Below are 57,671 nucleotides of genomic sequence, written 5' to 3' on the forward strand. Positions count from 1 at the left end.
CGGAATCAAGGTCATGCGTCGTGACGTCTTCCTTCGGCTGCCGTATTTCGATCACATGCATCGTTTTCTTCCGGCGTTGGTTCGCGCTCAGGGTGGCAAGGTGCAGTCATTGGCAGTCCGTCACCGCGAACGAGTGGCAGGAGTATCCAAATACGGTTTCTTCGATCGGCTCTGGGTCGGTATTGCCGATATCGTCGGAGTGATGTGGCTTGTGCGTCGCTCGCGTCTACCTTCACCGCTCGAGAATATCTTTGGCCATGCTGCCAGTGAGGCCATCGACCATGGTTCGCTGCCGTTGGTGGGGACGCCCGTGTCGACGCCCTCTGCATCCGCGCCAACAAGCCTGTTTGACTCCCCCTCTAGATATCAGGCTGACGGTCACGATGCAGCAGCAGGTGACAGCAACCCGGACCAGGCCGACGTGGCGCGGGGTGCCTGCTGATGGATGTCAGTCCGTGGTGGGTCGCTGTCGGTTTTGGAGGCCAGGCGCTGTTCTCGGCGCGTTTCATCATTCAGTGGCTGGCCAGTGAGAAGGCACGTCGTTCCATCGTTCCGCGTGCCTTCTGGTGGTTCTCGCTTGCCGGTGGCATGACGCTGCTTGCGTATGCCATCCACCGCGAGGATCCGGTATTCATTGCCGGTCAGGGGGCAGGGCTTTTCATCTATCTGCGTAATCTGAGCTTGATCAAGCGGGATCGCCGGTCACTCACGTCGCTTGGCAGCGAAGCGTCGTCCCAGGCACCGCAGGAGTCCACTGTCGTCGAACACGCTTGTGGCAAGACGGAAGAACGCGAATCGGGCACTGACGACTCCCTGAAGGCCAGGCTCGCGTCGCTGGAGATAGAAAACGCCCGACTCAAGACTGAAGTGGCACACCTCCATGCCAATCCCGTTCAGCACCAAGGGACAGGCGCATGAAGGCAATGACGCCAGCTGGCGGTGTGTACCGAAGACTTTCCCGCCATCCCTGGTGGGTCCTGGGGGCGTTGTATCTATCTGTCTCTGCCATCGGGCTTGGCATGCGTATGCCGTGGCCTGCCGATGAGCCACGCTTCGCGCTCAATGGTCTCGAGATGTGGATCACGGGGGACTGGTGGTTGCCACACCGCGCGGGAGAGCTTTATCCCGACAAGCCGCCGATCTTCATGTGGCTCAGTGCCTTGTCCACTGGCTTGGTGGGGGATATCCGCATCGGCTTTGCCCTGCCATCGCTGGTGGCCGGGGCCGCGACTCTGGGGCTGAGCGTGGACCTGATTCGCCGCCTGCATGGCCGGCACACAGCCTTCATTGCCGGGCTGTGGTTGCTCGCGTCAGTGCAGTTCATCTTGCAGGCTCGTACGGCTCAGATCGACATGCTGGTCACGGCTTTCATCCTGCTGGGTAGCTGGGGATTGTTGCGGCATGCATTGCTCAATGATGGCGTGCGCTATTTCTATCTCGGCTGCTTTGCGATGGGGCTTGGCATCCTCACCAAGGGGGTCGGGTTCCTGCCGTTGCTGATGTTGCCTTTCTGGCTGATGGCTGCGCGTCACGCATCGACTTGGCGCAGCAGTGGTCGTTGCGCAGGGCAGCTGACATCACGCGAGCTGTTGATCGGACTCTGCTGGATGCTGGCGGCTCCGCTGCTCTGGGTAGGGCCGATGCTGGTGATGTCCTTCGTGTCCGGCGATTCGGAGCTTGCCGCCTATCGCGACAACATCCTGCTCAAGCAGACCGCTGAGCGATACACCGACAGCTGGCATCATCTGAAGCCTTGGCATTACTTCCTGACCAGTGTGATTCCCTGGGCATGGATGCCGCTGCTGCTGACGCTACCCTCGTGGCCGAAGGCACTCGCTCGCCGCTTCTCGCGCCGCGATCTACGAGTCTGGCTGCCCCTGGTGGGTGCGGCATTGATGGTGGTCTTCTTCTCGTTGTCTCCAGGCAAGCGGGGAGTCTATATCCTGCCGGCGCTGCCGCTGTTGGTGATCGGCCTGGCACCCATGTTGCCGGGGTTGTCACGTAAGCCTCATGTCTCCTGGCTGGGGTTTGCACTTTGCGCCGGACTGGCAGGCATCTTCCTGATCGCGGCACTGCTCGGTGTCTTCGGGTACCCGGCATTGGTGACGCTTGCTGCAAAGGAGGGGGTGGTGCCGTGGGGGTGGTGGGGGCTGCTGGGTGTCAGCGGTATCGCGCTCTGTACCTGGCTGAAACCACGGAACGGCTTGTTGGCCTTGGGGATTTGGCTCGTGGTGTTCTGGAGTCTGTGGGGCACCTGGGGGGCACGATTGATGGACCCGGTTCGCAATCCTGCCCTACTGATGGCGCAGGTTGCCGAGAAGAGCGATTACCAGGCATTGGCCATTCCCGATTTTCGTGAGCAATACATCCTGCAGGCGCGCCAGCCATTGTGGCACTTCGGTTACAAGACGCCGGAGGAAGACCAATTCTCGCGCCTCTATGCATGGCTGAAGGAGGCCCCGCAGAACCGCTGGGTCTTGTTGACACCCCGCAAGCTCAAGCGGCATGCCTGTCTGGATGGCGCACAGGCCATCACATTGAATGAGCCTGATGAGCAATGGGTACTGCTACCTGGCAGCGCGGCCGTGAAATGTCAGGGCAATCCCGATGTTGCGCCGATTTATCTGGCGCCGACCTCGGTCTCGAATGAAGCGGCACAGCTGATCGGACTTCCCCAGCGCCATACTCTGATGCCGGAGGTTCAGCCATGAAGTGTCAGAAGCAACTTTCATGTGCGATATCCCTGGTGGGAAGGGGCTCCCATTCGTTGATCAACCTGAATGCCAGCGAGCGAATATGTTGGACGCTATGGGGAGTGTTGCTGATGTCAGCAGCGCTGGCACGACCCTATCTGCCCATCGATGAAACTCGCTATGTCTCGGTGGCATGGGAGATGTGGCATGCCGGCAGCGGGTTCGTCTCGACCATGAACGGGGCGGCCTACGCTGACAAGCCGGTACTGTTGTTCTGGTTGATTCACGCCGGATGGGTGGTCTTCGGAGTCAATGATGTCTGGCCAAGATTGGTGATGCCACTGGTCAGTCTGCTGGGTATCTTGCAGATAGGGCGTGTCGCCCGCACCCTGTGGCCGGCCACTGGCCTGGCCGATGCCGAACGGCAGAGGCATGAACTTTGGGTACTCATGGTGCGTTGGATGCTCGCCGGTTGTCTGATGTGGGTGCTCTATAGCCAGGCCTTGATGTTCGATGTGCTGTTGACGACGTGTCTACTAGGCGCGTTGCGGCCCTGGTGTACACCACAGGGAGGGCAGCCGTTCAGCCTGAGCGTCGTGCTCGAGAGTGGTGTGTGGCTGGGGTTGGCCTTGCTGGCCAAAGGGCCGGTCGCACTCTTGTGGTTTCTGTTGGTGGTCGGCTCGCGCCCCTGGTGGACGCAAGCACAAGCCCGCGAGGTGTGGGTCTGTGAGTGGCGCGGTTGGGTGTTGAGCCTGCTGCTGAGCATCGCGGTGTTGTGCATCTGGTTGCTTCCCGCCGTCATCACAGGCCCTCCCGACTATGTCGAGGATCTGCTTTGGGGCCAGACGGCAAACCGCGTCGTCTTCGCGCAGGATCATGCTCGACCGCCATGGTGGTATCTACCGTGGCTGGCGATGTTGATCTTCCCGCTCAGCCTGCGCCCGCGATTGCTGATCGAGGGGTTTCTGGCCTCGGTTGTTCGGCGGCCAACGTCAGAGCATCCCTTGCTGAAGCTGGGACGCTTCTGGGCACTGGGCGCACTGCTGGTTTTTTCACTTATCTCCGGCAAGCAAGTGCATTATCTGATGCCGCTACTGGTACCGGTGAGTCTGCTGCTGGCCTGGGCTGCTCTGCGCCAGCCTCCGGCTCGCACATCGCTGAAACTGCTGGCAATGATCAGCGGTGGCCTGGGACTGACAAGCCTGGCGTTGGCGGTCATCGTCATGCCCGCAGGCTGGCTGACTGATGCCTCATTTCTGCCGACCAACGCAGCGCTGGTGGCTTCGGGCAACGCAAGCCTTGCGTGTCTCATGGCTGGAGGTAGCTTGCTGGCCTTGATGGTATGGCTATGGCCTTCCGTGGATGAGGCGAGACGCTCCATCACGGCTCAAACACCTGCCGCTGAGTCACTGGGCAATAGCGCGCTGAATGCTCAGCGGCGACTGGCGCTGGGTAGCGTGTTGCTGGTGACCTGCTTGCTGGCCCTGACATTACGTCCGTTATGGCCACGTCTGGATCAGACTGCCCTGGCTCAATGGGTTCAGCACCATCAACAGGAAGGCCAGGAGGTGGCCGTCGTTGGCTGGGACTATCAGGCAACCTGGCAATTTCTGGGGCGACTGACCCAACCGCTGAAGCAGTTGAAGCGCGATTCGAGTCAGCTGGATTCCTGGCAGACAGCGCATCCCGATGGCTGGCTGATAATCGAGGCTGACAAATGTCTGCGTCTACCCGACACGCGAGGCCCTCTGGCCGGCATGCGTGATTGGTGTCAGGCGGCAGTAGACGATGGAGCCAATGCCACGCCGGTCTTTCATCAGGGACGCCACCGATTATTGACGGTACCCGCAGCGGCATTGGGCGGCCCCTCATCAGCACCAACGGCGTTGGTCATGACCGCTCAGGAGAAACGATGAGCATGAAAATACTGGTAACTGGGGCTGCAGGTTTCATTGGTGCTGCTCTGTGTGAGCGACTCTTGAAGGAAGGCCTGCAGGTCGTCGGTCTCGACAATCTCAACCCCTACTATCCGTTGGTGCTGAAGCAGCACCGCCTGACACGTCTCGAAGCACTTGCCGGGCAGTGCGTTGCTGCCCCCGGGAATGCACGCCGGCTGGGCAGCTTTCGCTTCGTCAAGCTGGATCTTGTCGAACGTGAGGCGCTTCGCACATTGATGCAGGAAGAGGAGTTTGATGTCGTCGTCAATCTGGCGGCCCAGGCTGGGGTGCGCCACTCCATCATTCAGCCTTTTGATTATGTCGACAGCAACCTGGTCGGCTTCGTCAATCTTCTTGAGGTTTGTCGTGACACGGCTCCGAGCCATTTGCTCTATGCTTCCAGCAGTTCCGTTTACGGGGATGATACCCGTCAGCCTCTGCAGGAATCCCAGGCGGGTGTACGCCCGCTCTCGCTGTACGCTGCCACGAAGCGCTCAAATGAATTGATGGCTTACAGCTACGCGCATCTCTATGGTTTACCGGTGACAGGGCTACGCTTCTTTACCGTTTATGGCGCCCGCGGGCGCCCGGACATGGCGCCACTTCGTTTCGCACGCAAGCTGCTGGCCGACGAGGTGATCGATGTCTACAACCATGGACAGATGGCACGTGATTTCACCCATGTCAGTGATATCGTGGAGGGCATCTACCGGCTTATGCACCTGCCGCCGACGCAGGAAGTGAATGCCGCTCCCTCGCGTGTCCTGAACCTCGGGCGTGGCGAGCCCATCGCATTGGGGAATTTCATCAATGGCCTCGAGGCAGCGCTGGGTGTCCCGGCTCGCAAGCGTCTGCTGCCGATGCAGCCAGGGGATGTCGAGCGTACCTGGGCAGATACCTCGATACTCGAGACGCTGACCGGCTTTCGCCCCAGTGTCAGTCTTGCCACAGGGCTTGAGGAGTTGGCTGAGTGGGCGCAGCAGTATCCGTCATTGCTGAGAGAAACCGATGATGAGCAATCGCCCCGGGTGAGTTGTCCTGACGAAGCAGGCGTCGCTGCAGGTGGACATTCTGGACGCATGACAAAGGCCGGCATGTCCGCCATGACGGCCTTGGCCTTCAGTAGTGGAACTCTCTTGAAGGCCTGAGTGGGATCAGTGGCTGTATATCTGAGGTCAGGTCGAGAAGAGACCAGTTCCCAACGCAAAGAGCCCCGCCAGTGACTGGCGGGGCTCTTTGTGTCTTGCCTGTCAGCCGCTATCAGCAGCGACCCTCGCAGTTGGCAGGCTTGTCATTGGCGATGCGCCAGTCTTCCTCGTTGGCCAGCGTGGCCAGCGGCGACAGCATCGAGAAGTCGAACTCGGTGAGGCAGGTGCCGCGTTGTACGCGCTTGGGCCAGTCATGATTGGCCAGCGCCGAGCGACCGATGGCGACCAGATCCGCGTGCTGCAGGGCGGCCTGCGCCTTCGCGACGCTGGCGACATTGCCATTGGTGATCAGACTCACCTCGGCGGCCTTCTCGCTGCGCACCTGTGCCGCCAGTGCGGTCAGGCTGAGACTGCGCTCGCACTCGTCGTCTGCCTCGGGGAAGGCGGGGGCATCGACATCACTGCCGGTCAGGTGCAGGAAATCCAGCCCGGCCTCCATCAGCTTGGCGAAGCGCTCGCGGGCCTCGTCAGGTCCGCCCTGCCAGGTGAGGTTCGGTTCGGTCACGGTGCCCTGGGACAGGCGCATGCCGATGGCGAAGTCGGCGCCGACCGCCTCACGCACGCTGCGGATGACCGCCAGCGGGAAGGCCAGACGCGCGATGGCGTCGCCGCCCCAGGCATCGTCACGCTGATTGAAGCGCTCACTGATGAACTGGTGGATCAGGTAGCCGTTGGCACCATGCAGCTCGATACCATCGAAGCCGGCTTCCTTGGCGCGACGGGCGCTGGTGGCAAAGCCGGCGATCGCGTCATGGATCTCCGCTTCGCTGATCTCGCGGGCCAGCGGGAAGGGGCCGGAGCCACCGTAGAAGCTGAGCATCTCGCCACTGGCGCGGCTCTCGGAAGGGGCGACGACCTCATCCTTGAAGCGGTTGAGCTGGGTCTGGGCGCCGGCATGCATCAGCTGGGCGATGATACTGCCACCTTGTTGATGCACGGCGTCGACCACCGGACGCCAGCTGTCCTGCTGCGCCTGATTGGCTAGCCCCGGCTGGTTGGCGTAGCCCTGGCTGAAGGCTTCATCGGTGTAGATGCCTTCGGTGATCAGCAGCGAGAAGTTGCCCCGCGCGAAATCGCGATAGTAATCGACCATGTCGAAGTGCACCTGGCCGTCATCCTGCGCGCTGGTACGCGTCATCGGGGCGAGCACCAGGCGATTGCTGAGCTCAAGCCCGGCGAAGGCATGGGGGGTGAACAGTGCGGTGGTGTCTGTCATCTAGTACGTCTCCCGCGGAAAGCATTCCGCTGTCGTATCCGGTCGTAGGCCCTGAGCGTCTGCGTGCACAAAGAGGTGAAGATCGACGCAGTGCGGTGGCCTGAATGAATGATCGACGGATCATCTGCATGTCCTATATCGTGCCTGCCGCACCTGGGTGTCACAAGCCGGAACGCTGGAAGGAGAGTGTTGTCGTTTTGACAACCTGTGCATGTAATTGACTGAATTTGCGAGATTTTTTCTCAAATAATTCAGGGTTGCTGCATGAAGTGGCAACGCAGTGCTGCTTTCCATGCACATAAGCATATGCGCGTAACGACGCAGGCCCCGCAACCGTGGGTTACGGGGCCTGCGTCATCAGCGCCAATCGTGCCTATGGCGAGTGCTCCGTGCTGGCGATCACTTGCCGTCGCACTGGGCGTTCTGCTTGCTGCTGCCGGAGGGCGGGCAGCCGAACCAGTTCTCGGTCGGCTTGGCCTGGCCAGTATTGGCGTGTCGGCCGCCCTGGCTGCCGATCTCGCCGCCATCGAGGCTTTTCTGTACCTGGCGCGTGGCGTTGTCCTTGGCTTGCTGGCGTGCCTCGGGCTGTTCGTTCTGTTGATAGTGCGCGCCGTTGTCAGCTGCACCGTCTGCGGTGCGCTTGGAGTGGCTGGGCGTTGGCTGGCCCTGCGAGGAATGCTGGGAAGAGGCCGCGCCGCTGGTCCCTGTCTCGGTGTTCATCTCGTCGAAGGCCTGAGCCGGGGAGAGGCCCAGCAGGCCCAGCATCACTGCGGCGGCGCCAATGCCACGGCGCAGGCGGGTGCTCGCGGCAGGGTGCAGGCCGGGGCGCTGGCCATGGAGAGAGGCGTTGTCGTCAGTGATGTCTGTCGAGGTCTTGTAGAACATGATGAGGGGACTCCTTGCGGGTCTGGCTGCCGGTGTCGGCAGCCGCGCGGGTGAGGGATTCACCGGCGACGTATTAGGTGTCGGCGAATGCTGCGCCAGCTTGCGAGCGCACGATGCCAGACATGAGAGGATGACGTGAGTGACTGCAACTCGGCGTTGCGCGCCAGGTAATCGATAGAACAGTTATCGGGGCGCACGGCGGGAATTCAACTCTTGTTCAATAATTGGCCGTGGCGACGGGCGCACTCGCCGGGGTGGGTGGCATGTCTTGCTCACTCGATTGAGGCGCAGCCGACACGCGATCGATCAGACACTTCTGATGGCAAAAGGGCAGACGCCCCTTGAAGTCGCGACGCGTCATGACAATGTGGGAGGGACAGGGCAACGGCCCTGAGTGTTCACCCAGGTCAAGGAGACAGGCATGACGATCAAGAAAACCGGTTCCGCGCATTGGGAAGGTAGCGTCAAGCAGGGTAAAGGCACTGTCAGTAGTGAAAGTGGTGCGCTCAAGGATCAGCCTTACGGCTTCAACACGCGCTTTGAAGATGGCGCCGGCACCAATCCCGAAGAGCTGATCGGGGCGGCCCACGCCAGCTGCTTCTCGATGGCACTCTCGATGATGCTGGGCGAGGCGGGTCATGAGCCCAAGGCCATCGACACCACCGCCACCGTCCATCTGGATAAGGACGACAGCGGCTTCAGCGTGACCAAGGTCGCCCTGGTGACCAAGGCCGATGTGCCGGGCATCAGCGAGGCAGACTTCCAGTCCACCGCCGAGAAGGCCAAGGGTGGCTGCCCGATCTCCAAGCTGTTCACCGCCGAGATCTCGCTGGAAGCCTCGCTGGTCAACTGAGGCGTCGCTTGTCGACCCAGTCGTGCGGGCGAATAGCCGTCAGGCGTCGACCACGACGACAACGACAACGACAACGACAGCGACTCGCGTGACCGCAGGCATCATCTCTGCGACGTGAGCATAAAAAAACCGCCCCTAGGGGCGGTTTTTTTCGTTGTGGGCGGTGAGCTTTCCGAGCGCGTGCGCTAGCGCTTGTCTGAGCCATTTTCAGAACCGTTTGCTGAACCGCTTTCTGAACCACTGCCTGAACCTCTGTCTGGGCTCATTGCCAACTCCTCCTCCTCGCTGACCTCGCCGGCATGCTGCATGGCATTGCGGCGGGATTGCAGCCGCGTCAGCGGCTTGCGATCCGGCGTGCGGTACCAGCGAATATTCTCGCGTGAGCACTGCTCCAGCTCGGCGATCACCTGGGCGCCGAGCAGCAGGATCACGGCGCCGATCTCCAGCCCCAGCAGCAGCACGATCAGCGTTGCCAGTGAGCCGTAGACGGCACCGACGAAGGACAGGTGGGTGAAGTACCAGCTCAAGGCGAGACGTGTCAGCTCCCACAGGGTGGCCGCGACCAGACCGCCGACCAGCGCGCGGCGGGTCGAGACGCGGGTCTGGGGCAGTATCTTGTAGATGGCGCTGAACAGCCCGAACATGCCGACGATGCTGATCAGATAGATCACCTCGCTGCCGGCATCGCCCAGGGTCAGCTCGATACCGGTCAGCAGCGTCAGGGCATCATTCATCGCCGAAGCCAGCGCCACCAGCAGGGTCAGCGCCAGCAGGCCTGCGCCCAGCACCATCACGAAGGCATAGGGCAGCAGGGCGGAAATCCACGCGCTGCGCTTACGAATCACCGGATGCTGATGGAAGATCAGCGCGATGGCATCTTCCAGCATGCGAAAGGCCAGCCCGGCGAAGAACAGCAAGCCGCCCATGCCGATCCAGCTGATCACCTCGCGATTGGCCAGCAGCTTGCGTACGGCGTCCAGCAGGATATCTTCCTGCCCCGGCCCCAGATGCTGGACCTGAATGGCGATGATGCTCATCAGGCGCGTTTCATCCACCAGGTGCGTCAGCAGCACGCAGAGCAAGGCGAACAGCGGCACGCTGGACAGCAGGATGTTGTAGCCGACGCCACCGGCCAGCAGCACGCCACGGTTGGCGATGAACTGTCCGATGACGCGCAGGGCGAAGGCCAGCAGACGCGGCAGAAGGCGCAACAGGCGGCTGCTCACGGAGTCTGCAGCAGGGTCTGGCATGGCTGGGCATCCTCGCTTTGGTTCGTGAAGTCAGTTCATGGGTGATGTCAGCCGCGCTGTCGGGCGCGATGCTGGAAGAACGTCGAGGCGGTATAGAGCGCCAGACCGGTCCAGATCAGCACGAAGGTGATCAGCATCGTCGGATGCAGGGTTTCCTTGAAGATCAGCAGCGCGATCAGAAACTGCATGGTCGGGTTGATGTACATCAGAAAGCCGACCGTGGCGAGGCGCAGGCGACGCGCTGCACCGGCAAAGGCGAGCAGCGGCAGCGCGGTGAGCACGCCACTGGACATCATCAGCACGCTGGCGGGAAGCCCTAGCGGGCCGACATCGCTGGCCGTGAAGTGCGATTCGCCGGAGAACCACTGACCGCCGATTAGCAGCAGCGCGAGTGGCGCGAGCATCATCGTCTCGACCAGCAGGCCCGACAGGCCATCCAGTGCGATGCGCTTTCTGAGCAGTCCGTAGGTGCCGAAGGTGACGGCCAGCGAGAGCGTGATCCACGGCAGTTTCGTCAGCCCGATCAGCTGCAGGCTCAGGCCGAGAACGGCCAGCCCCAGCGCGAACAGCTGCACGCGCGTCAGGCGCTCCTTCAGGAACAGCATGCCCAGCCCGACATTGACCAGCGGCGTCATGAAGTAACCCAAGCTTGCCTGCAGTACCTCATGCACCTCCACCGCGTGGATGTAGATGCCCCAGTTGAGCGCGATCAGGATCGAGCAGGCCAGCACCGGCACAAGCTTGCGGGGTTCGGCGAAGGCGGCGCGGACCGGCGACCAGCGTCGGATGACGCTGATCAGCAGCACCATGAACACGCAGCTCCACAGGATGCGGTGCAGCAGCACTTCCCAGGCGGGAATGCCCTCGAACAGCGCGAAGTAGAGCGGAAAACAGCCCCACATCACATAGGCGCCCAGCCCGAAGCCGACGCCCTTGGCGCTCTCGCGGCGCGCCTGCGCCAGACTCTCGGCGCCGGGGCTTGCCTGCTCCCGCCTCATGCGGAGTCGCTCGAACCATCCTGCGCCAGTGGCTTGTCTGCGATCTGCGCCAGCGGTTTACCTGCGATGTAATAGCCCGACGGCTCAAGGGCGATAAAGAAGCTTTCGGCCTCCGGATAGCCGGCCTCATTCATGGCCTGCGCGATGGATTGGGCGCACAGATCGCGCACCTTCTGGCCACGTTCGAACCACAGCACCTCGACGAAGGGGAAAGCGTCGACGAGCTGACCATCGAACACATACTGGGTGGTGATGCATTCCAGCGTGAATTCGTCGCGCGCGGTGGCGGTCGCTTCGCTCAGCTGATCGATCAGTGCGCGCGAGACAGGGGCAAGACGGGCAGGCGTGACACCGTGGAAGCGAAGCTGAGGCATGAAGCTCTCCTGTGAGTCGGGATGGGGAGTGGGCGAGCAAGCTCGCGGTGAACAGACGTCGCCGCAACCTGGCGTGGCGACTTTGCGTTCATCGCCAATATATCACTGGCTTCTGATGCTCACACCCGCCGCCAGGGATTCGTGCGCGTGCTGAGCGGTACGGCGATGACAGATCATGCTTTGCCTCTCACATCTGATCGCCACAGACGGTAGAATGAGCGCTTTCAAGGCGTGGCACGACCAGCGGCAGGGTGGGCAAGGCTCACGCCGCCGCGAATCCGCCAGTTGCCACTCAAGCGTCCATTCAGTCAGCAGGGAGGCACGACGACCATGACGACACAGCCACAGGCGACTTCCTCGCAAGCGAATGCTGGTGATGCCTCGCGAGGGGCGACACTGCGTGTCAGCCTGGTGCAGGCGGACCTGCGCTGGGAAGACCCGGCGGAGAACTGCCGTCTGCTCGGCGAGCAGCTGGATGCTGCTGGCCTGGTCATGGGCGCCGATGGCCGCAATGCCGCAACCGATCTGATCGTGCTGCCCGAGATGTTCGCCACCGGCTTCACCATGAATTCGCGTGAGATGGCGCAGCCGATGGAGTCCAGCGAGAGCGTCGACTGGCTCAAGGCACAGGCCATCACCCGCGGTTGCGTGATGACCGGCAGCATTGCGGTGCTGGATGACGGCGAGTGTTACAACCGCATGCTGTGGGCCACGCCCGACGGCGAGGTGACGCACTATGACAAGCGTCATCTGTTCCGCATGGCAGGTGAGCATGAGCGTTATGGCATGGGCTATGAGCGGGTGCTGGTCGAGCTCAACGGCTTTCGGATCCAGCTCTCGGTCTGCTATGACCTGCGCTTCCCGACCTGGCTGCGTCAGCGCCCTGTCATCGGTGGCGTGAGTGCTGCCGAGACCGCCGCCGACAGCGCCTTTGAATATGACCTGCTGCTGTGCGTGGCCAACTGGCCGGGCGTACGGCGTCATCCGTGGCGGACGCTGCTGCAGGCGCGCGCCATCGAGAATCTGGCTTATGTGGTGGGCGTCAACCGTGTGGGTGACGACGCCAACGGGCTGCACTATACCGGCGACTCCATGGTCTGCGACTTCAAGGGCGAGCCCATCCTCGACCCTGCGCCAGACCAGCCCTTCATCGAGACCGTGACGCTTGAACGCGGCGCGCTCGACGAGTTTCGAACCAAGTTTCCGGCGTGGATGGACGCCGATCATTTCACTCTGGAGGCCTGATGCGCCTGGACAAATTCCTTACCGAAACCACGGATCTCAGCCGTAGCGATGCCAAGAAGGTCGTGCACCGCGGCGATGTCACCGTGGATGGTGAGGTAGTCAAGAACACCGCGAGCGCCGTCAAGGATGGCATGCGCGTCGAATGGAATGGCGAGCACCTGGAGCTGATGGGGCTGCGCTATCTGATGCTGTACAAGCCGGCCAATGTGGAATGCACCAGCAAGCCGGGCCTCTATGAGCGCGCGCATGACCTGATCGATCTGCCCAATGTCGAGCGCCTGAGCATCGTCGGGCGTCTTGATGTCGACACCACCGGTCTGGTGCTGATGACAGACGACGGCCAGTGGAACCACCGCGTCACCTCGCCCAAGAAGGCCTGTGCCAAGCGCTATCGCGTCACTCTGGCGCGTCCGCTGGAAGGCGATGAGCTGGCGCGCGCCGTGGAGGACTTCGATCATGGCCTGATGCTGGATGGCGAGGAGAAGCCGACCCGCCCGGCGCGCCTCGAGATGGAAACCGCCACCGTGGGGCTGCTGTGGATCACCGAAGGCCGTTACCACCAGGTGAAGCGCATGTTCGCGGCCATCGGCAATCATGTCGAAGCCCTGCATCGCGAAGCCATCGGGGCTGTCGAGCTGGACCCGGAGCTGGAGCCGGGCGAATGCCGCTTCCTGCGTCCGGAAGAGATCGCCAGTTTCTGATCATTCGCTTCTGGTCGCTAGCTTCTGATTCGTCAGCGCATGCGTCATGAAAAGCCCCCGTCATTTTTCACGAATGGCGGGGGCTTTTTCATGCGCGTCGTTGGCTGCCGAGCCTTGTATCGTTCCAACGATCGCGCTTAAGGTAGTGATTCGTCTGCTCGTTTTGTGAATTCTTTGCGGGAAGCGCGTTTTGCAGAAGGGGCATTTATCAAGATGTCATCTTCGCTCAAGCGTCTGATTCACGCATTTTCATGACAATGACGTATTCATAACAACAACGAGGAAAGTCCACTATGTCGTCCCCCTTCACCAAGTCCCACCTGCTGAAACCTCTGCCACTGCGCATGGCGCTGGCGGGCAGTGGCCTGTTGCTGGCAACGCTGTCGGCGCCGGCGTCTGCCGCGGAAGATGCCAGTGTGGTGTTCTCCGCGCCGCCGTGGCCGGGCGTGACCATGAAGACCGAGATTGCCTCGGAAGTCTTTGAAGCGCTGGGTTACTCCCCCAGCACGCGTCAGCTGGGCGCGCAGATCACCTATGAAGGTATGTCGCTGGGCGAGGTGGATGCCTTCCTCGCCGCCTGGCTGCCGGCGCAGAGCAACATGTACGACGCCGCGATGGAGAAGGGCACCCTGGTCGACATGGGCAACAATGTCGAAGGCGCGCGCCTCGGGTTCGCGGTGCCGGGCTACGTTGCTGAGGCCGGAGTGACCTCCAACGAAGACCTCGACAAGCCGGAATTCGCCGACAAGTTCGAGAAGACCATCTATTCCATCGAGATTGGCTCCGGTTCCAGCGAGATCGTCAACAAGGGGGTCGACGGTGATATCTATGGTCTCGGCGACTGGGACCTTAAGGAGTCATCGACGCCGGGCATGCTGGCGACCGTGGCCAACTCCGCCAAGAGCAAGGAGTGGATCCTGTTCGTCGGCTGGACACCGCATTGGATGAACATCGAGTACGACATGGTCTTCCTCGACGACCCGGATGACATGTGGGGCCCGGGTGGCGGCGCCAGTGATGTGAAGACCTTGGCCAACAAGGAATGGTCGGAAGCGCACCCCAATGCGACCCGTCTGCTCGATCAGCTGGCCTTCAGCTCGGATGATCAGAGCGCGCTGATCTACGGCTATGGCAAGGAAGAAAAGCCGCAGGAAGAGGTCGCCGGTGAGTGGATGAAGGCCAACCCGGCCAAGGTCAAGGCCTGGTTGGAAGGCGTGACCACCCGTGATGGCGAACCTGCCTGGCCGGCCGTCAAGGAGGCCCTGGGTCTGCCGGAGGCATGATCGACAGCTTGGAAAGGTGCCACTGATCTTTGTGGATGCAATACCTTGAATATTGTGATCAGTGTACGAAGCCCGCTCATTGAGCGGGCTTCTTGCGTTCTATAGCAGCTAACGTGTCAAGAAAGCGCACAGCGTCAGAGCCGGGAATAGCCTCGGGTATGCCGCGCATCAGGAGGAGAATTCGTCGTCATGCAAATCTTGCATGGAAAATCCAAATAAAGAATTGGTCGCGGGATAGGGGCCTGTATCACCATCAGTCTGCACTCTGCGCTGCTTCCACGCGCAGCCAACAATAATGACAAGAAGGAAACACTCATGGCTGATTCAGGCTCTTCCTCCGCCCCGTTGCCACGCTCTCCCGGGCCCATTGCGCGCTTTCTGTCTCCCTGGACACGGCTGGCGCTGTGGAAGCAGATCTTCATCGCACTGGTTCTGGGTCTGGGGCTGGGCATCGTGCTCAACCAGACCGGGCGCGCCGATATCGCCGCCGATATCAAACCGCTGGGTGACCTGTTCATCCGCGGCATCAAGATGCTGATCGTGCCGCTGGTCTTCATCTCGCTTGTCACTGGTGTGGCCTCGCTCAACAACCTCTCCAAGATCGGCCGCCTGAGCGTCAAGACGCTGGTGCTCTATCTGGGCATGACGGCGGTCGCCATCACCATCGGCCTGGGTCTGGCCACCGTCTTCCAGCCGGGTGTCGGGATCGACCTGGGCAGCGCGGCCAATGTCGAGGTGCGTGAAGCGCCGACTGCCGTCGATACGCTGCTCGGGCTGGTGCCGACCAATGCCGTCGAGGCCTTCGCCGAAGGCAATGTGCTGCAGATTATCGTCTTCGCGATCCTGTTCGGCCTCTCCATCACGCTGGTGGGGGAGAAAGCCCGCCCGGTGCGCGTGTTCTTCGAGTCCGCGGCGGAAATCATCTATCGCATGACCAGCATCATCATCGCCTTCACGCCCTACGGTGTCTTCGCCCTGATGACCTGGGTGGCCGGCACCTATGGCCTGGCAATGCTCGCGCCGCTGGCCAAGGTGATCGGCATCGTCTATCTCGGTTGCTTCGTGCATGCCATCGTGGTCTATGGCGGCATGCTGCGCTTTCTGGCGCGCTTGAACCCGCTGCGCTATTTCCAGGGCAGTGTCGAGCCGATCATGCTCGCCTTCACCAGCACCTCCAGTTCCGGCACCTTGCCGGTGACCATGATGGCCGCCGAGCAGAATCTTGGCGTCAAGCGGGGTGTCTCGAGCTTCGTGCTGCCGCTGGGCGCGACCATCAACATGGATGGCACCGCGCTGTATCAGGGCGTCTGCGCGCTGTTCATCGCCCAGGCCTATGGCGTTGATCTGGGCATGACCGAATACGTCACCATCATCATGACCGCGACGCTGGGCTCCATCGGTACCGCCGGTGTGCCGGGTGCCGGCTTGATCATGCTCTCGCTGGTGCTGACCTCCGTCGGCCTGCCGCTGGAAGGCGTTGCCATCATCGCCGGCATCGATCGTGTGCTCGACATGGCGCGTACCGGCCTCAACGTGGCGGGTGACTGCGCCGTCAGCTGCCTGGTCGCCAAGAGCGAAGGCGAGCTGGACGAGGAAGTCTTCAATACGCCCCACGTCATGCGCTCAGAGCTCAGTTGAGCGTTCTTGTCTGAACACCCACCGCGTCATCATCATCGGCTTGTCGGCATCCGCGTGATAAGCGTGTCAACGACATCAGGAGAACATCGTCATGGAACGCCCCACCGCACCTTTACATAAAGCCAGCCCCTCTGTCGTTCGCTACGGCGTCGTGGGTGGCCTGGGGGCGATCGGCAGCGCGGATGTCCTGCTCAAGACGGTGCGCGCGGCGCAGTACTGCAAGCCGCCGGGCGGGGTGGATATCGCCTTCGAGCAACGCCACTTCGATGATGGCCCGGGAATCGCCGCGGAGGCCTATGATCCGCTGCGGCGCAAGTTCTACGTCTACAACGTGCTCAAGGACATGCAGGGCAAGGTCGAGAACGCGATGGTGCCATGTTTTCTCTCTCACACCTTCCTGGCCGAGATCACCCCGGAAATCAGCTTCAACGTCGTCGATATCTTCGATGCGCTGCTGGCGCGCATTCGCCGCGACTATCCCGAGGTGCGCAAGATCGGCGTGCTGACCTCAAGCTACGTGCGCGCCTCCGGTATCTTCGAGCAGCGCTTCGGTGAGCCGGAGGCCACGATGGCCGTCACGCACGCCACACAAGGCGGTAACCTCGTGGCAGGTGACGGCCTCGTGACAGCTGGCGGCCTCGAGGTCATCTACCCCGATGCCACGCTGCAGCGTGATGCCCTGATGCAGGCCATCTATGGGCCGAGCGGCATCAAGAGCGGCCATCATGGTGGCGAGTGTCTGCAACTGTTGCTCGAGGCCTGTGATGACCTGGTCAGTCAGGGTGCGGAGATCATCGTGCCGGGCCTGAGCGAGATTCCGGTGCTGATGGAGTCGCTGCAGCCGCTGGTGCCGGTGCCCTTGCTCGACTCCAACCTCATCTACGCCGAGTACGCACTGGGCGTGGACCGCGAGCGCGAGAATCGCAACTTCAAGCTCGGCGTACTCGGTGGGGTAGGGCCGGCGGCCACGGTGGACTTCATGCGCAAGGTGGTCAGCCTGACGCGTGCCGAGCGCGATCAGGACCACCTCAAGATGGTGGTGGAGCAGAATCCGCAGATTCCCGATCGCACTGCCAATCTGATCGGCAAGGGCGAAGATCCGAGCATTCCGATGCTCGCGACCTGTCAGCGGCTGGAGGCCGATGGCGCCAATGCCATCGCGATTCCCTGCAATACCGCGCATGCCTTCGTGGCGCGCATCCAGCCCTATATCGGCATCCCGATCATAAACATGCTGACGGCGGTGGTTGATCATATCGCAGCGATGCAGACGCCGGTGACGCGGGTCGGGTTGCTCGCGACCAGTGGCACCGTGACCAGTCGGGTCTACCACGACATCATCGAGGCCTCGGGGCGTGAAACGCTGGTGCCCGATGCGCGCTGTCAGACCCGGGTGATGGAGGCGATCTACGGGCATCACGGCGTGAAGGCGGGGCATACGACAGGGGAGTGCAGCGAGCATCTGCAGGCTGCCATTTCCCACCTGCTGGCGCGGGGCGCAGAAGTGATCATCCTGGGCTGTACCGAGCTTCCGCTGATCGAGCTCGATGCGGCACTGCGTGAGCGGGTAGCGCTGCTCGACCCCGCGGAAATTCTCGCGCAGCGCTGTGTGGCACTGGCGCAAGCCGAGGCCTGATCAGCGCTGCATCCATCAGGCAAGCCAGTGAAGAGAGCTTGAAGAAAAGACACGCAGCGACGCGATATACTGCGCTCACGCAGGCTCGCTGTGTGCCTTTGCCTCATTCATGCCTCTCTTCAGGTGCTCGCCGTGGAAATGAACTGGCTGGAAGACTTCCTCACCCTGGCGGTGACGCGTAACTTCTCGCGCGCCGCCACCCTGCGCAATGTGACGCAACCGGCCTTCAGCCGTCGTATTCGCAATCTGGAATACTGGGTCGGCGCCACCCTGATCGACCGCAGCCTGTTCCCCGTCGGCCTGACCCCCGCAGGCGAATCCTTCCAGCGCACCGCCCAGGATGTGCTCTCGGTATTGCGCGTCGGGCGCGATGAGGCGCTCGGCTTCGTGCCCAAGATAGAGGAAGTCGTCTCGATTTCCGCCTCGCACACGCTGGCGGTCAGCTTCTTCGTCGACTGGCATGAACAGCTGCAAAACCGACTGGGCAATCTCAAGGCACGCATCGTGCCCGACCACGTCGCCGGTTGTGTCGATGCGCTGATCAGCGGCAACTGTGATCTGATGCTGGCCTACAACAGCCCGCTACTCCCGACGCTCACCGACATCGTGCGCTATCCCTCCATCGTGCTCGGCTCCGAGCGACTGGTGCCCGTCAGTGCCGTCGATGACGCAGGCCAGGCGCTTTACACTCTCGACAGTGATACGCCGCAGCCCTATCTCTGCTACTCCAGTGACAGCTATCTCGGGCGACTGACCGCATTGATCATCGGCCGCCAGAACCTCGCCGCGCGCCTCAACTTCCGTTACGAATGCTCGATGTCTGACGTGCTCAAGCGTGGCGCACTGGCCGGTAGCGGCATCGCCTGGGTGCCGGAACGCGCCGTACGCGACGAACTGGCCGCCGAGCGCCTCGTCATCATCAGCGATGATAGCCACACCGCGCCGCTGGACATCTGCCTCTTCCGCCACGCCGAGCACGACCAACGCGTGGCCGAACGCATCTGGCAAGCCTGCCTGACCGCCGAAGACGAGGCCCTCGAGTCAGGCCAGTAGTCTGCTCGCGGCGTGCCAGAGAAGGGATGGGTAAAGAAAGGGCCGGAGAAGAAAGAGTACAGATAGGAATGAGCACGCAACGGAAAGAGCACGCAAAGCAAAGAGCAGGGCAATGACCTGAAATCATCGCGAGAGCACAACGCAAGACGGGAGCCACCTGGGCTCCCGTCTTGCGTTGTGGCATCTCAGCTCACAGCGCTGGCGGCCGCAGCTGCAAGTCGTGCATTGCCTCTCACGACAGTCGGCGCGAGTTGGCCGTCGTGCGCTTGTGCAACGGCTTGATGAAGAGGGTGCCCGTCGTCCACCACGGCGCCACCTTGCCGCCCGTCATCGCGTTCATCCACGCCTTCTGCATCACGAACCACATCTCCCAGCTGGCCGCGATCTTCTCCGACACCATCTTCTGGTTCTCGGTGATCATCTTCGGGTCCAGCGGCGACTGGGTTCCCCACAGCTGAGTGCGCGACATGATGGTCGACATGGCCGTCGACCACATCTCCACCGACGTCGTGCCCAGCTTCCAGACATCGAACATCGCAGCCGGCGTCGTCGGGACCAACTCTGACCAGGCAGGTTGTTTAGCCATTGTGCTCTCCAAGTAAGGAACCTGAGTACATTGATACGCCTGTTTTTGCTGCAGTGCAATATGAGTTTTGGCTGTGAGACGAGATCGGGCGATTCGGAGCCTCGATTATCACCGGTTTCTATATGAATCAGTAAGTTAGCGATAGTATGGGTCAGAAAAACCGGAATTTTCCGTGCCCGGGCGGAAATTTCCCGTGGGGCTGGGGAAAGTGGATTTTGGGTTTTGGCGTCAATATCTTACGTTGGTGTACGCGTTCAATGATCTATGGCGTTAGGGGTTCACTTGCTAGGTCGTAAGCCATTATCGAAGTGGTGGAAATTTCCGCTGGATAGTTTGTCGAGGGTAAGGGTGAGGGTCGGTCAATAGCTGGATGGATATCCACTATACCGTTTAGGCGACGCCGAAGGGTGGTAACAGTGAACACGTTATCGCTCTAGGCCCGAACTCCGGTACAATTAGCGATCACGAAAGAACGTTACATTCTGGTCTATCCATGGCGTAGGTCCCGGCTGGATGCTGAGATGGGACGAGACGGTGCTCACTCGCTGAGCGCCGCGCGGTAGCCGTGCATTAGGAAGTTGCAGAGGGCGGGTATGTAGATGCTGAGTGCAATACTCCTATTGCATTGCAGGTGGAGTATTCTTGTGCTTGGCCATCATTTCATTCATCACCTCAGTGAGTCACCCGAAGTCAAAAGGCTTCCAGGGCTGCATGTTCAACTCGAAGGCATTAGCACCCAATTGTTCTTGGCTGGTCAGTGAGACCCGCTTCATGGAGAAAAGCACTGCAGCTCTCTAATGCATGGGCGCCGGAGCATCTTGGCCATTATTAAGCAGCCGCTTAGCTCAAGGAGAGCGCCAACCGCTGAATCGTTGCATTTACCGTTTCTCAGACCGCATTCCTAATGCCTGGCACCTCGTGCTTGGCCGCCAACGGTCGAAGGGAGCTGCTTGTGAGTTTGTCGAGAGACTTATTTAGAAAAATATAATTTATAATATTGATTGTCACTTAATGTTTTTATCACTTTCTTGCCCTTATGTTCAGAGGGGAAGGTATGGGGGCGATATGACCAAAGATGTATTAACGTTAGCTGAGCTTCGAGTGCTCGTTGGCTATCTGGGTGAGCAATCGCCGGCCTGGTGGGGTACCCATTTCTTTGGCCAGACGGCTACAGCCTTTCTGGCTCCCGTCTTCGGGCGCTCTGTCCATCAAGCGCAATATCATGGAGTGCTGGAGGCCGCGCGACGTGCCCACGATGAGCACATCGGTGTTGGCCGCATATTGCATTTGTTTCATATGCCGGAGCATTACGAGCAAAGCGCAGCCAACTTGATTGCCGATCGCCAACAGGCGAAGCGTCTCCTGGCCCACGCCACTTCGTCTGACAGCGCTCTGGCGAGATTGGATGCGTTGGCTTCGCCTCAGCAGGCGCAGGAGGGGCCGACGGCTGTGGGGGACCTCGGCGAGGACTTTAGTGCCCTTCTTGCCACCGTGGCGGGCCTCTACCTGGATGCCTTCCGGCGAAGTATTCAGACCTACCCGTATATACGGGAGACGCAGTGAATCAGTCGCCTTTTTACACCACCCAGTTGCAGGCCGGTCTAGGACTGATCGAAGAGACCAAGCGGCTCCTCGATCTCTATGAGCCTGGCATGTCAACTCAGCAGCTATATGAACGTGCCCTCGAATCCGGTCAGTTTCCTTTAGTGACAGCACGCCGGCTTCTCAATATCGTCAAGGAATGTTTTGCACCGCGCTACTTGCGCCAGCCGGGCGTTGCTATCTCGGTGAAGCGGCTGCTCCCCGTTTTGGATAGCGATGAGCGCCGTCAGCTGCTGATGCTGTACACCACGCGGGCCAACATCATCCTTGCCGACTTCATACGCGAGGTGTATTGGCCGCGCTATATATCCGGCCGTAATTGTCTTTCACGAGATGATGCACGGCATTTCGTCGAGAACGCGGTGCGAGAGGGCAAGACCCAGAAAATCTGGTCTGACAGCACTGTAAGCCGCCTCTCTAGCTACCTGCTGAGTGCTTGTGCAGACTTCGGGCTGCTGGAATCTCGACGCATCGGGCCTCGCCGGCTCTATACCGTGCGCCTTTCATATCGTGTGGCGGCTTACCTGGCCTATGACCTCAAATTCCAGGGGCGGGGTGACAATCAGGTAATTAATCACCCCGATTGGCAGTTGTTTGGCTTGGAACGCTCAGATGTCAGGGAGCAGTTCAAGCGGCTCTCGCTTGAGGGGCTGCTGATCATGCAGACCGCCGGAGATGTCACGCACATTAGCTGGCAGTACAAGGATTTGGAGGAGGTAATCGATGTCCTCGCTGGATACTGACTTCAACGAGTTGATGGAGCAAGTGCGCCACGGGCGCGAGTTCGGCCATGCCAGCTTCGAGCCGATTTTCTATCTGGTGTTTCGTCCAGAGCAGATTCTGGCCGTAAAGCGACATCTGCCTGCGTGGAAGAGCCGGCTGGGTAACGAAGGCTGGAATGTCCATACCTTCTCGGTCGCAGAGGAGGTCAACGAGGTCCTCTCCCAGGCCCGTATGCGCAAGCTCTGGCTGGCTGCCGACCAGCGCAATCCGCTGGATTGGAAGAAAACTAATGCGTCCCTGGCCAATGCCGTGGCCAACGGTGCGCTCCAGGAGCGTCTTGAAGCCAAGCTGACCGAGCTTGAGGGTACGCCTAGCAGCATCCTGCTGGTGACGGACCTGGAGGCGCTTCATCCCTACATGCGCATCGGTGTAATCGAAGGGCAGCTCCAGGGCCGCTTCCATGTGCCCACGGTGTTCCTCTACCCGGGCGTGCGCACCGGCAAGACACGGCTCAAGTTTCTGGGCTTCTACCCGGAAGATGGCAATTACCGTTCGGTTCACGTCGGCGGCTAAGGAAGGAATTCATACATGGAAATCAAACAGCTTTTCGATCCCAGCCGCGATATCTACCGTAGCATTGAGAAGGTAATTGCGTATGGCGTCTCCCAAGAGGAGCGCTTGCGCAAGGAAATCTCGGAATACGTGGTCACCGACGCCATCGACGAGCAGTTCAACCAGCTGTTGACCAAGATGCAGGTGGCTATGGAAGCCGGCGGTGAGAGCGAAGTCGGCGTTTGGGTCTCTGGCTTCTACGGCTCGGGAAAGAGCTCCTTAACCAAGTACATAGGCCTCGCCTTCGACGATAGTGTCACTATTGATGGCGTGGCGTTTCGCCAGCATCTTCAGAACCGCCTCAAGAACAACACCACGCGCCAGCTTTTGAGTGCCGTTTCCAAGCGCTTCCCTGCCGCCGTGCTGATGTTGGATCTGGCCACCGAACAAGTCAGTGGTGCCACCATGGAAGACGTCTCCAGCGTCCTCTATTACAAGGTGCTGCAGTGGGCCGGGTACTCCCGCAACATTAAGGTGGCCGCTTTGGAGCGCCGCCTAAAACACGAAAGGCGCTACGAGGAGTTCCTTACACTCTTCGAAGAGAAGACCGGTGGCGCGGCCTGGCGTGACTACCGCGATGATGAGCTGGTGGTTGATAGCCTGATGCCGGAGATAGCCCACGAGCTTTATCCCTCGTTGTTCACTTCGTCCAGCTCGTTCAACACCGCCACAAGCGATGTGATCCGCTTCGAGAATGATCGCGTCCAAGAGATGCTCGACATCGTCCGCGAGCATTCCGGCAAGGAGCACGTGATTTTCATCATCGATGAGGTGGGACAGTACGTTGGCGCGCGTCAGCCCTTGATCCTTAACCTCGATGGGCTGGCCAAGAACATCAAGGCGCAGGGCAATGGCAAAGTGTGGCTAATCGGCACCGGCCAGCAGACCTTGACCGAGGATGATCCTCGGGCCTCGCTCAATTCGCCGGAGCTCTTCAAGCTCAAGGATCGTTTCCCTATCTCCGTAGATCTCGAGGCTGATGACATTAAGGAGATCTGCTACACGCGCCTGCTGGGCAAGTCGCCCGAAGGGGTAAAACAGCTGGGTGCCTTGTTCGATCAGTACGGCCAGGCCTTGCGTCATAATACCAAACTGGAGGATGCCCGTGCCTACGGCGCGGACTTCGACCGCCAGACCTTTGTCGACCTCTACCCCTTCCTGCCGGCGCATTTCGATATCCTGTTGCACTTGCTAGGCGCACTGGCGCGCTCTACTGGAGGCATAGGTCTGCGCTCGGCGATCAAAGTAGTCCAGGATATCCTGATCGAGGGCGACGGCAAGCGTGTCCCGGTCGCCGATCAGCCAGTGGGCTGGCTGGCCACCACGGTGACCCTCTACGATGCTCTCGAGAAGGATATCGAGCGTGCCTTTCCCAACTGGCATAAGGCCGTCAATACAGTCACTAAAATTCGCCACCGCGATGACGAACTCCACCAGCGCATCGCCAAGACGGTGGCCGTGCTGCAGATCCTCGGCAACCTGCCGATCACTCGGCGAAATGTTGCCAGCCTGATCCATTTCGAAGTAGCCAATGGTAGCCAGGCTGAAGAAATCAATGCCGCCATCGAAGAGCTGATCGGCGATTCGATCGTACCCTTTGGTGAGCAGGATGGCTTCCTGTGTTTCTTTAGCGAGAAGCTCAACGACATCGAGCAGGAGCGCACTCAGATCCCGCTGCGCGGCGTGGAGATGAAGCGCATCCTCAACAATGCACTGAAGGAAGTCTTGTCTCCTTTGCCCAGCACTCAGTTACATGGCTCTCTCTCGGTGCAGACTGGCCTCAAAACACAAGGCCCCGAAGGGCTGCCCGTTTCTCTATTAGGTGATCGTAATCCAATTCAGACATTGGTGGAGCTGGTCGAGCCCACCGAATACGATGCCGCTCGCTCACGGCTGGAGGATGATTCCCGTGTCACGGCTAACGAAAACCTAATCTACCTAGTGGGGCGCAAATCGCCAGAATTGGAAGAGCTCACCGCGGATATCTATCGCTGTCAGGAGATCGACACCAAGTTTCGTCATGACCCTGACCAGGAAGTGCGCGACTACTGCCGGGCTCAGCTGGATCGCGCTAGCCGTCTGAATGCCGATCTTCAGAGAACGATCAAGCGTAGCCTGGTTCAGGGCTCCTTTATTTTCCGCGGGCAAACTACTGCAGTGGAAAGTCTGGCCGGTGACCTAGCCGAGGCAGCTCGCAAACAGCTGGGTAACGTGGCGGGCCAGGTCTTCAGCCGCTACGGAGAAGCGCCGGAGCGGGTGCAGAGTGATCTGGCCGAGCGCTTCTTGCGTGTTGGCAACCTCAGCGGTATCACCACAAAACTGGATCCGCTGGGCCTGGTGACCCAGCAGGGCGGACAGCCCGGCATCAATACCGACCACCGAGCCCTGGTCAGCATCCGTGACCACATCGACCGGGTTGGTATGGTCGAGGGCAAGAGCCTATCCAGCCGCTTCAGCGATGCCCCCTACGGCTGGTCTCAGGACACCCTGCGCTACCTGGTGGCGGCCATGTTGGTCGGCGGTGTGATCAAGCTGAAAGTCTCGGGGCGCGAGGTCACCGTCAACGGCCAGCAGGCCATCGATGCGCTGAAGAGCAATAATGCCTTCAAGAACGTTGGCCTATCGCTGCGTGAGGATCGCCCATCCATGGAAATGCTGGCGCTGGCTTCCACTCGCCTTCGCGATCTCAGTGGCGAAATGGTCGTGCCCCTTGAAGATGCCATTAGCAAGGCGGCCACCAAGCTCTTCCCCCAGCTGCAGCAGCGCTACGCCTCGCTCTCCGGCCGCTTACAGGCGCTGGGACTCCCGGGTGATGAGCGCATGGAGGCAATGGGGCGTGACATGGCGGACATCCTGCTCACCGACGGCTCAGACGCACCCCAGCGGCTGGGGCGTGAAGAGTCGAGTCTCTACGACAACCTGACCTGGGCGGGCGAGCTCAAGAATGCGCTGGAGCAGGGCCTGGAGGGCACCCTGAGGGAGCTGCGCTCTCTTGCCCAGGCCATCGAAGGACTGCCCGGTAGTGGCATTCCCGGAGAACTTAAGGCCTATCTGGCCGAGCCTCTCAAGGAAATCGCGGCCCGGCTGGACTCCGAGGATGCCTACCGTAGTGCCTCCGACTTCAACACGCGTTTGACCGAGCTGCGCAGCCAGGTGAGGCAGGCCGCCGAGCGCATGCAGACCCAACAGCAGCAACGCCTGCGCCAGGCTGAGCAGGAGCTCAAGCGTGTACCAGAGTGGCCGGAATTGACCAACCAAGAGCAGCAGGATCTTCTCGGCCGCATGGATGGACTAGCGCTGGAGACTTCACCAGATATTGATGGCTTGAAGAGCCTGGTCAATCGCGATTATGAACTTCAGGCAGAACTGGCGGCGCTCAAGGAGCATATCGGGCGGGTCGGCCGCGAGCGCCAGCAGGAGCGCATTCGTGAGGAGCAGAAGGAGCTCGAGGAGAAACAGGAGCAGGAGGGGTGCCAGGAGAATAAGAAAGTGCTCAGCCGCCGGTTCAAGGCTCACCCTCGTATCACTTCGCTGGACATCCTCGACGCCATGATACGCGAGCTGCAGAAGCTTCGCGGCGAGCTGGAATACGCCCACGCCTTCGAGCTGGACATCTCCTTCGATGAAGCCCCCGAGAATCGCGACAAGGAGTAAGTCATGGCATTCGATCAAGGTACCCGCAATCGCCTGCAGAAGTTGGTCAGTGATTGCCGCAAGACGCTGACCGATGAGTTCACGCTCCAGCTGCAGCAAGACTACGGCCTCGATCCCCGAACCGGCGAGGTGACCGAGCTCTCGCGGCTAACCCACCTGAGCGACCGCGAGCGCCATACCGCCGAGCTGCTGCGCGAGACGCTGGCTCACTACTTGGCTGGTGAGAGTGAGAGCAAGGCCCAGCGCCAAGCGGCCATCGACCGCATCATCCGCGAGCAGGCCTTCACCGTGCTCAATCGCCTGGCGGCGCTGCTGATGATGGAGGCGCGGGGGCTGCTGCTGCCCGCCGTCAGCCAGGGTGCTCAGTCCCAGGCCTTCGAGCTCTATCGCCATGTGGCCGGTACCGCCCTCGGGGAGACCGGCGAGGCCTACCAGACCTTTCTGTTCAGCTTGTTTGACGAGTTCGCTCTGGACCTGCCGGCGCTGTTCGACCGCTTTGCGCCCCAGGGGCGGCTCTTCCCCCGGGAGACGGCGCTCAACGAACTGCTGGCGCTGCTCAACGACCACGAGATCGAGCCGCTGTGGGAGCTGGACGAGACCATCGGCTGGATCTACCAGTACTTCAACAGCCAGGAAGAGCGCAAGGCGATGCGCAAGGCTAGCCAGGCCCCGCGCAACAGTCGCGAGCTGGCGGTGCGCAACCAGTTCTTCACCCCGCGCTACGTGGTGGAGTTCCTGGTCGACAACACCCTAGGCCGGCAGTGGTTCAACGCCACCGGCGGCACCACGCCGCTGCGCGACAGCTGCCAGTACCTGCTGGTGAAGCCCGACGAGCAGCCCGAGGCCGGCATCAAGCTGCGCGATCCGCGCACCCTCAAGCTGCTGGACCCGGCCTGTGGCTCAATGCACTTCGGCCTATACGCCTTCGATCTCTTCCTGCAGATCTACCGCGACGCCTGGCAGTGGGAGCAACAGCATGGCCCTGGCTCGTTGGATCTCTCGACCCAGCCGAAGGTAGGCTTCGAACCGCTCTGCCACACCTATGCCTCTGAAGAGGCCCTGCTGCGCGACGTGCCGCGGCTGATCATCGAGCACAACATCTACGGGGTGGATATCGACCCCCGCGCCGCTCAGATCGCCTCGTTGGCGCTCTGGCTGCGTGCCCAGCGTGCCTGGCACGAGGCCGGCGTTCAGGCCATGGAGCGCCCGGATGTGGGGCAGGGCAACGTCATTGCGGCGGTGGCCCCGCCTGCCGAGAAGGCGCTCCGCGAGGCCTTTATGGCCCGGCTGGATCGCCAGGATGCCGAGCTCTTCGAGAAGACCCTGCAGATGCTCAAGGGCCTGCCCGAGCTCGGCGTGCTGCTGCGTGCCGAGAAGGAGCTCCCCGCGCTGATTCGCCAGGTCTATGTGGGCAAGGGCAGCGACCTCTTCGCCCAGCAGGAGCAGGAGACCTGGCAGAAGGCCGAGGAGCGCCTGCGTCGAGCCCTGCTCGAGTTCTCTGAGGAAGCCGGCGCCACCTACCAGAGCCGCCTCTTCGCCCAGGATGCCCTTCAGGGCTTGCGGATGATCGACCTCTGCCGGGTGGTTTTCGATGTGGTGGTGATGAATCCGCCTTTTGGAGCGCTCAGTGCCGGCGTTAAAACCAAACTGGGAAAAGAGTACCCCAACAGTAAGAATGATTTGCTGGCTATCTTCGTCGAACGTGGATTGGATTTACTCCACGCGGGTGGACGTATTGGTGCCATCACCTCACGTACCTGCTTTTTTCTGACCAGCTTCCAAAAATGGCGTGAGGAAGTGGTTCTGGGTATAGCCCGCCCAGAGGTCATGGCTGATCTGGGATATGGGGTGATGGATGATGCGATGGTGGAAGCCGCTACCTATGTATTGGAGAAGCAGCTATGAGCCAGTTTCTTAGGTTGTTGGGTGAGAATGATAAGGCAAAATCACTGGCTAAATCGAGTCGTAACTACAGAAATGGAAGTTCTGACCATGCGGCATTTGAGTTGTGGCCAAGTGAATTCAAAAAAATACCGGGGGCTCCGTTTGCTTATTGGGTAAGTGACGAGGTTAGAAATATTTTTTCATTGTTGCCAGCTTTAGAGGGTGAGTTTAGGTATGCGCAGCACGGAGGGTCGACAAAGAATGATTTTAGATTTCTCCGCTTGTGGTGGGAGGAGATAAGCACACAAGGTAAATGGTTTAATTTTGCCAAAGGAGGTGCCTATGCACCTTATTATGCTGATGTATATCTCCTGGTGAATTGGAAGGATAATGCTCGTGAGCTGGAAGCGTCGTTGCTATTGAAGTACCCATACCTTGGCGACTCTGCTAACTGGGTTCTCCACCGAGAGTGCAGTTATTTTTCCCCTGGGTTAACTTGGTCGCTTCGGACACAGGCAGGCTTCTGTTTGCGGGTCATGCCTGCTGATTGTATTTTTAGCCATAAAGGTCCTGCTGTTTTTGTTGGAGACCATGATCATGAAGAGCTGTTGGCGTTGCTCGCACTCTCGAACTCTAGCGCATTTGAGTTATTGGTTTCTCTGCAAATGGCCTTTGGCTCATACGAAGTCGGTGTTATTCAGAGGACGCCTGTTCCTGAGTTAGATTCGGAGGAGAAGAGGCGGCTTAGAGCTTTGGCGAATCGAGCATGGTCTCTCAAGCGAACACTTGATACCGTTAACGAGTCATCCCATGCTTTTCTCTTGCCAGAGTCGCTGCGTAAGCGCTTGAGTGACTACAATCCTGCTGCTATCCATGACGAACTGGCTTATATCCAGACTCAAGTAGACGATATTGCCTTCGATCTCTATGGCTTTTCAGAGGAGGACCGGCAGGCAGCTAATGGAGAAGTGGACGCATCAAGAGGCATTGAAGAGATAAGTGGTGAACAAGAGCAGGTAGAAGTGGTTCTACCCTTGGATGCGCTGATCTCCTGGGCAGCCGGCGTCACCTTCGGCCGCTTCGACTGCCGCCTGGCAACCGGCGAGCGCGAAGCACCGCCCGAGCCCGAGCCCTTCGACCCGCTGCCGGCCAAGAGCCCCGGTATGCTGCCCGATGGTGTCGAACCCTACCATCGCCACACCGGCATCCTGGTCGATGACGCGGGCCATGAGCATGACCTGCCGCGTCTGATGGCCGATGTGCTGGAGACGGTGGATGCCCAGGTTGACGAGGATCTGCGACGCTGGCTGCGCCGTAACTTCTTCAAATACCACCTGCAACAGTACTCCAAGAGCCGCCGCAAGGCGCCAATCTACTGGCCGCTGGCCATGGCCTCGGGCAACTACACCCTGTGGCTCTACTACCCGGACTTGACCGACCAGACCCTTTTCACCGCGGTCAACGACTTCGTGGAGCCCAAGCTCAAGCAGGTGGATAGCGAGCTGGGCAACCTGCGCCTGTCTGGCGCCAGTCGCAGCCGCGCCGACGAGAAGCGCCTGGAGGAGCTGAGCGACTTCCGTGACGAGCTCGCCGACCTGCGCGACACCCTGCTGAGGATCGCTCCCGACTACAAGCCCAGCCACGACGACGGCGTGCAGATCACCGCCGCACCGCTCTGGCCGCTGTTCCGCCACAAGCCGTGGCAGAAGGTGCTCAAGGAGACCTGGGAGAAGCTGGAGCAGGGTGACTATGACTGGGCCCACCTGGCCATGGCCTACTGGCCCGAACGGGTGCGCGAGAAGTGCGTTACCGACAAGTCGCTGGCCATCGCCCACGACCTGGAACACCTCTACGTCGAGCCAGAGTCAGCGCCCAAGCAGACGCGAGGGCGGAAGAAGGCATCGGATAGCTGAAGAGATAGCAAGTGTGGATGACATTTGTGGCTCAGGAGGCGGCCCTTCATGAGCCACAAACCAGCTTGAGGCTCACTTGTGATCCTCAAGGATTTTTGTGGGCGGAGGTGGAGCCGCTGACTGTTTTCGGTACGCAGGAAGCTTAACGAATGAAGAATCATAACGAGACGATCCGCAGGCTGGTGTCTTATCTCAACAATCCTGATCATCAGGGCGGGTTCTGGCTGCCCAATATTCAGCGCCCCTTTGTATGGCATGAAGAGCAGATTGAGCGTCTTTTTGACTCACTCATGAGGGACTACCCCATCAGTACCATGCTTGTCTGGCGGACTGACTCATCTATCAAGTGTCGGCGTTTCATAGATCATTATCAGCCGGGCGTTCCGCTTAGCCAGTACCAGGTGCCGGAGAACAAGAAATCCAAGATGTTGGTTCTGGACGGCCAGCAACGATTGCAGAGCTTATTTATCGGACTAAGGGGCAGCTACGATAGGAAGCAGCTCTATTTCAATATTTATAGTGGCGAAGTGAAGTCTGCCTCTCTCGATGAGATCCGCTATAAATTCAGGTTCTTGAAGCCAAATAAGGCGATGTATCCCTGGGTTCTATTCAGTGACATCGTCGATTATCAGGGAATGCCTAACGATCTCGGTGATGAGCTAGTGGGTCGTTCTCCCACAGCTTTGGACAAAGCGGCAATCGACCGCATCATCCGGAATGTCTGGCAAGTTCAGCAGGTCTTCTGTAATCAGGAGCGTATTGCATTTCAGCTCCTGGATAGCGTAGACAGTCCGGCCACTTACACTGAGAATGATATCGTCGAGATCTTTATCCGGGCAAACTCCGGAGGCACTCAGCTGAGCAAGTCGGATCTGCTGTTCTCGCTTCTGACCAGTGCCTGGGAAGAGGCCGACGTGCAGATGGAGAGCTTGCTGGAAGAGCTCAACGACGGTGGCTACAAGTTTGACCGCGACCTGGTGCTGAAGACCTGCCTGGTACTGCTTGGTAAGGGAGCGAACTACGATGTCGGCAAGTTTCGAGATGAGACTACACGTACTCGTATCGTCGAGAACTGGGGACGTATCTCGGCGGCCATTGGTGATGTGCGTGACTTCCTGAGAAATCATACCTACGTCCGCAGCCACCATGCGCTGACTTCCTACAACGGGCTATTGCCACTGATCTATTTCCGCTATCACTACCCGGATAAATGGTCCTGCGCTCAGGGCCTGGCCACTTTTGTGCTGCGAGTGATGGTGACCCAGGCCTTCAGTGGCCGCCCCGACAACCTTATCAACAAGCTGACGAGGCAGATCGACACCGACAAGGACTTCAAGGTACCGCGGCTGTTCGAGGTGATCCGGCAAGACGGTCGCAGCCTGGACCTGACCGACGAGACCCTGCTGGCCATCGGCTATGGATCTCGCCAGATTCACCTTCTCTTCAACCTGTGGTACCGGCAGTTCGACTACCAGCCAGCTTTCGCCGGTAACGCGCCGCAGGTCGATCACATCTTCCCTCAGAGCGCTTTGAAGCGGGTCAAGGAGTACAACCCCGAGACCGGGCGCAACTCCTTGATGCGCTACCCGGCACCTGCTCGCGATCAGTTGGCGAACTGCATGTTGTTGACCGCTGCCGAAAACGGCCCAGGGGGAAAGGGCGACCGGCTCCCCTCCGAGTGGTTCGCTGACAAGGGGAAGGCCTATCTGGATATGCACCTGGTTCCGGATGATCCCAAGCTCTGGGAGATCAAGCGCTATGACGACTTCGTCAAGGCGCGTCAGGCGCTGCTGCTTGAGAGGCTCATCCCCATTCTGCATGAGCTCCCTGATTGGGAAGAGGCGCCGGATTCGCCGACATCGGTTGAGGTCGAGCAAGAGCCAGAGCCAGAAACCACCGAGGTTGATCTTCCGGCCACGACCCTGGCAGAGAGGCCTGCAGCAGTAAGCCAGACCCCGGTGCAGGGCAAGACCGTCAAGGCCGAGGGGGTGCTTGCGGATTTCCTGGGGCGTATTGCACCACCTTCCAAGTACATCGCCGGATTCAGAACACCCGAGGGGCGTGAGCTGGCGCTGGAACGAGAGTCCGCATCGATCACGCTGTGGAGCGAGGTGCTTCCCGGCGCCGAGGAAAGCGGTTTTCTTCTCCATCGGCGATATGACGCTACGAAGTCTCGCAACACCAACCTCAATGGCAAGAACTGTCCGCGACTGAAACTCGGCAACCCGGTATTGATGTGGAAGCTGGCGGATACGGATGAATTGTTAGACTTCATCAACTGGTACCAGCATGCTTGAGAATTCAGCCGGGCACGAGATCCGGCAGGCGAAGCGCCAGGGAACAGGAGTGTGATGCAGATGAGTATCGAAGCCTACATCCAGGAGCAGGTGCTGGCGGAGAGGCTGCGCAAGAGCTCGGTTGTGGTGGTCTACGACGCTGAACTCCGCTATCGCCGGCTGTGCCAGGGTTTAGCCAGTGATGGCACCGCGGTGGTAGACGCTACCGAGAGCAGCATCGAGAGCCGGGAGCAGGCCATGCGTGCCCTCCAGGGGCTGGGCCGTAACGAGCTCCAAGGATTGCTATTGTATGTGCCTGTTGAAGCACCCTTGGATGATGAGCACAAGCAGGTCGATCCCTTCTCTCCCTTTGCAGCCTGCGGCGCTGTGTTCCCGGCCGGTGACGGCGATAGCTTCCAATCGCTGTGTCTGAAGGCCAAGCCGGAGCATGCCGACGAGATCCGTCGGCTCTTCGTCGATGACGCTATCCCCGACTTTGCCGTGATCGACGCCGTCGGCGGTGGAGTGGGTTGGCCGAACCTGCGGGCGCAGCTGGGTGCAGAGTCCAGCCGCGATATCTTGTTGGGATTGATGGCACCGGATAGTCGGCAGCAGCAAGCGCTGCAGGCCAATGACGCTTGGGTCAACGAGGTCCGAGACCTGTTCAAGAGAACACTGGGGCTTAAGCTGCGAACCCGTGGCAAGACCTGGTCCTCCATCAGCGACGAACTTTGGCGCTTCGTGCTGTTCAGCGAATTCGTCTTCGACCTGCCTGAGACATTGCCTGAAGCCTTGGCCGACATTCCCAGGGCGGAGGAGCGCGTACGGCCGATTATCGAGGGGCTGTGCGATACCCTGCGCAACGATCGGCGAACCCAAGATCTGTATATCGAGAAGGCTGAAGAGATTGAGCACGACCTCAATCTACCTGATCGGTGCCAGGCGCTGGGCGATCTGGGCATTCGTGACACTTTCCCTTTTGAAGAACGTACCTTCCTGCTCCAGGCAATGATGGCCTTCGACGAGGGGAATATCGAGCGTGTACGGGCCATCATGGCTCAGCACGAGCGATCGGTGTGGACTGCCCAGGGTGAAAGCCGGGAAAAGTGGTATTTAGTGGATGCCGCGGCTTCACTTGTTAAAGTTTGTGAAGATCTCGAGCTGCGCTTAGCGGAGCATGCTGAGAGTCTGGAAACCCTTGTTAAGTTCTATGTGGGTAGCTTGCGCGAAGTCGATCGGCTGCATCGTGAATTCGAGCAGGCGGTGAGTGACTTTGTGTGGCAGGACACTCGAGGCGAGATGGCATCGTTGATTCAGCGGTCCCGAAAGCGCTACGCCAAGGTGGCAGAGGCAGCTCAGCAGTGTTTTATGCGGTTGGTCAAAAAAACAGGCTGGCCACTGGCCGGCATGCTGGCAAATACTCAGGTCTTCGATCGGCTGGTGGCGCCACAGCTAAAGCAGAACGGATACCGCGTGGCCTACTTTATGGTGGATGCTCTGCGCTATGAGCTAGGGGTAGCGCTCGAAAAGCAGTTGGCCGAAGACGGAACTATTGAGATGCAACCTGCGATGGCTCAGATGCCAAGCGTGACACCTGTAGGTATGGCAAGCCTTCTGCCCGGCGCTGACGACTCGCTAAGATTGGAAAAAAGTGAAGGCGGGCTGATGCCTCAGTTGGGAGGCAAGCCGGTAGCGACCGTTCCTCAGCGTATGGAGGCCTTCCGGCGACGCTATGGGCAGCGCTTCGCCGAGTTGCGACTCGAGGACTTCGTGCGCAATAAGGGGCCAGAGATCGATCCTGAAACAGACCTGCTTGTGCTGCGCTCGGTGGAGATCGACAGCCACTTCGAGAATCACCCCGAGACGGCGCCTGCTGAGATCACCAATGCTTTGAAACGGATCCGTATGGCGGTGCATCGCTTGATCGCGTCTGGTTTCCATGAAGTAGTGATCGTGACCGACCATGGGTTCTTCATGAACAGCCATGCTGGAGCTGGCGATGTGGCGACTAAACCGCACGGTGACTGGCTTATCGTTCATGATCGCTGTGCGCTGGGCGACGGTTCGGCAGATGATCACCACCTGGTGATGGACACTGAGCTTCTTGGGATGCGCACTAATGCAAACAGACTGGCTGCACCGCTGACCATGGCGCCATATCGGTCCGGGCTCCAGTACTTCCATGGTGGCCTGTCATTGCAGGAGTGTGTGGTGCCGGTGATTCGCATGCAGCTCAAGAGCCATGAACAGCCCAGTGTTAAGCAGGCTAGCGTGTGCATCGGCTACAAACAGGGTGCGACGCGGATTACCACAAGAGTGCCGGTGATAGATGTAGCTGTTGAAGCGGCGGATATGTTTTCTAGCGAAGGCAGCTATGAGATTTTGCTTGAGGCGCATGATAAGAAAGGAAATGTGGTTGGTGAGGCCCGGGCTACAGGTCCCGTGAACCCTGCGACTGGCACCCTTAGCCTACAGCCAGGTCAGTCGGTAAAGGTGAACATTAAGATGCAGATGGAGTTCGAGGGTAAGTTCAAGGTGAAAGCCCTGGATCCCAGGACTCATGCGATTTATAGCCAGATCGACCTTGAAACGGACTACGCGGTGTAAGCCATGGATCAGTTTGAACAGGATGAGCTCGACCAGCAGTTGACCTCGCTCTTTGATGGCAAGGTGGTGCGCAAGGATCTTTTGCACCGTATCAAAAAGGGCACCAACGTGCCCACCTTCGTACTCGAGTTCTTGCTGGCGCGCTACTGCGCCAGTGATGAGCCTGAGGAGATACAGGCTGGCATGGAAGCTGTGCTGGATACTCTGAACGACAACTACGTGCGACCTAACGAGGCCAACGCTGCTCAGTCTCGGGTGGCGACCAAGGGCAAGCATCGATTCATTGACAAGGTGCATGTCAACTATGTCGAGAAGGATCGACGTCACTGGGCGGCTTTGGAGAACTTCGATTCGCGGCGTGTGGCGATCAGCGAGAAGTTCTACCGCGACAACGAGCGGTTGCTGCAAGGTGGACTGTGGGCCGAGGTGACCATCGGCTACAACGAGATTGAGGATGACGACTACGCCTTCTTCGTCGAGGATTTGCGTCCGATCCAGCTGAGTCGCTTTGATTTCGACCGCTATTGTGAAGGGCGAGAAGCCTTCAGCCGCGATGACTGGATGGATGTGATCCTACGCTCAGTGGGCTTAGAGCCGACCCGATTGCCGAAGCGCGTGAAGTTTCACTTCATTGCTCGCCTGGCACCCTTGATTGAGCCGAATTTTAACTTCATCGAGCTGGGGCCACGGGGGACCGGTAAGTCCTATTTCTATAGCGAGTTCTCCCCTTACTCGACGCTCATTAGCGGTGGGCAGGCTACCAAAGCGACTCTCTTTTACAATGTGCAGCGCCGTAAGATTGGATTGGTAGGATACTGGGATACTGTAGCTTTTGATGAGGTGGGAGGGATCAAGATTAAGGATCCCGACACCATCCAGATCATGAAGGACTTCATGGCCAATGGTCGATTCTCTCGCGGTGTCGAGGTTATCGCCCAGGCTTCTATGACCTTTGTGGGTAACCTGGACCTATCCGTCGAACAAATCGTTAACTCCGAGGTATACGATCTCTTTCAGCCGCTACCCAAGGAGTTCGACCTCGCGGTGCAGGACCGCTTTGCCTGCTATCTGCCAGGTTGGGAGATGCCCAAGAACAGTAGTGAGTTTCTCACCAGTAATTATGGTTTCATCACCGATTACCTGGCAGAAGCGTTTCACTACCAGTTTAAGCAGACCAACCGCTACGAGGAGGTTTCAAGTCGAGTGAAGTTGGGTGATGCTGTGGAAGGTCGTGACGAGAAGGGCATCAAGAAGACACTCTGTGCCTTCCTCAAAATCCTGCACCCCAACGGCAAACCCACCGATGCAGAGTTTGAGGAGTACGTGGCTTATGCGGTGGAGGCACGTCGTCGAATAAAGGAGCAGATGAACAAGCGTAAGACTGACAACGAGTTCTCACGTATCAACCTTTCCTATTTCAATGCTTCGGGTGGCGAGGTAGTGGTCTACTGCCCGGAATCTCAGAATGCCTCCGCAACCCAGGAGCCGAGCCGACGTAACATCCATGTTGGGGATGAGGAGGGTGAGTTAGCGCCTGCCCTGCCGGGGCCTCCTAGTGCTGAGGTAGAGTTGAAGCCAGAGATTTCGGCGTCCGGAGCTGTGACTGGTACCGTGACTAAGGCAGCGGCACCGGCAGCTGAGCCCCAGGAGCAGCACTTCACAATTCTTTATGGTGATACCGGGCATAGCTATGAGTCGCTGATTCTTCCGTACCTGAGTCGCTCTAAGCTTGTAGAGATCGAGGATCCTTACATCAGGGCCAACCATCAGGTGCATAACTTCGTGCGTTTTTGTGAAGCGGTGATCAAGGCACCAACGGTACGTAAGATTGTACTGACTACCAGCTATGACCAGGATACGGATCTCAAAGCGCTTAATGATCGGTTCGAGGAACTCAAACAGAGCTTGTTGGAGGTTGATGTCGAGCTTAAGATCCTGATTAATGAGAACCTGCATGATCGTGAGATCCGGATCGATAACGGCTGGGTGATCAAGATTGGGCGCGGTCTCGATTTCTACCAAAAACCCGATCTCTGGTACGGGGTGGGGGCGCATGATCTAAGTATGAGAAGGTGTCTTGAGACGAAAATAGACATTTTTCGCAGTTGATTGACATTGCTTGTGAAGTGGACGCATGGCTACGGCCTCGCCAGACACTGGACTGGTGAACCCCACTGGAAGTTTACGTCGGCGTGCTCAAGAAATCCGTCGGCTGTTCCAGCACCCTTCGGTAGTGTTGTGCTTTGAACTCGAGACTGCCGAATCCAACCAAATATAGAACTGTAGTGGTCAAGTGTTTTTGGCCACCGGGCTTTGAGCATTCCAGTAGTTCTTTTCTGCCAGGTTCGGCGGTAACCCATCGTTATGCTTGTGCGGCCTGAGGCTGCTGTAGTAACCGATCATGTAATCAGTGACAGATCGCTTCGCCGCAGCAACGTAAGCGTTCGGGCATCACCGCTTGCGAGTGATCACGCAGTATGCTGCCAATGATGAGGCAGAAGTTCGTGCACTTGGCTAGCCTTTTGGGTCGGCAGCCTTTCCAACACATTCTTCAGGCAGGTATAGGGCTCATGGTCGTTCAGCTTGGCACACTGAATGAGGCTCATGATGGTGGTAGCACGCTGGCCACTGCGCAGAGATCCGGCGAACAGCCAGTTTGAACGCCCCAGCGCCCAGGGGCGAATCAGATTCTCCACCCGGTTGTTATCGATCGGCAACGCGCCGTCATCCAGGTAGCGCGTCAATGCCGCCCAGCGCTTCAGGCTGTAATCCAATGCTTTCGCCGTCGCCGAATCATTCGGGACCTTCTCGCGATGCGCCAGCATCCAGCGATGTAGCGCATCGGCGATGGGCTTTGCTTTCGTCTCCCGCAGCCGTTGACGCTCTTCCGCACTGAGGGACTGTACCTCACGCTCCACCTGGTAGAGCTGACCGATCAGTTCGATAGCCTGCCCGGCGATCTGGCTCTTGCCAGCGACGTGCAGATCGACAAATTTACGGCGGGCATGGGCCATGCAACCGATCTCGGTAACACCATTGGCGAAGCTCTGCTTGTAGCCGCTGTAGTCGTCACAGACCAGCTTGCCCCGCCACTTCCCGAGGAAGTCGCGGGCATGTTGACCGCCACGTCCCTCGCTTAAGTCGTAGATCACGGCCTTCAACCCGGCATACGGGGTGGTGGCGTAGGCCCAGAGATAGGCGCGGTGCGTCTTCTTCTTGCCAGGGGCCAGCATCGGTACCGGCGTTTCGTCGGCATGCAGCACCGGCTCGTTGAGCAACACTTCACGCAGTGCATCGATCAGCGGCTGAAGTCGCACCCCGCAGGTGCCGACCCACTCGGCCAGGGTGGAGCGCGGAATCGCTACGCCGGCGCGGGCGAAGATCTGTTCCTGGCGATAGAGTGGCAGATGATCAGCATATTTGGCGATCAGCACCTGGGCCAGCAAGCCGGCGGTGGGGATGCCCTTGTCAATGATCTGCGCCGGCATCGGTGCCTGGGTCAGTGTCTCGCATTGGTCGCAGACCCACTTGCCACGGATATGCCGCTCGACGTGGAACACGCCCGGCGTGTAATTCAACTTCTCACTGATTTCCTCACCGATCCGCCTCAGCTGACAACCACACCGGCAGTGATCATTCTCCGGATCATGATGAATCTCGGTGCGCGGTAGCTCGGGAGGTAAGGGCGTGCGCTTGGGCGTCTTCCTTGCCACTGGCGTGGCAGCAGTGAGGTGGAGCTCTTCCAGCTCGGTCTCGATGGCAGCAATGTCGGCGCCCACCCCTTCCTCCAGCAGGCTGATCTGCAGGACATTGAGCTGCTCGCTGTGCTTGCCGAAGGCGTGGTGCTTGAGCAATGCCATTTCATAGGTCAGCTTTTGATTGACCTGCTCGCTGTGGCGTAGCGCTTTCTCCTTTTCCTCCACCTGCGTCATCAGCGTTGCCGCCAAGTGGCGGAGCTGATCGGGAGAGAGTTGAGTCAGGTCAGGGGGCGTCGTCATTCCGCCAGTATGCCAGCCCGCCGAAGGCAGTGGGATTGGCGCATCAGCGAATAGCGGGCCGGGAGGTTCTGTGCCGTACCTGGCCTGGCGTGTCAGACGACAGAGATGACGCCGTCGGTGCTGAGACGCTGCCAGGGTAGGCCCTGCACCAGTGCCATGGCCTGCTCGGGGCAGAGCTCGATGCAATCGCCATGCCGGTTGCCAGCCCAGTGGAACTTGCCCTGGTTCAGGCGCCTGGCGCACAGCCAGATGCCCAGACCATCGTGGACCAGCACCTTCATGCGGTTGCCACGCCGGTTGGCGAACAGATAAGCACAGTGCGGGCGAGCCGCGCCGAAGACCTTCACCACTCGGGCCAACGCAGTGTCCGGACCGGCCCGCATATCCAGGGGGGCGGTAGCCAGCCAGATTTCGTCGATGCGGATCATGCGAGCAGCTCCCGAATCAGAGATCGACAGGTGTCGGCCTCCGAGGCAGGCCACTCGATGACCATCGGGCCGTTGGGGTGCGGGATGGTGAGGCGAATAGGGTCCGCCACCTGATGCTGGGGAGTGGCCGGTGACAACTCGCGAGTCATGGGCACCGGTACAAATGCCGGTATTTCTGGCACAGCCGTTTGCTGACGGGTGGTATGGATCCAATTGTGGACCAGGTTAGCATTCAGGCTGTGCTCCAACGCCACTCCGGCAACGGAGGCACTGGGTTGCTGACACGCTTCGACGATCCTGGCCTTGAAGGCGGCAGTGAAGCGGCGACGCTTGCGAGGAACTTCCAACACGCTTGATTCCGTCATGATAAGTGTCCACTTATTGATAGGTGGACATCTAACGTGACGGAATTCAGGACTCTGCGGTAGATGGGGTCACCGGTCGCTTACACAATGATCAGATGGGTATCGCGGTGACTTACTGCCCGGTGGAAGCTCTACCTCCAGTAGTGAATTCCTTTGCCTACGGGCCTTTAAGCGCTCTTGTTACGAGTGTTCACCCTCTGGTAGGCCATGAGAATGTCTTCATGGCGGACCTGGCGCGTCACAAGTTGATGCGGCGAGACGCGATGTATATCGAGCTTAGTGTCTCGTAAATGCGACGCAGGGTGTCGCAGTGAACTAACGAATTCCTTCTCGCGCTTGCCTCGACTCGGCTATTATTAGATTTCTTGAAATTTCCTATATTCACATATGCATTTCTCGCCAAGGCAGGACGCCATGGTGGAAGACCATGAGACGGAGCTCGCCCCAGAGGTAAGCGCCGTGCGGTAGCCGTGTGATGGCATGAGAAACGATGCAGACCATCGAGAGGAGCCCCAACGGGCATGCTGGTTTACAACGCTACCAAGCAGCAGTTTATTGATGACGTCCGGGCCAATGTCATCGCTGACGCTATCGAGAATGAGGTATCACGCAAACTAAGCCGCAATTCGCCGCGTAATGAGGTGGCCTCCTGGGAGAACTCCTTGCGCTTCATGATGAGCGTTCTCCTCGACGAGGGGATACCCGCTTCGGCAGGGGTGGCCATCGAATACAACATTCCGCTGACCAATCGCCGAGTGGACTTCATTCTGACCGGCAAGAATGTTCAGCGTGAAGACTCTGCTGTCATCATTGAATTGAAGCAGTGGCAGACCGCAGAGGTGACGACCAAAGATGCCATCGTTCGCACTCAGCTAGGGGGCGGTGTGCGGGAGACCAACCATCCCTCCTATCAAGCCTGGTCCTATGGTGCGCTGATCGAGGACTACAACGAGACCGTCCGCTCCGAGTCGATCCGGCTGGTGCCTTGTGCCTATCTGCACAACATGAAGCAAGGCAATGCCATCAATGACCCCTTCTATGCGAATCATACTAGCCGCGCTCCTGTCTTCATCTCACCGGATGCCTTGAAGCTCTCCAGGTTTCTGAGTCAGCACATCAAGTACGGCGACAGTAGCGACATCATGTATCGCATCGAGCACGGTGTGATCAAGCCGAGCAAGAATCTGGCGGATGCGCTCAGCTCGATGATGCAGGGCAATGCTGAGTTCTTGATGATCGATGAGCAGAAGCTTGTCTATGAAACCGCCGTGGATCTCGCTCACAAGGCAAGCAATGGCAAGAAGCAGTGCCTGATCGTCAAGGGCGGGCCGGGGACGGGCAAGTCAGTCGTCGCGATCAACCTGCTTGTCGAGCTGACGAACCGGGAGATGATGACGCAGTACGTGTCTCGCAACTCTGCCCCTCGTGAAGTCTTCAAGAAGCGTCTGACCGGCACGCGCAAGAAGACCCACATCGATAACCTGTTCAAGGGCTCAGGCAGCTACGTCAGCGCGGAGCCTGATACCTTTCATGCGCTGATCGTGGATGAAGCACATCGCCTGAATGAAAAATCCGGGATGTATCAGAATCTGGGCGAGAGCCAGATCAAGGAAATCATCTCGGCATCGCGATTTTCCATCTTCTTTATCGATGAAGCGCAGCGGGTCACGCTGAAGGATGTCGGGACGGTAGAGGAGGTCAAGCGTCGGGCAGATGAATGCGGCGCCGAGGTGCATGAGCTAGAACTCTCCTCGCAGTTTCGTTGCAATGGTTCAGATGGCTATCTCGCCTGGTTGGATCATTCGCTGCAGATACGGACCACGGCCAACACCGATCTCGACGATATCGATTACGAGTTCAAGGTATTCGAGGATCCGAGCGAATTGCGCAAGGCGATTCTTGAGAAGAACCGCAAAGCCAACAAGGCGCGGATGGTAGCGGGGTACTGCTGGCCCTGGGCGAGCAAGAAGGACAAGCATGCCATGGACATCGTCTTCCCCGAGTACGGCTTCGCTGCCCAGTGGAACCTCAATGATGATGGCATGCTGTGGGCGATCGCCGATGGATCAGCAGAGCAGGTCGGTTGCATCCATACCTGCCAAGGTCTCGAGTTTGATTACGTCGGTGTCATCATCGGAGACGACTTCGTGATCCGTGATGGCCGCGTGGTGACAGACGCAGCCAAACGAGCAGGGCAAGACCGCTCGGTGCATGGGTACAAGAAAATGCTCAAGGAACAACCAGAGCAGGCTCGTGCCGTGGCGGATCAGATCGTCAAGAACACCTACCGAACGCTGATGACGCGAGGCCAGAAGGGCTGTTACGTCTATGCCACGGACCGAGAGACCCGCGAATACTTCTCTGCCTTCGCTCATTCACAGGCCTCATTGGAGCATGCCGAGCTGACGGAAGAGGCCGAGACGCTGGATGGCTTGCACCTTCCCATCGTGACGCGTGACCAGGCAGCGCCATTCGAGCGCCATGTGCCCGTGTACGACCTGAGTATCGCCGCGGGCGAGTTCAGCGAGATGCAAATAGCCGACGCCGAGCACTGGGTTGAGCTACCTGACTTCATGCGCGCGAGCCCCGATCTGTTCGTCAGCCGGGTAGTGGGGGAGTCAATGAACCGACGCATCCCCAATGGCACCTGGTGCCTGTTTCGTGCCAATCCTGGGGGCACACGGCAAGGCAAGGTCGTTGTGGTACAGCATCGCGCCATCGAGGACCCCGACCACGGCGGCAGCTTCACTATCAAGCTGTATCAGAGCGAGAAAGTCGAGGAGTATGGAGAATTCGTGAACCAGCGCATCGTGCTCAAGCCCCAGACCAATGCTTTCGGTTACAAGGACATCGTGCTCGAGGACGAGCTCGAGGATCTTAAGGTCGTCGGCGAATTCCTATCTGTGCTGTGAGCGAGTGGGCGGCCGTATAACCGTTTATACCGATGTAGGCTGGATAGCGAGCGGCAGAGCAGGCATGCTCACCGCTATCCGATACCGCAGAACCAGGTGAGCCCTAAGATGTCAGATCCGTTCAAGCAGCTCCGTGACGCCATGGACCAGTTCGCCACCGAGCGCGACTGGGACCAGTTCCTCTCGCCCAAGAAGCTGGCCATGGCGCGGGGGTACATGTCCGGCGCCGCATCGTGCATCTCGGAAATTCAGCTGACAAATCGTGTCTCATCTCGTCGAAGGTGCTGCCGAACCTGACCGCGTTGAGTTGATGCTCCCACGTGACTGAGGCGGGTTGAGGGTAACGGTGCTTTGCTGTTCACACCGCCGTCTGGGCACTGGACTGCCAAGGTTATGGCGGCGCGCAGAGTGGCGCTTGGGGGGCCCAGTGCAGTCACACTTTTGCACCGTCTTGCATTAGAGTCATCTGTAATAGCAAAGGACGCTTCAGGTCCTGGAAGCGGCCAAAGGAATGAGTCGTTAAATCTCCCTCAGGGTAGCTTGGCATGGTGGTCTCTTTCCTTCATGCGCCGATGCAACACCGGGCCAACGATGTAGAACCCTGAAGGAGCATCAAGCTATTCATGAAGTAGGGTGCGGCGAGAACGACTCAGCGGCCATGCCTTTACCAGCCTGAGATAGCTGTCGATCGTCATTTTGCCGAGCATTCGAGCCGCAATATCTAGATAGGATATGTGCTCCCCTTTCCAGGGGTGTCCATTCGGATGCTCAACACCGTCCCAGTGGCCGACTCGGTCATATAAAGTGTGCGCCGGTCCGTGCCACCGAAGGCCAGATTGGTAAGCGTTCGCCCCTCGGTCGGGGAACGCAGGCGCCAAAGTGGCACACCATGACGATCAAACACCCATACGCAGCCGTTACCCGCGTCACATACGAAAAGGTTGCCGGCCTCATCGAGCGCGAGGCCATCGGCGCCGGAGACACCACCCGCCAGGGCCACGAAGAGCCCCACTTTTCCAATGGGGCCGTCGTCGCGCAGAGGCAGCCGCCAGACGCCGTTGCCTCGGGTCATGGCCACGTACAGGGCCTTTTCCTCGAGATCGCAGACCAGTCCGTTGGGGCTGATACCGTTCGCCAGCAACCGATCCAGACGGCCCGTGTCAGGCTCGAATCGGTAGACCCTGCCGGTGGGATCCTGTAGCCCCGTCTGTCCTTGATCGGTGAAGTAGAGACGGCCGCGTCGATCGAAGAACAGGTCGTTGACGCCCTTGAAGCTCTCACTGCCGCAATGGGTGAGGATGAGCTCCGGGGAGCCCCCCTCTGTCGATAGTGCCAGGATGCCGTGGCGATAGTCGGCGATCCACAACCGACCATCCGGCCCAAAGGTCATGCCATTCGGCCAACCATCGTATTGGCTGACGACTCGCCAGCAGCCATCGGGTGACACGCACAAGATGCGACCGTGGGGAATATCAGTGAGATAGAGTTTGCCCTGGTCATCGAACACCGGACCTTCCAGAAAGCTCGGCACCTGCTGCCCAGGCTTGTTGGCGTCGATCCAGCCGGAAGGCGCATCGTAAAGTTTCAGCTCTTCCGGCACCTGACTGAACACTTCGCAATAGCGAGTTTCAGGGGGAGCATACAGGCTCATGCTGATGCCTCCGAATCCGTTTTCGCGATCATTGCCGAATGCCGTACCTGGGCGGCGACCAGCAACATGATCAGTGTGGCCGCCAGCGAAATTGCCAGTCCTTGTGTCAGTGCAGCGATACCCGCTCCCGCCAACACGAGACGCTCCCAACCCTTGAGCGAACGCTTGAAGAAGCCAACGTTGGCGGCACTGATCGCTAGGGTGGCCAATGCCATCATTGCGATGATCAGGACAAGCATGGGTAGGTTGCCTGCCGATAATGCCTCAAGGTTGATTTCAGGGTGGAACACCCAGGCAAACGGCAGCAGGAAGGCGACCACCGACAAGCGAAGGGCACTCAAGGCAATACTGATCGACCGATCTCCCGTGATGGCTGCGGCAGCGAATACGGCCAGTGCCACTGGTGGCGTAATCGCCGAGAGCACGGCATAGTAGAACACGAATAGATGCGTCTGGAGCAGACCGATACCCAGGTCCAAGATCGCGGGGCCGGCGACGAAGATGACCATCAAATAGGAGGCGGCCGTCGGCAACCCCATGCCCAGCAGGATCGAGCAGCAGGCCGCAAGAATCAGCGCCAGTACCAAATTGTTTTCGCCTAGGCTGACGATGGCTTGGTTAAGCGTCACGCCGAGGCCAGTCACGCTGACAGCACCAATGACGATGCCGATGGCAGCACAGGAAACCAGCACCGCGAGGCCGTCTCGACCACCGTCGATCAGCACATCTCGCAGACCGCTTAGACTGAGCCGTGTGCCAGGCAACAGCATCGCGACCACCAGCACCACGGCGGCGGCGCTCATACCACACCAGGTGGGAGAATAGCCCGCCAACAGCAGACCGATCAGCGTCGTGAAGCCGGCTATCAGCACTATGCCTTGTGAACGACGCTTGGCATCGAAAGGCTCATCACCACTTTGCTCGGGCACCAGGTTGAGCCGACCGGCTTCGAAAGCCACAGCCCCGGACAGGGCCAGTAGGTACAGGAAAGCAGGTATCACCGCCCCCAGCACGATGCTCGGATAGGGAATGCCGGTGATCTCAGCCATGATGAAAGCGCCGACCCCCATGATGGGCGGCATCAACTGCCCCGAACAGGAAGCCACGGCCTCCACGGCACCGGCAAAACGGCTTTGATAACCAGCCCGCTTCATCATGGGGATAGTCAACACGCCGGTCGACATGACGTTCGCCGGGGCCGATCCATTGACCGAACCGAACATGGCCGAACCGATGATGGCGGCCTGAGCCGCCCCGGAGCGCTTGCCCTTTGCCAGGCGAAGGGCCAGGAAGTTGAAGAAGTCCCCTGCCCCAGTGTGCCGAAGCGCGGCACCGAGAATCACGAACATGAGCACCACGTCGACCACGGCCGCCAAGGCAATACCGTAGATGCCTTGATAGCTATAGCTGACCTCCAAGACCTCCTCGAGCCAGAACTCGCGGTGTCCCATGACACCGGGGAGCCAATGACCATAGAGCAGGTAAAGGATGGCGCCACCGGTAATGGCAACCAGGGTCCAGCCTTCGACTCGACGAGCGCCCTCGAGGACCAGTAGCGTACCGACGGCGTAGCACAGCATGTCTTGACGATTGGGCAACCCTTCACGAAAGGCCGCGATGTCTTGGTATTCGAGCAGGTAGTAGCCGCTGCTGGCCAATGTCAGGACGATCAATAGCCACGACAGTGCCTGGTCCGCAGCGGGAAGGCGCTGCGCGAGCAGCCCGGGTTTGAGGGCGAAAGTCGCCACCAGGCTGAGCATCAGGCTGATGCCGTACATGATCTGACCGGGATAGCGAACCCCGACGGTCGTCCAGACGATGAAAGCCGTCAGTGCTGCACAGGCGGTCAGGCCTAGGGCCCGCAGCGCGGGCCCTGAAGTGTGGGAGGGGGATACCGACATGGAAACCTCCTGGCCCCAGGGCCAGTGTTATTCGATCAGACCGATCTCGCGGAAGTAGCGTGCCGCCCCCGGATGCATATCGGCGGTCAAGCCTGAAGCCGCTTCGTCCAGGCGCAGCAGGTTCAGGGCACTGCTGGTCTTCTTGATCTCGTCCAGATTGCCCCAGAGGGATTTGGTCAGTTCATAGGCGGTATCGTCATCCATGTCGGCATCGACGACGAACATGTAGGGGAAGCTCCAGAAGTGGATGTCACCCTCCGCACTGACACGCCCCTGATAGGCCTCCTCGATTTCCTCGGCGGTGATCGTTTTCAGGCGATAGTGTTCACCGGCAGTGATGTGCTCGCGGAAGGCCTCCATGTGCGCCTCATCCGGTGAGATGAATTGCAGATCCATGGTGCGGGAAGCATTGTCGATGGCCGCTTGGGGCAGACCACCCCACACGAAGGTACCGTCCAGGCGATTGTTGGCCATCTGATTGAAGGCATCACTGTAATCGATGAACTGGGTATCCACGTCCTCCCCAGGACTCAGGTCATAGGCCTCGAGGAAGGCGGTGGAAACACGCCCAGCATTGCCGCCCGGGCGACCGATGGCGAGGCTATGGCCTGCCAGATCCTCGAAGCCTTCGATACCGGCATCCGCGCGCACCACGTACTGGCCGGCACTGGTACTGATGGCGAACAGGCTCTTGAAGTTCTGATAGGCACTGGTATAGCGCTCCGGGTCTTCACTGAAGTTGCCCTTTCCCTCTACCGCATCGAGGTAATGAGGGGCGCCAATGACGGCAACGTCCACGCGCGAGGCCGCCAGTTGCCGAAGCCCCTTGACGCTACCGTTATCTACCACCGTCAAACGCAGGTCACCTTCGGCATCGGCCAGTTGGTTCGACCAGGCCACCGCCAGCGCAAAGTCGTCAGAGGTCTGAGAGGTGGCGCTGACGACCAGGTCTTCGGCAACGGCGCTGGCACTGGCCAGACATGAGCTGATAGCGGTGAAGGCGACCAAATGCTTGAAAGACTTGTTGTACATGATGTCATCTCCGTTTCGAGGATGGCGTGCTATGTTTGTAAGCGACCTAAGCTCAAGCTGACGTTTCGGGAGTCCCGTCGTCGACGCGGCGGGGGGGATGGCCGTCGTAGTGCCACAGCCATCCCTTGGGCATGGGCCCCTTGTTGCGTCCTCCCTGACACTTCTGCTCCCAGGCGTGGGCGAGGATGCCCACGGAGCGGGACAGACAGAACAGCCCTCTGGCCAGCGGTGCGGGTAATGCCAGTTCGGCATAGATCGCCGCCGTGGCCCCATCGATATTCAGCGGGATCGGTTTCCCTTTCGCTTCTGCCAGCTGGCGTTCGATCTCTCGCGCGATAGCGGCATAGCGACCATCGACCTCATGACGTTCGGCCGCCTCATCGATCAACTGCAAAAGACGCGGTGCTCGCGGGTCGACGGGGTGAAAGCGGTGCCCGAAACCAGGCACGATCTTGCCGTGGCGCTCACGCCAGGCGGTCAGCTCCGCTTCTGTGGCCTCGACCAAGGACATGCCGCCTGAGAGGCGCTCCTCGATAGACTGATAGAGCTCTACTGCCTGCTCACCTGCGCCACCATGGACGTCGTCGAGCACGTTGACGGCCGAGGCCATCGCGTTGTTGAGGCTGCTGCCACAGGTCATGGCCATGCGCGCGATGGCGATGCTAGGCGCCTGGGGGCCATGGTCCACTGCGCTCATCAGGGCCGCCTCCAGCAAAGTCGACTGGGCCTGAGTCGGCAGTTCGCCTCGGGTCATCAACCAGATCATCTCGGCGAAACCAATGCGGCCGATCAGCGCTTCGATGGGATAGCCGCGATAGCGGATCTCCCCGGGCTTCATATCGATGATCTCGGTGTGCCACCACTCCGCGGCCTGGATATCGAGAGAATCCTGGGTCATGCGTCTGACTCCTCAACGTGATTGGTGGTGCGCGGCCCGAACCAGCGATCATTGTCGGCGCCAAGCAAGGGCGGAGGCGTCGGTACGCGAGGGGCCTGGCCATCAAACCGGTAACCGCCGCTCACGATCTCAAGAGGGCGGCCAATGCCGGCCTCGTCGAAGCGCTCGATCAGCCCCCTGTCGCGAACCTGAGGATGGTTGAGTGCTTCCTCGACGCTGTAGACAGGCCCGGCTGGCACGCCCGCAGCCACGAGCGCGTGCCACCAGTGTTCGGTGGTGTTCTCGCTCAGGGCGGCCTCGATCAGATCCTTCAGTTCTTGACGTTGTTCTAGCCGTGCCTGACGCTCGGCGAAACGCGGGTCCTCAATCCATTCCGGATGCTGTAACAACCGGCTCAGAGCCTCGAATTGTTCCTGCTTGTTGGCGGCGATATTGAGCAGGCCATCACCGGTGCGGAAGGTCCCCGAAGGACTGGCGGTGACGTTGTCATTACCGATCGGTGCCGGAGCGCGTCCTGCAATCAGCAAGTTGGAGACCGCCCACCCCATGGTCGCGAGCACGGACTCGAGCATCGAGACATCGATAAACCTGGCTTGGCGTTCGGACTCTGCCAAGGCGGCATTTACCGCCATGGCTGCCGTCAGCCCACCAATGGTATCGGCCAGCGGGTAACCAACCCGGTAGGGTGAATGCTCGGCGTCCCCTGTCACGCTCATCACTCCCGACATGCCCTGAATGATCTGGTCATAGGCGGGAAAGGTGGACAGCGGGCCGTCTTGCCCAAACCCGGAGATGGCACAGTAGACGAGGCGAGGATTAATCTCCTTGAGCTTGTCGAACTCGAGACCCAGCCGTGCCATCACACCAGGGCGGAAGTTTTCCACCAGCACGTCGGCGTCCTTGACTAGACTAATGAATTTCTCGCGATCCTCAGGCTGTTTCAGATCCAGGGTGACGGACCCCTTGCCCGCGTTCTGTGCTAGGAAGGACACTCCCATATGCTCTCGATTCAGCTCGGCATCAGCTCCCAGCTGCCTGGCCAGATCCCCTCCGCCGGGACGTTCCACCTTGATCACCTCTGCGCCCAAGTGGGCGAGCTGATGACAGCAGAATGGCCCCGCTAGGACATTGGTCAGGTCGAGAACCCGGTAGCCCTTGAGTGGCATTGACATATTGTTGCCTCCAGTAGAATCTGTTTCCCTAGAGAGAATAGTTAGCCCTTTGCAGTGTTGCAACCTGGTTTCGTCTGTCGCAACATCATCCTTTGGTCGCACACTATGGAGGCACCCATGGCCCAACGACGCGTAGAGGCAGTAGAGCGAGCACTCACTCTGCTGGAAGCCTTCAATGAACATCGCCGTGAGTTTTCACTGACAGAGCTGTCCCAAGCTACCGGTTATTACAAAAGCACTATCTTGCGCCTCATGGCGTCTCTAGAGGTGTTTGGATTCGTAGTTCGGGATGAGCGTGGGATCTACCGTATTGGTCCCGCATGTGCGCGCCTGGCTCCCTTGGCCGGGGAAGGTGTGCGGCTCGAGGGATTGGTACGCCCAGTACTCGACGCATTGCGTGATGCCAGCAGTGAAACGGCATCTTTCTATATCCGCGACGGCGATGAACGGGTATGCCTGTATAGGGAGAATGGGCGACACGAGGTCCGCCATCACCTGGAGCAAGGAGCGCGTCTTACCCTGGACCGGGGAGCCGCGGCAAGCGTGCTAAGAGGGGATGGTGAGCCCGGTCACGTCCAGGTATCGATGGGCGAACGAGAACCCTCGGTGGCAGCCGCCGCCATCGCTATTCGTCGTCCTAATGGGGAGCTCTTGGGTGCCCTGGCACTTTCCGGGCCTCGCGAGCGCTTTACCGAAGCGCTGGAGCAACACTGCAACGTTTTGAGAGAGAAGGCAGAAGAGCTAGAGGCACACCTTCCGCATGGGCCCGTAACTTTCTAACGCTGGTTTGTGGAGTGTGGCTGACACAAGTAGGGAAGCTCGATACTGCCTCCCACTTGGTATAACAAGGCCCGGCTCAGGATAGAACTCCTAAACCGGGCCTTACCGCATATCATCAAACATCAATCGCCTTCGCTGACGGTCTTCGCCTCGGAAGCCATCCGACGTCTCAAGAGAGGCCCCATAATGTACGGCAGAATCAGTCCTAATCCGGCGAACACCCACAGGCCGAAGGCCAGGCCGCTGTCCCATAGGATGGTCCAGTCACCGCTGGAGATGTCCATAGCGTGGCGCAGGTTCTTCTCCATCTCCGGCCCCAGCAGCAGGCCGAGAATAATCGGCACCAGCGGAATCTCCAGCTTGCGCAGCACATAGCCGGCCATGCCGAAGGCCACCATGAAGTAGAGGTCAAAAGCCGAGTTGCTGATCGAGTAGATGCCGACGAAGGCCACCATGGTGACGATCGGCAGCAGGAACATCGGCGGAACTGAGAGCAGCTTGACGAAGATGCCCACCAGCGGGATGTTGAGCACCAGCAGCAGGAAGTTGCCGATCAACAGCGCGGCGATCACGCCCCAGACGATGTCGGCGTTCTGGGTGAACATTAGCGGCCCGGGGGTGATATTCAGCGAGATCAGCAACGCCAGCAGCACCGCAGTAGTGCCGCTGCCCGGCACGCCAAGGGTCAGCATCGGCACCAGCGCGCCGGAGGAGGCACCGTTGTTGCCGGCCTCAGGGCCAGCCACGCCGCGCGGATCGCCCTCACCGAAGTAGCCCTTCTTGCCGACCACCTTCTTCTCGAGGGTGTAGCCGATAAAGCTGCCCAGGGAAGCCCCGGCACCCGGCAGTACCCCGGCGATGAAGCCCAAGATGCCGCCGCGGATGCTCGACGGCAGGATGCCGCGGATGTCGGCCCACGTGAGCGACAGCTTGTTGACGGTCATCTTTTCCTTGCCGCCGCCGGCCTTCTCCTCGATGAAGAACAGCAGCTCGGAGATGGCGAACAGGCCAACGATGGCGATGATGAAGTCGACCCCTTCGTAGAGTTCTAGCACGCCGAAGGTGTAGCGCTGCACGCCGGTGTTGTCGATGCCCATCGTGGAAATCATCAGGCCCAGGCAGGCGGCCACCACGGTCTTCATGGGGTTCTTGCCGGTGATTCCGCCGAGGGTGGCGAAGGCCAGCAGGAACAGCGCGAAGTACTCGGCCGGACCGAAGGAGAGCGCGAAGTCGGCGAGGATCGGCGCCACCAGGATGAGCCCCACGGTGGCGATCAGGCTGCCCATGAAGGATGCCACGGCCGAGATCGCCAGCGCTTCGGCGGCCTTGCCTTTCTTGGCCATGGGGTAGCCGTCGAGGCAGGTCATCATCGCCGGCTCGTCGCCGGGTATGTTGAGCAAGATCGAGGAAATGCGCCCGCCGTACATCGCACCTGCGTAAACCGCGGTGAGCATGATCAGGGCAGTCTCCGGCGCGAGCCCTAAGGTGAAGGCCAGCGGGATCAGGATCGCTACGCCATTGGATGGCCCGAGCCCAGGCAGGGCCCCGATCAGGGTGCCGAGGAAGGCGCCGAGCAGGGCAAACATGAGGTTGTGCGGGGCGAGCGCCACGCCAAAACCATCGATTAGGTAACCCAGGGTTTCCATCAGCTCACCTCCAGGAAGGACAGCAGCCCCAGTGGCAGCGCCAGGTCGAGGGCGAAGTTGAAGACCAAGAACACCACCACGCCTGCGACGCCGCCGGTGACATAGGCCTTGACCGGGGTGGCTCCCATCCGACAGCACAGCGTGCCCACCGCCAGTAGGGTGCTGAGGATGAAGCCCAGCGGCTGCAGCAGCGCGGTGTAGACGATCAACACCGCCGCAGCGATCAGCAGCTCGACACCGGTGCGGCTCCAGGGCCAGGCGTTATCCGGGTCGGGGCGCACGATTAGGTAGAGGCTGGACAACGCCAGCACCACGGCCAGCAAGTGCGGGAAAGTCTCGGGGCCGACGGCCTCAGCCCCACCGAACGGCTCGGGAAACTGGGTAGCGGCCCAGCCGTACGCGACGGCCAGGGCGATCAACAGTACCCCGAAGATGCGGTCGTTGAAGGTCATTGCTGAATCAGCCCGATATCCTTGGAGAGGGTCTCAATATCGTCAATCTGTTCCTTGACGAAGGTCTCGAACTCGCCGGCTGTCATGTGGAACGGCATCAAACCGTTTTGCCGCATGACAGTTTTCCATTCCTCACTCGCGTAGAGGCTGTCCATAGCGTCAATCCAGTACTGTTCAGCCTCGCCGGAGATGCCAGCAGGCATGTAGAAGCCGCGCCAGTTGGGGCCAACCACATCAATGCCCTGTTCCTTGGCGGTAGGAATGTCGTTGAACTCGCCCGGCAGGCGCTCGTCGGACAGTACTGCCAGGACTCGCAGGTCACCTGATTCCAAGAAGCCATGAGCCTCGGAGATGTCGCCGGTGAATGCATTGACGTGGCCACCAACCACCTGGGTCATTGCCTCACCGCCTCCTGTATAGGAGAGGTACTTGATATGTGGCAGATCCGAGATGCCGGCTTCCTGGGCCATCATCAACACCTTGAGATGGTCCCAGCCCCCCTTCGAGCTGCCACCAGCGAACGTGACGGCCTGAGGATCGTTCTGCAGAGCATCCACCACATCCTGCAAGGTCTGGTAAGGCGCGTCGTCGGCCACCGCGATGATGCCGTAGTCCGCCCCCAAGGCACCGATCCAGTTGACCATCTCGGCATCGAGACCCCGGAACTGCCCCTGAGCCAGGCGGGTGGTCGTGGCGGTAGAGGCGGCAACCAGCAGTTGGTCGTCCCCCTCACGCTTGCTGACTATGTGAGCATAGGCCACGCCGCCGCTAGCCCCCGCCATGTTGACGGTTTGTACGCTGCGCGGCACCAGATCCAGGTCTTCCATCACCTTGCCGACACTCCGGCAAGTGAAGTCCCAGCCACCGCCAGGATCGGCAGGTGCCAGGCACTCCACCTTGCCCTCCGGTTCGAAAGCTTGGGCTTGGGTGAAGCTGGCAGCAGCGAGGGATGCAGCGATAAGGAGGCGTCGAGATGTTGTCATGGTGATACCTCAAGCGATTGAGTTTCTCTTGTTAGAACATGTTGCGCCTAAGGAAACGTAAGTGCGTGATTGACAATCGTCAAGATGGCACTGCAAAAATACGACTAAAAGTGGTGTGTGCTGTTTGGAGCTGTGCCCTAGATAAGAGCAGGTTGGTTGTATCCAAACCTGCCGGGTGCTCGAGTTCGACTAAGTCGTCATCGGCGACAACTTCGTGATTCGGGCCGGTCACGTGGTGACGTACGCGGCCAAGTGGGTAGGGCAAGTGTAGTGGCATAGTGAATCTGTATCAGAGCGGAAATATTGAGGAGTTCGGAGCCTTCGTGAACCAGCGGATCGTGCTCACCCCCTCCCAGACCAATGCTTTTGGCTACAAGGACATCGTGCTCGAGGACGAGCTCGAGGACCTGAAGGTCGTTGGCGAATTCCTCTCCGTACTGTAAGCGAGTGGGATGCAGTTGGCGCTCTATCTATGGCGATGCTAGCTGGATAGCGAGTGGCAGAACCTTCATGCTACTCGCTATCCAATACCCAATTATCAGGTGAGTTTGATATGACAGACCCGTTCAAGCAGCTTCACGATGCGATGGAAGAGTTCTCCGCCGAACGTGACTGGGACCAGTTCCACTCGCCCAAGAACCTGGCCATGGCACTGACGGTGGAGGCAGCTGAACTACAGGAGTGCTTCCAGTGGCTGACCGAGGCTCAGTCTCAAGCGCTTGATGAGAAGCAACTGGCCGCCGTCCGTGATGAAATTGCCGATGTTCAGCTTTATCTGGTTCGACTGGCGGGCAAGCTGGACGTGGATATTGAAGCGGCATGCCGGGCGAAGATGGAGAAGAATGCGGAGAAATATCCCATCGATCAAGTGAAGGGTAGGGCGAAAAAGTACACGAACTTTATGAGCGATAGGTGAGAGCAAGTTAAATTTTCAATTAATGTCGCGAAATTAAAAATAGAGTGATTTATGGTTGAATTAATCGATGACGACAGCCTTATTGATGTTAAGGATAGAAGGAAAAGAGCTGCTATCTTAATACATACGCAAATAGTCAAGTCAGGCGGATATCCAAGAGCGGCCCAAGCTGTTCAGGTAATGCTTCGAAAGCCTGAGCATCCGTATCATCCATTTGGTCTTGATAATATAACGTTGAGTGAGGTTCTAAAGAAAAGACATCTCGAGATAGGCTTAGGTAATCTTGGGTTTATTATTGAGGACCATAGGGTTATAGGCTTGGAAGGAGTGTCAAATCTTCTAGAGCAGTGATAGGTTTCATAACAAATATGGCGGCAAGATCTGCGCCGCGCTGGATCGTCAGCACCCCCGGTACCTTTTCGATGTGAAGCTGCTGCTGAACCAAGGCGGTCTGGATCCTAGTGTATTCGAAGGCTTTCTGATCTATCTGCTGGGGCACCCTAGGCCCTTGAACGAAGTGATCAACCCGAGGTTGAAGCCGTTGGGTGACGTCTACCGAGAGGAGTTTGTCGGGATGGCCAGGGCCGATATCCCGTTGCAGCAGCTCGAGGACGTATGGCACGAACTTCTGACGCGGCTGGGCCAGTTGATGACGGACGATGATGTTCGCTTTCTTCCGTCCTTCAAGCAGGATACGCCTGATTGGGCGCTATGCCCGCTGTCGAGCGTTGAACGGTTGCCTGCCGTGCGCTGGAAGCTCGCTAACATCCAGAAGATGGGGTCTGACAAGCATCGTCGGTCTCTGGAGCAGTTGGAACAGGTTTTGGGCCGGCTGCAGATAGGCGCTTAGCGACGAGCACCAACGTCTGCCTCGATAGGCTCAATGTGTTAGAAGATAAATTCAAGGTAAAACTGCTCTCGGTAACAATGCCTTATGAAGTCAAGAATTAGCGCAAACGGGGTGCATCTTTTCGATCGACATTCAGGTCTGAATATCCTGCTAGACGAGTTGTGCCCGGAAGAGTCGGTTTGGTCGATGTCCCCCCGCCAGGTATCCATTGCACTCACCAATGTTTGCGACCTTCACTGCGCGTACTGCTACGCGCCGAAGCACAAAGCGTCGCTGCATACTGACCAAGTGCTCGGCTGGTTGAAAGAACTGGATGCTGAGGGGTGCCTAGGCATCGGATTTGGTGGCGGCGAACCCACGCTGCACCCTGACTTCGTCGACATATGCAAACGAGCTGCGGGAGAGACTCAGCTCGCGGTCACATTCACGACTCATGGTCATCGCCTGACGCCACAGTTGGTCGAGCGCCTCAAGGGCTCGATCCATTTCACACGCATTAGCGTTGACGGGTTAGGTCGCACCTATGAAGAACAGCGCGGGAAGCAGTTTGCCAGCTTGCTCCGAGGCATTGAATCGATTGCGACCTTGTCGCCCTTTGGGATCAACGTTGTGGTAAACAAGCGCACAGTTTCTGAACTTGACGCGATAAGCGAGCTCGCGCAAAAGGTTGGAGCTAGTGAATTGCTGTTGCTTCCTCAACAAGCAACCACCACGGTAGCAAGCATGGATGGAGTGGTCGGCCGAGCTCTTCAGGATTGGGTCTCTAGCTACAGAGGCAAGGTTCGCCTTGCGGTCAGTGAGGTGGGGGCGTCAGGACTGCCTACGTGCGATCCACTTCCTGATGAGCGAGGTCTCCAGTCCTACGCACACATAGACGCATCTGGAGTGGTTCGTGCGAGTTCATACTCGCCCAGTGGCGCGAAGATTGGAGACGCAGGCGTCCTATCGGCGCTTAAGCAAATCAGAAATACTTGAGATCTAACGAGAGATGCAGTCATGAAGATTTGGAATGGATACGGATCTGAGCACTCGATGAATCTAGTTCTAATCGGGAAGTTCAAGCGGGCTCAAGATGCAGAGAAGGTAGAGAAGGACATTGACACGCTCAGCGCTCAGGCTTGGGAGGACGAAAGCCACTCCATCCCATTTGCTGACCCAGAGAATCAAAGATTTTCAGATGACATGCTCTCGTTGCTGCGGAGCCTGAGCCTCCATACCTTAGGACCAAGTGAGCCCGGACAGCTGGTATCAGACCACCACCTCGACCGTGAAGATAGCCGAATCACTGTAACGACTGACGAGGCTGACGTATCCGCGTTCGTGAAGATCTTCATCGAGGCTGGGGCGAAGGTCGAAATATTCTCAGCGCACGACTACCCATCCGACTCCACCGATACCGACTGACAGGGGAAAGCGCCGATGCCTGAAGCAAATTGGAATGTATTCAGCGAATTGCCCGGTGCAGCGGATGAAAACTTCGAGAAGCTTTGTCGCTCTCTGGTTCGCCGCCATTACGGTCGCTTCGGTCGTTTCAAGCAACTTGCGAATCAGCCTGGCGTGGAGTTCCACCTTGAGTTGACCGAGTCTTGTAATCTCGGAGCGCCGCCACGCTGGATTGGCTGGCAATGCAAATGGTATGCGCTGGCGAATGGAGAAAATCTGGGAGCCACGCGTCGCAGCAAGATCATTGACGGTATAGAGAAAACTCGCAGGCATTTGCCAGATGTGACCGATTGGAAGCTTTGGACACACCACACTCTGACGAAGGGGGACCAAAAGTGGTTCTTCGCTCTTGAGAAAGAGCGTTTCCCTGAGTTGAAGTTGGAGTTGCTGACGGCAGAGGATATCGAAGACCTATTGGTTGGGCCGGGTGCGCTGCTTAGAGAAACTTACTTCGGTGAGCTCGTCCTCACGCCGGCACTACTTGCTGAGCAGTACAGTCTCGCTAAGGCTCCATTCAACCGCAGATACCAGCCGGAAGTTCATGTGGTCGTTGGGGCAGAGGAAAAGATGCACAGGTATCTGGGCGGCCAGGGTGCGTGGGACTCACTAGATAAGCTCTCAAGCGCCCTCAAGACAAATTGCACGTCCATTGCTGCGCTCACGTCGCAACTCCAAACCGAACTCAAGGCGGAAGTTGACTCGCTCCTGGCTCGAGCTACTGGGTTGGCTGACCTGCTTGATAGCCTACATGCGGCGCTCGGCAAGGGTGACTTCGACGCTGTACAGCAACAAATATTAGCAGCGAATCCGTCGCAGCCGGTGCGCTACGACAGGATGCTCTCCAAGCTGCGTGGTGCGCGTTCAGGTGGAGCACTGTTAGCCGCGAATTTGGTTGCGGACATTCACGCAGCATCGTCGGCGCTGCGCAGTCTGGATCAGTCGGTCGGCGTTCGAACCGTGGCTGTGCTTGCAGCTGCAGGCGAAGGAAAATCCGAGCTTGCTGTCAGGATGACGCAGCCGGACGGAGACCTCCCCGGTGGTGTCTTGCTGCTGGGTAAAAATCTTCATGCAGGCCAAGGACTTGACGATCTTGTGTCTGCCTTCAAGATTTCTGGTAGGCCGGCGGAGAGCTTCGACCGGCTGGTCGAGGCCGTAGATGCAGCGGGGCAGCGGGCGGGCAGGCGCCTCCCCATTGTTATTGACGGCCTAAATGAGGCAGAAGACCCGAGAAACTGGAAGGATGAGCTCGCGCGAGCGGAAGAGCTACTGAAGGACTTTCCGTACGTCTTGCTGGTTGTCACGCTACGCAATGAGTTCGCGCAGATGTGCCTGCCGGAGGAATTCCCTCAACTTGAACACAACGGGTTCCAGGAAGATCCGCAGACGGCCATCGACAAGTACTTTGAGTTCTACAAGA

46 protein-coding genes (2 of these 46 only partly in view) are annotated in these 57,671 nt (G+C 59.2%); 29 read left to right on the top strand and 17 right to left on the bottom strand.

Annotation, left to right across the window (positions count from 1 at the left end; genetic code table 11):
• The 5 genes from HA399_RS06110 to HA399_RS06130 all read left to right on the top strand — a co-directional run.
• A protein-coding gene (locus HA399_RS06110; protein WP_404326415.1) for a glycosyltransferase family 2 protein crosses the window boundary here: on the top strand, positions 1–442 show its 3' portion. Its footprint begins 527 nt before the window's first position; only the last 442 of its 969 coding nucleotides appear in the window; its start codon lies beyond the left edge, outside the window; it ends in the stop codon at positions 440–442.
• A complete protein-coding gene (locus HA399_RS06115) occupies positions 442–918 on the top strand; it encodes a lipid-A-disaccharide synthase N-terminal domain-containing protein (RefSeq protein WP_404326417.1) in 477 nt (158 codons plus the stop codon). Before HA399_RS06110 ends, HA399_RS06115 begins: the two co-directional genes overlap by 1 nt.
• A 101-nt stretch (positions 919–1,019) precedes the next feature.
• The gene (locus HA399_RS06120) at positions 1,020–2,711 is read left to right on the top strand and encodes an ArnT family glycosyltransferase (protein ID WP_404326418.1); all 1,692 of its coding nucleotides are present in this window, start codon (positions 1,020–1,022) and stop codon (positions 2,709–2,711) included.
• 113 nt (positions 2,712–2,824) lie between these two features.
• Entirely contained in the window at positions 2,825–4,609 is a 1,785-nt protein-coding gene (locus tag HA399_RS06125) for an ArnT family glycosyltransferase (RefSeq protein WP_404326419.1), read from the top strand.
• A 2-nt stretch (positions 4,610–4,611) separates the two neighbouring features.
• Positions 4,612–5,778 carry an NAD-dependent epimerase/dehydratase family protein gene (locus tag HA399_RS06130; protein ID WP_404326421.1) on the top strand — a complete coding sequence of 389 codons (1,167 nt, stop codon included), beginning with the start codon at positions 4,612–4,614 and terminating at the stop codon, positions 5,776–5,778.
• 112 nt (positions 5,779–5,890) lie between these two features.
• On the opposite strand, the gene HA399_RS06135 is transcribed toward HA399_RS06130, so the two are convergent.
• Both HA399_RS06135 and HA399_RS06140 read right to left on the bottom strand, forming a co-directional pair.
• A complete protein-coding gene (locus HA399_RS06135; protein WP_404326423.1) occupies positions 5,891–7,054 on the bottom strand; it encodes an NADH:flavin oxidoreductase in 1,164 nt (387 codons plus the stop codon).
• A 399-nt stretch (positions 7,055–7,453) separates the two neighbouring features.
• Entirely contained in the window at positions 7,454–7,939 is a 486-nt protein-coding gene (locus tag HA399_RS06140) for a hypothetical protein (protein WP_279838150.1), read from the bottom strand.
• Between the two features lie 421 nt (positions 7,940–8,360).
• On the opposite strand from HA399_RS06140, the gene HA399_RS06145 reads away from it, so the two are divergent.
• Entirely contained in the window at positions 8,361–8,792 is a 432-nt protein-coding gene (locus tag HA399_RS06145) for an OsmC family protein (RefSeq protein WP_043335071.1), read from the top strand.
• Between the two features lie 185 nt (positions 8,793–8,977).
• Here the strand turns inward: HA399_RS06145 and HA399_RS06150 are convergent, their stop codons facing one another.
• The 3 genes from HA399_RS06150 to HA399_RS06160 are packed head-to-tail and all read right to left on the bottom strand — an operon-like array spanning position 8,978 to position 11,414.
• Positions 8,978–10,042, bottom strand: coding sequence for a YihY/virulence factor BrkB family protein (locus tag HA399_RS06150; protein ID WP_404326425.1), 1,065 nt, complete (start codon positions 10,040–10,042; stop codon positions 8,978–8,980).
• A gap of 47 nt (positions 10,043–10,089) precedes the next feature.
• Entirely contained in the window at positions 10,090–11,040 is a 951-nt protein-coding gene (gene rarD, locus HA399_RS06155; protein WP_404326426.1) for an EamA family transporter RarD, read from the bottom strand.
• Complete coding sequence (locus tag HA399_RS06160) at positions 11,037–11,414, bottom strand: DUF1904 family protein (RefSeq protein ID WP_131431706.1); 378 nt, start codon at positions 11,412–11,414, stop codon at positions 11,037–11,039. Before HA399_RS06160 ends, rarD begins: the two co-directional genes overlap by 4 nt.
• Before the next feature lie 330 nt (positions 11,415–11,744).
• On the opposite strand from HA399_RS06160, the gene HA399_RS06165 reads away from it, so the two are divergent.
• From HA399_RS06165 to HA399_RS06190, 6 genes are all read left to right on the top strand, one after another.
• Positions 11,745–12,659, top strand: a complete 915-nt coding sequence (locus HA399_RS06165) for a nitrilase family protein (protein ID WP_153635444.1) — start codon at positions 11,745–11,747, stop codon at positions 12,657–12,659.
• Positions 12,659–13,360: a pseudouridine synthase gene (locus tag HA399_RS06170; RefSeq protein WP_054555772.1), complete on the top strand. Its 702-nt coding sequence runs from the start codon at positions 12,659–12,661 to the stop codon at positions 13,358–13,360. The genes HA399_RS06165 and HA399_RS06170 overlap by 1 nt, the downstream gene beginning before the upstream one ends.
• A gap of 293 nt (positions 13,361–13,653) precedes the next feature.
• Positions 13,654–14,643, top strand: coding sequence for an ABC transporter substrate-binding protein (locus tag HA399_RS06175; protein WP_404326429.1), 990 nt, complete (start codon positions 13,654–13,656; stop codon positions 14,641–14,643).
• Positions 14,644–14,958: 315 nt separating this feature from the next.
• Positions 14,959–16,281 (top strand): dicarboxylate/amino acid:cation symporter, encoded by a 1,323-nt coding sequence (locus HA399_RS06180; protein ID WP_131431707.1) that lies wholly within the window; start codon positions 14,959–14,961, stop codon positions 16,279–16,281.
• Between the two features lie 91 nt (positions 16,282–16,372).
• Positions 16,373–17,917, top strand: coding sequence for an amino acid racemase (locus tag HA399_RS06185; RefSeq protein WP_404326431.1), 1,545 nt, complete (start codon positions 16,373–16,375; stop codon positions 17,915–17,917).
• A gap of 138 nt (positions 17,918–18,055) precedes the next feature.
• Positions 18,056–18,970, top strand: a complete 915-nt coding sequence (locus tag HA399_RS06190) for a LysR substrate-binding domain-containing protein (protein ID WP_404326914.1) — start codon at positions 18,056–18,058, stop codon at positions 18,968–18,970.
• Positions 18,971–19,202: 232 nt separating this feature from the next.
• Here the strand turns inward: HA399_RS06190 and HA399_RS06195 are convergent, their stop codons facing one another.
• Positions 19,203–19,556, bottom strand: coding sequence for a hypothetical protein (locus tag HA399_RS06195; protein WP_043335079.1), 354 nt, complete (start codon positions 19,554–19,556; stop codon positions 19,203–19,205).
• Positions 19,557–20,621: 1,065 nt separating this feature from the next.
• On the opposite strand from HA399_RS06195, the gene HA399_RS06200 reads away from it, so the two are divergent.
• The 9 genes from HA399_RS06200 to brxL all read left to right on the top strand — a co-directional run bounded on the left by HA399_RS06200 (position 20,622) and on the right by brxL (position 36,936).
• On the top strand, positions 20,622–21,119 hold the full coding sequence (locus HA399_RS06200) for a BrxE family protein (protein ID WP_404326432.1): 498 nt from the start codon (positions 20,622–20,624) through the stop codon (positions 21,117–21,119).
• Positions 21,116–21,901, top strand: a complete 786-nt coding sequence (locus tag HA399_RS06205) for a DUF1819 family protein (RefSeq protein ID WP_404326433.1) — start codon at positions 21,116–21,118, stop codon at positions 21,899–21,901. Before HA399_RS06200 ends, HA399_RS06205 begins: the two co-directional genes overlap by 4 nt.
• Positions 21,882–22,454: a BREX protein BrxB domain-containing protein gene (locus tag HA399_RS06210; protein WP_404326435.1), complete on the top strand. Its 573-nt coding sequence runs from the start codon at positions 21,882–21,884 to the stop codon at positions 22,452–22,454. The genes HA399_RS06205 and HA399_RS06210 overlap by 20 nt, the downstream gene beginning before the upstream one ends.
• A gap of 15 nt (positions 22,455–22,469) precedes the next feature.
• Positions 22,470–26,147, top strand: coding sequence for a BREX system P-loop protein BrxC (brxC, locus tag HA399_RS06215; RefSeq protein ID WP_404326436.1), 3,678 nt, complete (start codon positions 22,470–22,472; stop codon positions 26,145–26,147).
• Positions 26,148–26,150: 3 nt separating this feature from the next.
• Positions 26,151–28,052 (top strand): Eco57I restriction-modification methylase domain-containing protein, encoded by a 1,902-nt coding sequence (locus HA399_RS06220; protein ID WP_404326437.1) that lies wholly within the window; start codon positions 26,151–26,153, stop codon positions 28,050–28,052.
• 1,001 nt (positions 28,053–29,053) lie between these two features.
• Positions 29,054–29,944 (top strand): hypothetical protein, encoded by an 891-nt coding sequence (locus HA399_RS06225; RefSeq protein WP_404326438.1) that lies wholly within the window; start codon positions 29,054–29,056, stop codon positions 29,942–29,944.
• A gap of 149 nt (positions 29,945–30,093) precedes the next feature.
• Positions 30,094–32,241 (top strand): DUF262 domain-containing protein, encoded by a 2,148-nt coding sequence (locus tag HA399_RS06230; protein ID WP_404326440.1) that lies wholly within the window; start codon positions 30,094–30,096, stop codon positions 32,239–32,241.
• A 60-nt stretch (positions 32,242–32,301) separates the two neighbouring features.
• Positions 32,302–34,827: a PglZ domain-containing protein gene (locus HA399_RS06235; protein WP_404326441.1), complete on the top strand. Its 2,526-nt coding sequence runs from the start codon at positions 32,302–32,304 to the stop codon at positions 34,825–34,827.
• A gap of 3 nt (positions 34,828–34,830) precedes the next feature.
• Positions 34,831–36,936 (top strand): BREX system Lon protease-like protein BrxL, encoded by a 2,106-nt coding sequence (gene brxL / locus HA399_RS06240; protein WP_404326442.1) that lies wholly within the window; start codon positions 34,831–34,833, stop codon positions 36,934–36,936.
• A gap of 359 nt (positions 36,937–37,295) precedes the next feature.
• Here the strand turns inward: brxL and tnpC are convergent, their stop codons facing one another.
• The 3 genes from tnpC to tnpA form a co-directional block, all read right to left on the bottom strand.
• The gene (gene tnpC, locus HA399_RS06245; protein ID WP_404326443.1) at positions 37,296–38,825 is read right to left on the bottom strand and encodes an IS66 family transposase; all 1,530 of its coding nucleotides are present in this window, start codon (positions 38,823–38,825) and stop codon (positions 37,296–37,298) included.
• A gap of 92 nt (positions 38,826–38,917) precedes the next feature.
• Positions 38,918–39,253 carry an IS66 family insertion sequence element accessory protein TnpB gene (tnpB, locus tag HA399_RS06250; protein WP_404326445.1) on the bottom strand — a complete coding sequence of 112 codons (336 nt, stop codon included), beginning with the start codon at positions 39,251–39,253 and terminating at the stop codon, positions 38,918–38,920.
• On the bottom strand, positions 39,250–39,603 hold the full coding sequence (gene tnpA / locus HA399_RS06255) for an IS66-like element accessory protein TnpA (RefSeq protein WP_404326447.1): 354 nt from the start codon (positions 39,601–39,603) through the stop codon (positions 39,250–39,252). The genes tnpB and tnpA overlap by 4 nt, the downstream gene beginning before the upstream one ends.
• 536 nt (positions 39,604–40,139) lie before the next feature.
• On the opposite strand from tnpA, the gene HA399_RS06260 reads away from it, so the two are divergent.
• On the top strand, positions 40,140–42,530 hold the full coding sequence (locus HA399_RS06260) for a DNA/RNA helicase domain-containing protein (RefSeq protein WP_404326449.1): 2,391 nt from the start codon (positions 40,140–40,142) through the stop codon (positions 42,528–42,530).
• Between the two features lie 721 nt (positions 42,531–43,251).
• Here HA399_RS06260 and HA399_RS06265 read toward each other — a convergent pair.
• From HA399_RS06265 to HA399_RS06285, 5 genes are read right to left on the bottom strand one after another with little or no spacing between them, the layout of a single operon-like run.
• Positions 43,252–44,181 carry an SMP-30/gluconolactonase/LRE family protein gene (locus HA399_RS06265; RefSeq protein WP_404326451.1) on the bottom strand — a complete coding sequence of 310 codons (930 nt, stop codon included), beginning with the start codon at positions 44,179–44,181 and terminating at the stop codon, positions 43,252–43,254.
• Positions 44,178–46,082, bottom strand: coding sequence for a TRAP transporter permease (locus tag HA399_RS06270; protein ID WP_404326453.1), 1,905 nt, complete (start codon positions 46,080–46,082; stop codon positions 44,178–44,180). Before HA399_RS06270 ends, HA399_RS06265 begins: the two co-directional genes overlap by 4 nt.
• 27 nt (positions 46,083–46,109) lie before the next feature.
• Positions 46,110–47,114: a TAXI family TRAP transporter solute-binding subunit gene (locus tag HA399_RS06275; protein WP_404326455.1), complete on the bottom strand. Its 1,005-nt coding sequence runs from the start codon at positions 47,112–47,114 to the stop codon at positions 46,110–46,112.
• 52 nt (positions 47,115–47,166) lie between these two features.
• Positions 47,167–48,012, bottom strand: a complete 846-nt coding sequence (locus HA399_RS06280) for a citryl-CoA lyase (RefSeq protein WP_404326457.1) — start codon at positions 48,010–48,012, stop codon at positions 47,167–47,169.
• A complete protein-coding gene (locus HA399_RS06285; protein WP_404326458.1) occupies positions 48,009–49,184 on the bottom strand; it encodes a CaiB/BaiF CoA transferase family protein in 1,176 nt (391 codons plus the stop codon). Before HA399_RS06285 ends, HA399_RS06280 begins: the two co-directional genes overlap by 4 nt.
• Before the next feature lie 117 nt (positions 49,185–49,301).
• On the opposite strand from HA399_RS06285, the gene HA399_RS06290 reads away from it, so the two are divergent.
• Positions 49,302–49,964, top strand: coding sequence for an IclR family transcriptional regulator (locus HA399_RS06290; RefSeq protein ID WP_404326459.1), 663 nt, complete (start codon positions 49,302–49,304; stop codon positions 49,962–49,964).
• Between the two features lie 122 nt (positions 49,965–50,086).
• On the opposite strand, the gene HA399_RS06295 is transcribed toward HA399_RS06290, so the two are convergent.
• From HA399_RS06295 to HA399_RS06305, 3 genes are read right to left on the bottom strand one after another with little or no spacing between them, the layout of a single operon-like run.
• On the bottom strand, positions 50,087–51,610 hold the full coding sequence (locus tag HA399_RS06295; protein WP_404326460.1) for a tripartite tricarboxylate transporter permease: 1,524 nt from the start codon (positions 51,608–51,610) through the stop codon (positions 50,087–50,089).
• On the bottom strand, positions 51,610–52,062 hold the full coding sequence (locus HA399_RS06300) for a tripartite tricarboxylate transporter TctB family protein (RefSeq protein WP_404326462.1): 453 nt from the start codon (positions 52,060–52,062) through the stop codon (positions 51,610–51,612). Before HA399_RS06300 ends, HA399_RS06295 begins: the two co-directional genes overlap by 1 nt.
• Positions 52,059–53,045: a Bug family tripartite tricarboxylate transporter substrate binding protein gene (locus tag HA399_RS06305; protein ID WP_404326463.1), complete on the bottom strand. Its 987-nt coding sequence runs from the start codon at positions 53,043–53,045 to the stop codon at positions 52,059–52,061. The genes HA399_RS06300 and HA399_RS06305 overlap by 4 nt, the downstream gene beginning before the upstream one ends.
• A gap of 553 nt (positions 53,046–53,598) precedes the next feature.
• Between HA399_RS06305 and HA399_RS06310 the strand changes: the two genes are divergently transcribed.
• The 6 genes from HA399_RS06310 to HA399_RS06335 form a co-directional block, all read left to right on the top strand.
• On the top strand, positions 53,599–53,961 hold the full coding sequence (locus HA399_RS06310; protein ID WP_404326464.1) for a nucleotide pyrophosphohydrolase: 363 nt from the start codon (positions 53,599–53,601) through the stop codon (positions 53,959–53,961).
• Between the two features lie 51 nt (positions 53,962–54,012).
• Complete coding sequence (locus HA399_RS06315; protein ID WP_404326466.1) at positions 54,013–54,312, top strand: hypothetical protein; 300 nt, start codon at positions 54,013–54,015, stop codon at positions 54,310–54,312.
• Between the two features lie 73 nt (positions 54,313–54,385).
• Entirely contained in the window at positions 54,386–54,811 is a 426-nt protein-coding gene (locus HA399_RS06320; RefSeq protein WP_404326468.1) for a hypothetical protein, read from the top strand.
• A 186-nt stretch (positions 54,812–54,997) separates the two neighbouring features.
• On the top strand, positions 54,998–55,786 hold the full coding sequence (locus tag HA399_RS06325) for a radical SAM protein (RefSeq protein WP_404326470.1): 789 nt from the start codon (positions 54,998–55,000) through the stop codon (positions 55,784–55,786).
• 21 nt (positions 55,787–55,807) lie between these two features.
• Positions 55,808–56,215: a DUF6375 family protein gene (locus tag HA399_RS06330; protein WP_404326471.1), complete on the top strand. Its 408-nt coding sequence runs from the start codon at positions 55,808–55,810 to the stop codon at positions 56,213–56,215.
• Positions 56,216–56,230: 15 nt separating this feature from the next.
• Positions 56,231–57,671, top strand: the 5' end (the start) of a protein-coding gene (locus HA399_RS06335; protein WP_404326472.1) for a hypothetical protein. It continues 2,597 nt past the right edge of the window; 1,441 of the gene's 4,038 nt are visible here — the first part of the coding sequence; the start codon lies at positions 56,231–56,233; its stop codon lies beyond the right edge, outside the window.

The organism is Cobetia sp. UIB-001, assembly GCF_044789135.1.
Taxonomy (GTDB): Bacteria; Pseudomonadota; Gammaproteobacteria; order Pseudomonadales; family Halomonadaceae; genus Cobetia; species Cobetia amphilecti.

Excerpts from the sequence above, each read along its gene's own strand:
- HA399_RS06115 (WP_404326417.1), top strand. The coding sequence starts at position 442 with ATGGATGTCAGTCCGTGGTGGGTCGCTGTCGGTTTTGGAGGCCAGGCG.
- HA399_RS06120 (WP_404326418.1), top strand. The coding sequence starts at position 1,020 with ATGCGTATGCCGTGGCCTGCCGATGAGCCACGCTTCGCGCTCAATGGT.
- HA399_RS06125 (WP_404326419.1), top strand. The coding sequence starts at position 2,825 with ATGTCAGCAGCGCTGGCACGACCCTATCTGCCCATCGATGAAACTCGC.
- HA399_RS06130 (WP_404326421.1), top strand. The coding sequence starts at position 4,612 with ATGAAAATACTGGTAACTGGGGCTGCAGGTTTCATTGGTGCTGCTCTG.
- HA399_RS06135 (WP_404326423.1), bottom strand. The coding sequence starts at position 7,054 with ATGACAGACACCACCGCACTGTTCACCCCCCATGCCTTCGCCGGGCTT.
- HA399_RS06140 (WP_279838150.1), bottom strand. The coding sequence starts at position 7,939 with ATGTTCTACAAGACCTCGACAGACATCACTGACGACAACGCCTCTCTC.
- HA399_RS06145 (WP_043335071.1), top strand. The coding sequence starts at position 8,361 with ATGACGATCAAGAAAACCGGTTCCGCGCATTGGGAAGGTAGCGTCAAG.
- HA399_RS06150 (WP_404326425.1), bottom strand. The coding sequence starts at position 10,042 with ATGCCAGACCCTGCTGCAGACTCCGTGAGCAGCCGCCTGTTGCGCCTT.
- rarD (WP_404326426.1), bottom strand. The coding sequence starts at position 11,040 with ATGAGGCGGGAGCAGGCAAGCCCCGGCGCCGAGAGTCTGGCGCAGGCG.
- HA399_RS06160 (WP_131431706.1), bottom strand. The coding sequence starts at position 11,414 with ATGCCTCAGCTTCGCTTCCACGGTGTCACGCCTGCCCGTCTTGCCCCT.
- HA399_RS06165 (WP_153635444.1), top strand. The coding sequence starts at position 11,745 with ATGACGACACAGCCACAGGCGACTTCCTCGCAAGCGAATGCTGGTGAT.
- HA399_RS06170 (WP_054555772.1), top strand. The coding sequence starts at position 12,659 with ATGCGCCTGGACAAATTCCTTACCGAAACCACGGATCTCAGCCGTAGC.
- HA399_RS06175 (WP_404326429.1), top strand. The coding sequence starts at position 13,654 with ATGTCGTCCCCCTTCACCAAGTCCCACCTGCTGAAACCTCTGCCACTG.
- HA399_RS06180 (WP_131431707.1), top strand. The coding sequence starts at position 14,959 with ATGGCTGATTCAGGCTCTTCCTCCGCCCCGTTGCCACGCTCTCCCGGG.
- HA399_RS06185 (WP_404326431.1), top strand. The coding sequence starts at position 16,373 with ATGGAACGCCCCACCGCACCTTTACATAAAGCCAGCCCCTCTGTCGTT.
- HA399_RS06190 (WP_404326914.1), top strand. The coding sequence starts at position 18,056 with ATGAACTGGCTGGAAGACTTCCTCACCCTGGCGGTGACGCGTAACTTC.
- HA399_RS06195 (WP_043335079.1), bottom strand. The coding sequence starts at position 19,556 with ATGGCTAAACAACCTGCCTGGTCAGAGTTGGTCCCGACGACGCCGGCT.
- HA399_RS06200 (WP_404326432.1), top strand. The coding sequence starts at position 20,622 with ATGACCAAAGATGTATTAACGTTAGCTGAGCTTCGAGTGCTCGTTGGC.
- HA399_RS06210 (WP_404326435.1), top strand. The coding sequence starts at position 21,882 with ATGTCCTCGCTGGATACTGACTTCAACGAGTTGATGGAGCAAGTGCGC.
- brxC (WP_404326436.1), top strand. The coding sequence starts at position 22,470 with ATGGAAATCAAACAGCTTTTCGATCCCAGCCGCGATATCTACCGTAGC.
- HA399_RS06220 (WP_404326437.1), top strand. The coding sequence starts at position 26,151 with ATGGCATTCGATCAAGGTACCCGCAATCGCCTGCAGAAGTTGGTCAGT.
- HA399_RS06230 (WP_404326440.1), top strand. The coding sequence starts at position 30,094 with ATGAAGAATCATAACGAGACGATCCGCAGGCTGGTGTCTTATCTCAAC.
- HA399_RS06235 (WP_404326441.1), top strand. The coding sequence starts at position 32,302 with ATGAGTATCGAAGCCTACATCCAGGAGCAGGTGCTGGCGGAGAGGCTG.
- brxL (WP_404326442.1), top strand. The coding sequence starts at position 34,831 with ATGGATCAGTTTGAACAGGATGAGCTCGACCAGCAGTTGACCTCGCTC.
- tnpC (WP_404326443.1), bottom strand. The coding sequence starts at position 38,825 with ATGACGACGCCCCCTGACCTGACTCAACTCTCTCCCGATCAGCTCCGC.
- tnpB (WP_404326445.1), bottom strand. The coding sequence starts at position 39,253 with ATGATCCGCATCGACGAAATCTGGCTGGCTACCGCCCCCCTGGATATG.
- HA399_RS06260 (WP_404326449.1), top strand. The coding sequence starts at position 40,140 with ATGCTGGTTTACAACGCTACCAAGCAGCAGTTTATTGATGACGTCCGG.
- HA399_RS06265 (WP_404326451.1), bottom strand. The coding sequence starts at position 44,181 with ATGAGCCTGTATGCTCCCCCTGAAACTCGCTATTGCGAAGTGTTCAGT.
- HA399_RS06270 (WP_404326453.1), bottom strand. The coding sequence starts at position 46,082 with ATGTCGGTATCCCCCTCCCACACTTCAGGGCCCGCGCTGCGGGCCCTA.
- HA399_RS06275 (WP_404326455.1), bottom strand. The coding sequence starts at position 47,114 with ATGTACAACAAGTCTTTCAAGCATTTGGTCGCCTTCACCGCTATCAGC.
- HA399_RS06280 (WP_404326457.1), bottom strand. The coding sequence starts at position 48,012 with ATGACCCAGGATTCTCTCGATATCCAGGCCGCGGAGTGGTGGCACACC.
- HA399_RS06285 (WP_404326458.1), bottom strand. The coding sequence starts at position 49,184 with ATGTCAATGCCACTCAAGGGCTACCGGGTTCTCGACCTGACCAATGTC.
- HA399_RS06290 (WP_404326459.1), top strand. The coding sequence starts at position 49,302 with ATGGCCCAACGACGCGTAGAGGCAGTAGAGCGAGCACTCACTCTGCTG.
- HA399_RS06295 (WP_404326460.1), bottom strand. The coding sequence starts at position 51,610 with ATGGAAACCCTGGGTTACCTAATCGATGGTTTTGGCGTGGCGCTCGCC.
- HA399_RS06300 (WP_404326462.1), bottom strand. The coding sequence starts at position 52,062 with ATGACCTTCAACGACCGCATCTTCGGGGTACTGTTGATCGCCCTGGCC.
- HA399_RS06305 (WP_404326463.1), bottom strand. The coding sequence starts at position 53,045 with ATGACAACATCTCGACGCCTCCTTATCGCTGCATCCCTCGCTGCTGCC.
- HA399_RS06310 (WP_404326464.1), top strand. The coding sequence starts at position 53,599 with ATGACAGACCCGTTCAAGCAGCTTCACGATGCGATGGAAGAGTTCTCC.
- HA399_RS06315 (WP_404326466.1), top strand. The coding sequence starts at position 54,013 with ATGGTTGAATTAATCGATGACGACAGCCTTATTGATGTTAAGGATAGA.
- HA399_RS06325 (WP_404326470.1), top strand. The coding sequence starts at position 54,998 with ATGTCCCCCCGCCAGGTATCCATTGCACTCACCAATGTTTGCGACCTT.
- HA399_RS06330 (WP_404326471.1), top strand. The coding sequence starts at position 55,808 with ATGAAGATTTGGAATGGATACGGATCTGAGCACTCGATGAATCTAGTT.